47 protein-coding genes and 1 tRNA gene (2 of these 48 cut by a window edge) are annotated in these 57,671 nt (G+C 37.2%); 32 read left to right on the top strand and 16 right to left on the bottom strand.

The genetic code is table 11. The features are described 5' to 3' along the window. The 8 genes from ACOXY8_RS12535 to ACOXY8_RS12570 all read left to right on the top strand — a co-directional run. Positions 1 to 947 carry the end of a zinc-dependent metalloprotease gene (locus ACOXY8_RS12535; RefSeq protein WP_458331944.1) on the top strand. The gene continues 1,537 nt to the left of window position 1, outside the view, so only the last 947 of its 2,484 coding nucleotides appear in the window; its start codon lies beyond the left edge, outside the window; it ends in the stop codon at positions 945 to 947. Between the two features lie 252 nt (positions 948 to 1,199). After that, a complete protein-coding gene (locus tag ACOXY8_RS12540) occupies positions 1,200 to 1,607 on the top strand; it encodes a hypothetical protein (RefSeq protein ID WP_458331945.1) in 408 nt (135 codons plus the stop codon). A 101-nt stretch (positions 1,608 to 1,708) separates the two neighbouring features. Further along, entirely contained in the window at positions 1,709 to 4,231 is a 2,523-nt protein-coding gene (locus ACOXY8_RS12545; protein WP_458331946.1) for a YbcC family protein, read from the top strand. 1 nt (position 4,232) lies between these two features. Continuing rightward, a complete protein-coding gene (locus tag ACOXY8_RS12550) occupies positions 4,233 to 6,104 on the top strand; it encodes a proton-conducting transporter transmembrane domain-containing protein (protein ID WP_458331947.1) in 1,872 nt (623 codons plus the stop codon). A gap of 3 nt (positions 6,105 to 6,107) precedes the next feature. Then, the gene (locus ACOXY8_RS12555; RefSeq protein WP_458331948.1) at positions 6,108 to 7,733 is read left to right on the top strand and encodes a SulP family inorganic anion transporter; all 1,626 of its coding nucleotides are present in this window, start codon (positions 6,108 to 6,110) and stop codon (positions 7,731 to 7,733) included. 10 nt (positions 7,734 to 7,743) lie between these two features. Beyond that, a complete protein-coding gene (locus ACOXY8_RS12560; protein ID WP_458331949.1) occupies positions 7,744 to 8,280 on the top strand; it encodes a carbonic anhydrase in 537 nt (178 codons plus the stop codon). A gap of 13 nt (positions 8,281 to 8,293) precedes the next feature. Next, the gene (locus ACOXY8_RS12565) at positions 8,294 to 9,634 is read left to right on the top strand and encodes a hypothetical protein (RefSeq protein WP_458331950.1); all 1,341 of its coding nucleotides are present in this window, start codon (positions 8,294 to 8,296) and stop codon (positions 9,632 to 9,634) included. Positions 9,635 to 9,782: 148 nt separating this feature from the next. After that, positions 9,783 to 10,880: a serine hydrolase domain-containing protein gene (locus ACOXY8_RS12570; RefSeq protein WP_458331951.1), complete on the top strand. Its 1,098-nt coding sequence runs from the start codon at positions 9,783 to 9,785 to the stop codon at positions 10,878 to 10,880. Here ACOXY8_RS12570 and ACOXY8_RS12575 read toward each other — a convergent pair. Further along, positions 10,877 to 12,568 (bottom strand): Na/Pi cotransporter family protein, encoded by a 1,692-nt coding sequence (locus tag ACOXY8_RS12575; protein WP_458331952.1) that lies wholly within the window; start codon positions 12,566 to 12,568, stop codon positions 10,877 to 10,879. The genes ACOXY8_RS12570 and ACOXY8_RS12575 overlap by 4 nt on opposite strands. Before the next feature lie 112 nt (positions 12,569 to 12,680). On the opposite strand from ACOXY8_RS12575, the gene ACOXY8_RS12580 reads away from it, so the two are divergent. Beyond that, complete coding sequence (locus ACOXY8_RS12580; protein WP_458331953.1) at positions 12,681 to 13,907, top strand: parallel beta-helix domain-containing protein; 1,227 nt, start codon at positions 12,681 to 12,683, stop codon at positions 13,905 to 13,907. Positions 13,908 to 13,910: 3 nt separating this feature from the next. Continuing rightward, positions 13,911 to 15,992: a prolyl oligopeptidase family serine peptidase gene (locus ACOXY8_RS12585; RefSeq protein WP_458331954.1), complete on the top strand. Its 2,082-nt coding sequence runs from the start codon at positions 13,911 to 13,913 to the stop codon at positions 15,990 to 15,992. A 164-nt stretch (positions 15,993 to 16,156) separates the two neighbouring features. Here the strand turns inward: ACOXY8_RS12585 and ACOXY8_RS12590 are convergent, their stop codons facing one another. Further along, entirely contained in the window at positions 16,157 to 18,265 is a 2,109-nt protein-coding gene (locus tag ACOXY8_RS12590) for an acylase (protein WP_458331955.1), read from the bottom strand. A 190-nt stretch (positions 18,266 to 18,455) separates the two neighbouring features. Here ACOXY8_RS12590 and ACOXY8_RS12595 point away from each other — a divergent pair, with 190 nt between their 5' ends. After that, positions 18,456 to 19,661 (top strand): hybrid sensor histidine kinase/response regulator, encoded by a 1,206-nt coding sequence (locus ACOXY8_RS12595; protein WP_458331956.1) that lies wholly within the window; start codon positions 18,456 to 18,458, stop codon positions 19,659 to 19,661. On the opposite strand, the gene ACOXY8_RS12600 is transcribed toward ACOXY8_RS12595, so the two are convergent. Then, positions 19,645 to 20,037: a (deoxy)nucleoside triphosphate pyrophosphohydrolase gene (locus ACOXY8_RS12600; RefSeq protein ID WP_458331957.1), complete on the bottom strand. Its 393-nt coding sequence runs from the start codon at positions 20,035 to 20,037 to the stop codon at positions 19,645 to 19,647. The two genes, ACOXY8_RS12595 and ACOXY8_RS12600, sit on opposite strands and share 17 nt — an antisense overlap. Positions 20,038 to 20,079: 42 nt before the next feature. Here ACOXY8_RS12600 and ACOXY8_RS12605 point away from each other — a divergent pair, with 42 nt between their 5' ends. The 3 genes from ACOXY8_RS12605 to ACOXY8_RS12615 all read left to right on the top strand — a co-directional run bounded on the left by ACOXY8_RS12605 (position 20,080) and on the right by ACOXY8_RS12615 (position 24,233). Further along, complete coding sequence (locus ACOXY8_RS12605) at positions 20,080 to 21,150, top strand: MBL fold metallo-hydrolase (RefSeq protein ID WP_458331958.1); 1,071 nt, start codon at positions 20,080 to 20,082, stop codon at positions 21,148 to 21,150. Positions 21,151 to 21,258: 108 nt separating this feature from the next. After that, a tRNA-Ser gene (locus ACOXY8_RS12610) sits at positions 21,259 to 21,345 on the top strand. Positions 21,346 to 21,545: 200 nt separating this feature from the next. Beyond that, the gene (locus tag ACOXY8_RS12615; protein WP_458331959.1) at positions 21,546 to 24,233 is read left to right on the top strand and encodes a cation-translocating P-type ATPase; all 2,688 of its coding nucleotides are present in this window, start codon (positions 21,546 to 21,548) and stop codon (positions 24,231 to 24,233) included. Between the two features lie 10 nt (positions 24,234 to 24,243). Here ACOXY8_RS12615 and ACOXY8_RS12620 read toward each other — a convergent pair whose 3' ends face one another. Next, on the bottom strand, positions 24,244 to 25,170 hold the full coding sequence (locus tag ACOXY8_RS12620; protein WP_458331960.1) for a class I SAM-dependent methyltransferase: 927 nt from the start codon (positions 25,168 to 25,170) through the stop codon (positions 24,244 to 24,246). Positions 25,171 to 25,208: 38 nt separating this feature from the next. On the opposite strand from ACOXY8_RS12620, the gene ACOXY8_RS12625 reads away from it, so the two are divergent. Both ACOXY8_RS12625 and ACOXY8_RS12630 read left to right on the top strand, forming a co-directional pair. Next, entirely contained in the window at positions 25,209 to 26,018 is an 810-nt protein-coding gene (locus tag ACOXY8_RS12625) for a TrmH family RNA methyltransferase (RefSeq protein WP_458331961.1), read from the top strand. Positions 26,019 to 26,062: 44 nt separating this feature from the next. Beyond that, positions 26,063 to 26,833, top strand: a complete 771-nt coding sequence (locus ACOXY8_RS12630) for a YdcF family protein (protein ID WP_458331962.1) — start codon at positions 26,063 to 26,065, stop codon at positions 26,831 to 26,833. A 15-nt stretch (positions 26,834 to 26,848) separates the two neighbouring features. Here ACOXY8_RS12630 and ACOXY8_RS12635 read toward each other — a convergent pair whose 3' ends face one another. The 6 genes from ACOXY8_RS12635 to ACOXY8_RS12660 form a co-directional block, all read right to left on the bottom strand. Then, on the bottom strand, positions 26,849 to 27,061 hold the full coding sequence (locus ACOXY8_RS12635; RefSeq protein ID WP_458331963.1) for a hypothetical protein: 213 nt from the start codon (positions 27,059 to 27,061) through the stop codon (positions 26,849 to 26,851). A 168-nt stretch (positions 27,062 to 27,229) separates the two neighbouring features. Further along, positions 27,230 to 28,588, bottom strand: coding sequence for a fibronectin type III domain-containing protein (locus tag ACOXY8_RS12640; protein ID WP_458331964.1), 1,359 nt, complete (start codon positions 28,586 to 28,588; stop codon positions 27,230 to 27,232). An 86-nt stretch (positions 28,589 to 28,674) separates the two neighbouring features. Next, complete coding sequence (locus tag ACOXY8_RS12645) at positions 28,675 to 31,731, bottom strand: TonB-dependent receptor (RefSeq protein WP_458331965.1); 3,057 nt, start codon at positions 31,729 to 31,731, stop codon at positions 28,675 to 28,677. An 87-nt stretch (positions 31,732 to 31,818) separates the two neighbouring features. After that, positions 31,819 to 32,847, bottom strand: coding sequence for a FecR family protein (locus ACOXY8_RS12650; protein WP_458331966.1), 1,029 nt, complete (start codon positions 32,845 to 32,847; stop codon positions 31,819 to 31,821). Positions 32,848 to 32,934: 87 nt separating this feature from the next. Beyond that, positions 32,935 to 33,489, bottom strand: coding sequence for an RNA polymerase sigma factor (locus ACOXY8_RS12655; protein WP_458331967.1), 555 nt, complete (start codon positions 33,487 to 33,489; stop codon positions 32,935 to 32,937). A gap of 392 nt (positions 33,490 to 33,881) precedes the next feature. Continuing rightward, entirely contained in the window at positions 33,882 to 34,958 is a 1,077-nt protein-coding gene (locus ACOXY8_RS12660) for a Fic family protein (protein WP_458331968.1), read from the bottom strand. A 463-nt stretch (positions 34,959 to 35,421) separates the two neighbouring features. Between ACOXY8_RS12660 and ACOXY8_RS12665 the strand changes: the two genes are divergently transcribed. Then, positions 35,422 to 37,587 (top strand): TonB-dependent receptor, encoded by a 2,166-nt coding sequence (locus ACOXY8_RS12665; protein ID WP_458331969.1) that lies wholly within the window; start codon positions 35,422 to 35,424, stop codon positions 37,585 to 37,587. A gap of 66 nt (positions 37,588 to 37,653) precedes the next feature. Here the strand turns inward: ACOXY8_RS12665 and ACOXY8_RS12670 are convergent, their stop codons facing one another. Then, the gene (locus ACOXY8_RS12670) at positions 37,654 to 38,142 is read right to left on the bottom strand and encodes a DUF6702 family protein (protein WP_458331970.1); all 489 of its coding nucleotides are present in this window, start codon (positions 38,140 to 38,142) and stop codon (positions 37,654 to 37,656) included. Positions 38,143 to 38,257: 115 nt separating this feature from the next. Here ACOXY8_RS12670 and ACOXY8_RS12675 point away from each other — a divergent pair, with 115 nt between their 5' ends. From ACOXY8_RS12675 to recQ, 6 genes are all read left to right on the top strand, one after another. Then, complete coding sequence (locus ACOXY8_RS12675; protein WP_458331971.1) at positions 38,258 to 38,839, top strand: HupE/UreJ family protein; 582 nt, start codon at positions 38,258 to 38,260, stop codon at positions 38,837 to 38,839. Between the two features lie 12 nt (positions 38,840 to 38,851). Further along, positions 38,852 to 39,160, top strand: a complete 309-nt coding sequence (locus tag ACOXY8_RS12680) for a DUF3817 domain-containing protein (RefSeq protein ID WP_458331972.1) — start codon at positions 38,852 to 38,854, stop codon at positions 39,158 to 39,160. Positions 39,161 to 39,167: 7 nt separating this feature from the next. Then, positions 39,168 to 39,962 carry a PhzF family phenazine biosynthesis protein gene (locus ACOXY8_RS12685; protein ID WP_458331973.1) on the top strand — a complete coding sequence of 265 codons (795 nt, stop codon included), beginning with the start codon at positions 39,168 to 39,170 and terminating at the stop codon, positions 39,960 to 39,962. 235 nt (positions 39,963 to 40,197) lie between these two features. Next, entirely contained in the window at positions 40,198 to 41,085 is an 888-nt protein-coding gene (locus ACOXY8_RS12690; protein WP_458331974.1) for an arsenite methyltransferase, read from the top strand. Between the two features lie 15 nt (positions 41,086 to 41,100). Beyond that, positions 41,101 to 41,889: a rhamnogalacturonan acetylesterase gene (locus ACOXY8_RS12695; RefSeq protein ID WP_458331975.1), complete on the top strand. Its 789-nt coding sequence runs from the start codon at positions 41,101 to 41,103 to the stop codon at positions 41,887 to 41,889. Between the two features lie 87 nt (positions 41,890 to 41,976). Further along, positions 41,977 to 44,106 carry a DNA helicase RecQ gene (gene recQ, locus ACOXY8_RS12700; RefSeq protein WP_458331976.1) on the top strand — a complete coding sequence of 710 codons (2,130 nt, stop codon included), beginning with the start codon at positions 41,977 to 41,979 and terminating at the stop codon, positions 44,104 to 44,106. A gap of 40 nt (positions 44,107 to 44,146) precedes the next feature. On the opposite strand, the gene ACOXY8_RS12705 is transcribed toward recQ, so the two are convergent. Further along, complete coding sequence (locus tag ACOXY8_RS12705; RefSeq protein ID WP_458331977.1) at positions 44,147 to 44,278, bottom strand: hypothetical protein; 132 nt, start codon at positions 44,276 to 44,278, stop codon at positions 44,147 to 44,149. 124 nt (positions 44,279 to 44,402) lie between these two features. Here ACOXY8_RS12705 and ACOXY8_RS12710 point away from each other — a divergent pair, with 124 nt between their 5' ends. The 4 genes from ACOXY8_RS12710 (at position 44,403) to ACOXY8_RS12725 (ending at position 48,924) form a co-directional block, all read left to right on the top strand. Beyond that, complete coding sequence (locus tag ACOXY8_RS12710) at positions 44,403 to 45,809, top strand: MATE family efflux transporter (protein WP_458331978.1); 1,407 nt, start codon at positions 44,403 to 44,405, stop codon at positions 45,807 to 45,809. Between the two features lie 88 nt (positions 45,810 to 45,897). After that, positions 45,898 to 46,866, top strand: coding sequence for a vWA domain-containing protein (locus tag ACOXY8_RS12715; RefSeq protein WP_458331979.1), 969 nt, complete (start codon positions 45,898 to 45,900; stop codon positions 46,864 to 46,866). After that, the gene (locus tag ACOXY8_RS12720; protein WP_458331980.1) at positions 46,863 to 47,711 is read left to right on the top strand and encodes a hypothetical protein; all 849 of its coding nucleotides are present in this window, start codon (positions 46,863 to 46,865) and stop codon (positions 47,709 to 47,711) included. The genes ACOXY8_RS12715 and ACOXY8_RS12720 overlap by 4 nt, the downstream gene beginning before the upstream one ends. 34 nt (positions 47,712 to 47,745) lie before the next feature. After that, on the top strand, positions 47,746 to 48,924 hold the full coding sequence (locus ACOXY8_RS12725) for an acetyl-CoA C-acyltransferase (RefSeq protein ID WP_458331981.1): 1,179 nt from the start codon (positions 47,746 to 47,748) through the stop codon (positions 48,922 to 48,924). A 182-nt stretch (positions 48,925 to 49,106) separates the two neighbouring features. Here ACOXY8_RS12725 and ACOXY8_RS12730 read toward each other — a convergent pair whose 3' ends face one another. After that, positions 49,107 to 50,192: a DUF1573 domain-containing protein gene (locus ACOXY8_RS12730; RefSeq protein ID WP_458331982.1), complete on the bottom strand. Its 1,086-nt coding sequence runs from the start codon at positions 50,190 to 50,192 to the stop codon at positions 49,107 to 49,109. A gap of 90 nt (positions 50,193 to 50,282) precedes the next feature. Here ACOXY8_RS12730 and trpS point away from each other — a divergent pair, with 90 nt between their 5' ends. The 4 genes from trpS to ACOXY8_RS12750 all read left to right on the top strand — a co-directional run bounded on the left by trpS (position 50,283) and on the right by ACOXY8_RS12750 (position 54,131). Beyond that, a complete protein-coding gene (trpS, locus tag ACOXY8_RS12735; protein ID WP_458331983.1) occupies positions 50,283 to 51,254 on the top strand; it encodes a tryptophan--tRNA ligase in 972 nt (323 codons plus the stop codon). A 97-nt stretch (positions 51,255 to 51,351) separates the two neighbouring features. Further along, positions 51,352 to 51,849, top strand: a complete 498-nt coding sequence (tpx, locus tag ACOXY8_RS12740; RefSeq protein ID WP_458331984.1) for a thiol peroxidase — start codon at positions 51,352 to 51,354, stop codon at positions 51,847 to 51,849. A gap of 867 nt (positions 51,850 to 52,716) precedes the next feature. Next, positions 52,717 to 53,064: a hypothetical protein gene (locus ACOXY8_RS12745; RefSeq protein ID WP_458331985.1), complete on the top strand. Its 348-nt coding sequence runs from the start codon at positions 52,717 to 52,719 to the stop codon at positions 53,062 to 53,064. Beyond that, entirely contained in the window at positions 53,064 to 54,131 is a 1,068-nt protein-coding gene (locus tag ACOXY8_RS12750; RefSeq protein ID WP_458331986.1) for an ATP-binding protein, read from the top strand. The genes ACOXY8_RS12745 and ACOXY8_RS12750 overlap by 1 nt, the downstream gene beginning before the upstream one ends. 45 nt (positions 54,132 to 54,176) lie before the next feature. Here ACOXY8_RS12750 and ACOXY8_RS12755 read toward each other — a convergent pair whose 3' ends face one another. The 3 genes from ACOXY8_RS12755 to ACOXY8_RS12765 all read right to left on the bottom strand — a co-directional run bounded on the left by ACOXY8_RS12755 (position 54,177) and on the right by ACOXY8_RS12765 (position 56,644). After that, positions 54,177 to 54,689, bottom strand: a complete 513-nt coding sequence (locus ACOXY8_RS12755) for a transposase (RefSeq protein WP_458331987.1) — start codon at positions 54,687 to 54,689, stop codon at positions 54,177 to 54,179. A 359-nt stretch (positions 54,690 to 55,048) separates the two neighbouring features. Next, positions 55,049 to 56,350 carry an NRAMP family divalent metal transporter gene (locus tag ACOXY8_RS12760; protein WP_458331988.1) on the bottom strand — a complete coding sequence of 434 codons (1,302 nt, stop codon included), beginning with the start codon at positions 56,348 to 56,350 and terminating at the stop codon, positions 55,049 to 55,051. A 75-nt stretch (positions 56,351 to 56,425) separates the two neighbouring features. Beyond that, complete coding sequence (locus ACOXY8_RS12765) at positions 56,426 to 56,644, bottom strand: PspC family transcriptional regulator (protein WP_458331989.1); 219 nt, start codon at positions 56,642 to 56,644, stop codon at positions 56,426 to 56,428. A 153-nt stretch (positions 56,645 to 56,797) separates the two neighbouring features. On the opposite strand from ACOXY8_RS12765, the gene ACOXY8_RS12770 reads away from it, so the two are divergent. Further along, positions 56,798 to 57,671, top strand: partial view of a pyruvate dehydrogenase complex E1 component subunit beta gene (locus ACOXY8_RS12770; protein WP_458331990.1) — the 5' portion only. The gene runs 104 nt beyond the window's last position; the window shows 874 of its 978 coding nt (coding positions 1-874); it begins with the start codon at positions 56,798 to 56,800; its stop codon lies beyond the right edge, outside the window.

A 57,671-nucleotide genomic window follows, 5' to 3' on the forward strand; every position in this document is an offset into this window, starting at 1 on the left:
ACCAAGATGCTCGCCCTTTAGGGTCGGCGCATCCAACTACCCACCTGTGGGATAATGGCCAAAGTGCTGCCAAAGAGTTGGATAGATTAATGGAAGTGAGAAAAATTGCCTTAGACAACTTTGGCGAAAACAACATCAAATCAGGCATGCCAATGGCAACGATAGAAGATGTACTAGTACCCGTTTATCTACTTCACAGATACCAAGTAGAAGCTGCTGCAAAAGTGATTGGTGGTGTGGAATATAGCTATGCACTCAAAGGCGATGGACAAATAACTACCAAAATGGTTGATCCAGCGATGCAAAGAGAAGCATTGAACTCAATTATTAAAACCCTTGCACCAACTGCCTTGGCTTTACCAGAAAATTTAATTCAACAAATTCCTCCTCGTCCAATTGGTTTTGGAGGTGGAAGAGAAACTTTCCCTTCCAGAACTGGTGTAACATTCGACCCATTAGCTGTGGCAGAAACTGCAGCTTCTATGTCATTAGATATGCTTTTTCATCATGAACGTATGGCCAGAGTTATTGAATTAAATGCTAGAAATTCACAAATGCCATCATTCTTACAAGTAATCGATGAAGTGATGAAAGCTACTATCAACGCTAATATAGCGGGAGGTTTAACAGGTGAAATTCATAAGTCTATCAATCATTTGGTATTACATAAACTCATGAGCCTATCGATGAATACTCGTACAAGTGCGCAGGTGCGAGAACAAGCTGCATTTGCGGTGCATCAGTTAGAAGCACAACTTACAGCAAGTATGAATTCAAATTCAGCAGCTGATAAAAAAGCACACTATATGTCTTTAGCTCAAACAATAAAGAACTTCAAAGAATCACCTGATAAACTCATCGCCCCAAATGTTCCTTCCGCTCCTCCTGGCGCACCTATCGGGATGGACGCAATGGACTATTGCAACTTTGTTGATATTAATAACTAATTAATTGAGCTTATCAATTAGGCTTAATGGGCTGTCTTATTACTTAATGAGACAGCCTATTTATTTTCTGAAAAAATATCAGAATACGTAAAGCATAGTTTCAATGCTACAAATCTTATGCGATTGATTTACAAGCATTCAAAAATGAAATGGGTCTTTTAATAAATTTTATTGATATTTCCTTTGAAGACAAAATCAATAGTCTAAATTTGTCCCATAAAATTATTTTCAGTGCCTCTTAAGCAAAACTATTTGTTTAATCTTTTAAGTTGTTTAGTTGTAGGAATTCTCCTATTAAACTTTCCAGCTTATTCCACAGCTAGTGATTTTCCACAATCACAATCAATCGTATCAGGTTTCTCTTTAGAGATAAATGGTGACAATACCTCTAGCAATGGCACTGAGATTGATAATGATAAGTCAGACATTCCCAATTCACCTCAAAAGGATTCTCCATTTTCCGACAATGGAGAAAATGAGGAAGAAAACAGAGAAAAAGACAGTGACGAAGATGATATTAGTAGTCATGATTTTAATCAAAACCCACGAGTAGATTTATTTTGTTTATCTACAAACTTCATTTCCACACCCATATTTTATGGGTTAAAAAGCATTCCACTCTATTTACTTTTCCATTGTTGGAAAAGCTTCCTAAGCTGATTTTTTAAGTTTTCAATCACCTGAAAATCTATTTAGACAACAGGCTTTCTATTTCCTAAAACATTGGAAATAAATTAATTACACTTAAAAAAATCAAGTTTGTGGAACCTAACACCATAGAATTTGATGAGCAAAACTCTTTGCATAAACTTGGGCACTATTTGCCAGCTCAAGCTCCTTTAAAAGATTTTGTTCATCACAATACCTTACATGCATTTCAGCATGAGAAATTTCATAGCGCATTACAAAATGCTTCACAAATATTTGGATACAAGACCTACTTATCACTTGAAGAATATCGGAAATTGCACTCTGAAGGAAAGATAAGGGAAGACATTCTGAATAATGTAATTGAGGAAAAAATCCTTCAAGACCCTAATGTTGATACTAAACTCAAAATCGCTAATAGTAATGACTGGAAACAAAAGTTGTTATTTCATCCCTATGAACAAGACTTAACTTCTCGAATCGGTCATTTAAGAAGTTCTTGGAAAGATTTGTACAAAATCAATTTAGACAAAGTTGTCCACCCCTTTTTATTCAGATTACTTTCGGCCTATTTGGATCAAGGCATTTCAATTTGGGCCTTCCCGCAATCGACTAAAGGTTTTTTGGACTCTATAAGAGGTTTAGAGAAAAACGGTTTTACGAGTCTTTTTAAAACAAATCGACCTAGGAAGATCCTATTAGAAAACTCTCACACATTAAAAGATTTGTTGCAGCTAATAGTTGGTGAGGAGAGTCTTTTTGAGCACTATTTGTTCGATCAACAATTTGCTCACCCTGGATGGTCTGGAATGGTTTCAACAGTTGAAAATTCTCCTGAAACATTATTAAACCAGAAAGTCATCTCATTGCACGATATGATTTTCCTGGAGCTTCTGTTAGAATTAGATGCTCTTGATCAGAAGTTTGGGACGAATTGGAAACCTCTATCAGAACAGCTATCTGAACCCATTACTCCTATATTTAAGTCTGTTGAATATAGCGAAATTTATGAGGTCCTCAGTATTTGGCAAAACGCTTTTGAGTGGAGCTATTTTGATGATGTAATAGCTAGTATTAAGCTATCAAAACATCCAGAAAATGAAGAAAAGAAATCCTTTCAAGCTTTATTCTGCATTGACGATAGAGAATACTCATTAAGGAGATACATTGAAAGCATAGACAAGAAAAGTGAGACCTTTGGAACTCCCGGATTTTTTGGCGTGGAATTCTATTTTCAGCCTGAAAATGGAAAGTTTTATACTAAAGCTTGTCCAGCGCCTGTTACTCCTAAATTTTTGATTAGGGAGCAAGATCGAAGTAAGGATCACCACTTAGTGGACGCTCATTATAATAGGAATTCTCATCGGCCTTTAGCGGGATGGTTAATCTCCCAGACACTTGGATTTTGGTCAGCTTTCAAACTCTTTATAAATATTTTCAAACCTTCAATTAGTCCTGCTACTGCCTATTCTTTTCAACACATGGACAAACATTCCAAATTGTCTATTGAAAAAACCGGTGAATCTATAGATGGACTTCAAATTGGGTTTAGTATTCAGGAGATGGCCACTCGGGTATCGAATACACTCAGGAGCATTGGTTTGGCAGAAGATTTTGCTCCTTTAATTTACATTATTGGTCATGGAGCAAGTTCTGTCAACAATACTCATTATGCTGGGTATGATTGTGGGGCATGCTGTGGTAGACCTGGAGCAGTAAATGCCCGTGTATTTTCCTATATGGCAAATCACAAAGATGTAAGGGAGATTCTTTCTAAAGAAGGTTTAATCATACCTAAATCAACCTATTTCATTGGGGGAATGCATGATACAACGCGTGATGAGATTGAATTTTATGATGAAGAATTAATCCCTCAAGAGCATGTAGGTGTACATCAGCAAAATAATTATGTTTTTGAAAAAGCACTCTTAGAAAATGCTAGAGAAAGGGCGAGAAGGTTTAGTACAGTTGACATCCATCAATCGCTAAATGCTATTCATAAAGAAGTTAAAAAGAGATCGGTTTCCCTTTTTGAACCAAGGCCAGAGCTAAACCATGCGACTAATGCGCTTTGCATTATTGGTCGAGGGTCACTCACTAAAAAGTTGTTTTTGGATCGAAGACCGTTTATGAATTCTTATGATTATAGACAGGATCCTGAAGGAAAATTACTACTTAGTATTTTGAATGCAGCAGCTCCTGTTTGCGGAGGAATCAATCTTGAATACTATTTCTCAAGAGTTGATCAGCAGAAACTCGGCGCTGGCACCAAATTACCTCATAATGTGGTTGGCCTATTTGCAGTTTCTAACGGAATTGATGGTGATTTGAGGCCGGGACTTCCAAGTCAAATGATAGAAGTGCATGATCCCATTCGCATTCTTTTCATTATTGAACACAGCCCTAATGTTGTGTTAGAAACTATTCAAAGGAATCCAAGCACCTTTGAGTGGTTCCAAAATGAATGGATTTTACTGGCTATTAAAGATCCTTATTCGAACAAAATCCTTCGCTATAAGGATGGGAAAATTTCTGAATACCTCCCACTTAATACCAAGCCTCAAATTACAGATGAGATACTTTCCTTTATCAAAGAGAGTCAAGATAATTTACCTGTTTTAATGGAGCTAGTTTAAAATGGAAAAATTCATCTATCTTTTCTTATTGCTACCAGTATTAGGCTTTTTGGTTACAATGAGTATAAAATCGACTCATGAATCCTATCTGTCGAAAGTAGCATTCTTTACAGTTGGCTTAAGCTTAGTTTCTGCATTAGGTTTTATTGCATACTGGGTATGGAATTCATTTCCAGTCTTTAGTATAGGAGCAATATCCTTATACAAAGACCAATCTTATGACTTCTTTTTAGAATTTTACTTCGATAGAGTGACTGCTGTATATCTCTTAGTTGGTGCAATTCTCACCTTCCTCGTCACTATTTATAGTAGGTCCTATATGCATAGAGAATCTGGTTACAAAAGATTTTTTGGCACTATCCTCTTTTTCTATTTAGGCTACAACTTCACTACCCTTTCAGGAAATTTCGAAACGCTATTTATTGGATGGGAAGTTTTAGGAATTTCATCCTTTCTTTTAATTGCGTTTTACCGCACCCGTTATTTACCGGTAAAAAATGCACTAAAAGTGTTTACCATTTATCGAATAGGTGATGTTGGAATTCTTTTAGCAATGTGGATGAGCCATCATTTATGGCACGAGAATGTCACTTTTATTAAGCTAGCTAACTTTAACTTAGTACATGATCAATTGCTAAACCATAGCAATATTGGTGTATTTATTTCTCTTATGATTTTGATAGCAGCCGCTGCGAAATCTGCTCAGTTACCTTTCTCAGCATGGCTTCCTAGAGCAATGGAGGGACCTACACCATCAAGTGCAATCTTTTATGGTTCACTTTCAGTACATATTGGTGCGTTTTTATTAATGAGAACCTTTCCATTTTGGGAACATCAAGAGTCAATAAGGTGGTTGATTGCAATTTTAGGGCTATTCTCAGCAATTATCCTTTCTTTAATTGCGCGAGTACAATCCACCATAAAAAGCCAAATTGCATATGGCTCAGCAGCTCAAATAGGTATAATATTTATTGAAATTTCTATTGGTTGGGAAATCCTAGCGCTTGTCCATTTTGCAGGGAATGCGTTTTTAAGAACCTACCAATTATTGATTTCACCTTCAGTGGTTACTTATTTAATTCGAGAGCAATTTTATAACTACACACCTGAAAAACAATCGGATCCAAATGGATTATTTACAAAGGTTAAAAATGCTGTTTATCTCTGGTCACTGAAAGAGTGGAATTTAGATACAGTTATTTTTAAGCTTGTTTTTAGACCTTTAAAATGGATGCGGAAGTCATTGGTATTCATCAATCTGAAGAACCTCTTTTACTTCTTTATTCCGCTTTATATTATTGGGTTTGTAATTACATATTTGAATACACCAATACCCACTGGGGCAAAAAATTATCTAGCGGTAATTATTGCCTTTTTGGCTTTGATAATGGTTGCCAAATCATACAATGAAAGAACCAGCTCTAGACTCGCTTGGATATTGATTGTTTTGGCTCACTTCTTTGTCGACTTGGCTATCACGTTAAATGACCACTTCGATGGAAAAGAAGCCTTGGTATATTTGAGTGGAGTCATAGTTTCAGGCTTGATCGGCTACTATTGTTTAAATAAAATTAAAACTCTTGAAAACCAGAATATAGGTTTAAACAGCTTTCATGGATTAATTCAACGCCATAAATCATTGGCTATGATTTTCTTTCTCAGCTGTTTAGGCATTGCTGGATTTCCTATTACCACTACCTTTTTTGGAGAAGATTTAATCTTGACCCACATCCAAGAAGGACAAGTCGTCTTAGCCTTATTGGTAGCGCTTATTTTCATTTTAAATGGAATTTCAGCTATTAGAATTTACGCTCGAGTATTTCTTGGGCACCAAGAATTAAACCTTCAAAGTACTTCACCACTAACGAATTAAAACATGAAAATCATAAATAATAAACTGATCAAGCCTAAGGATGGAATTTTAGGATTAAAAGAAAATTGGAAAGAAGACATGCTATCCGGCTTCTTAGTATTTCTAATTGCACTACCACTTTGTTTGGGTATTGCTATGGCTAGTGGCTTTCCACCTATCGGTGGAATAATCACTGCCATTATAGGTGGCTTAGTTGTAAGTCCAATTATGGGTTCTCGGATATCCATCAAAGGCCCCGCAGCTGGTCTCATTGCGATTGCTATGGCAGCTGTTATGGAACTTGGACAAGGCGACGCATTGGCAGGGTATAAGTACACTCTGGCCATTGTTGTAATTGCAGGAATTGTTCAGATTTTGTTTGGGCTTTTAAAGCTTGGGAGGTTTGTAGATTTTTTCCCTACCGCTGCAGTACATGGAATGCTCGCAGCAATTGGTATTATAATCATAGCTAAGCAAATCCCAGTAATGCTGGGAGTAACTCCTGATAATGGAAACCCGATAGCCTTGTTATTGGAAATACCCAAAATGCTATCGAACCTTAATCCTGAAATCGCATTAATTGGAGGAATTAGTTTAATTATCCTATTTGGCTTACCATTAGTTAAGTATAAGTGGGCAAAAGTAATTCCTACTCCCATGCTAGTGCTTTTGATAGCAATGCCTTTGGGAACCTTTTTTGACTTAAACCACCAACATGAATATCTTTTTCTTGATCACCACTATTTTGTTGGGCCGAAGTTTTTAGTTACTCTTCCTAGTAACATTTTAGATGGAATTACTTTCCCAGACTTTGGTGAAATCGTGAGCATGACCTCTCTCAAATATGTGGTCATGTTTGCCTTGGTAGGAAGCTTGGAGTCACTTCTTACAGTAAAAGCTGTAGATGGATTAGACCCATATAGACGAAAATCTAATTCTAATAGGGATTTACTCGCCGTTGGAGCAGGAAATACTCTTTCTGGTTTAATTGGTGGCTTGCCTATGATTGCTGAAGTAGTTCGTAGCTCTGCCAATGTTGGTAGTGGTGCAAAGACTCGATGGAGCAATTTCTTCCATGGTCTATTTCTACTTGTATTTGTCGCATTTTTCCCAGATCTAATTCACCGAATTCCGCTAACAGCTCTTGCCGCTATGTTGATATTTACGGGATTTAGACTTGCCTCTCCGAAGCTCTTTAAGGAAACACTCAATGTTGGCAAAGAACAACTTATTGTATTCCTGACCACCATTGTAGTAACATTAGCTGAGGACTTATTAGTAGGTATAGCTGCTGGTATAATAATGGAAATAGCAGTACATCTATATCGTGGGGTTCCATTCAAATCTTTATTCAAATCTGATTTCCATAAAAGTGAAACTGAGAGTGAAATACGGTTTAGTGCTAAAAATGCCGCCATTTTCACAAACTACCTTGGCTTCAAAAGACAAATTGATGCATTACCCTTAGGTAAAAATGTAGTAGTAGACTTTCAGCTTGCTAAGCTAATAGATCACACTTTCATGGAACAAATAACTCACTTTAAGCATGATTATGAAGAAGCGGGAGGAACTGTAGCCTTAATTGGTATGGACCACCTAACTCCAGTGGCAAAGCATGCTCTTTCCGCTAGAAAAGTAATTAATTATTAAAATGTCCATCATGAAAAATCTGAATCAATTTATAAGAAATACTGAAGAAAAAACAATGTTTATATGCTGCAATGATTGCTATGCACTAAACGGCTTGATCAAAAGTGATAAATACATAGTAACTACTGCCTTTGCCAACATTGTAAGCGCAAGAACAGGTTTTGAAGCAAGCTTTTTTAAGCACTATTTGGAACAAGAAAATGTAAGGCAGATAATCGTTGCTGGTCATGCAAATTGCTGTATGCTATCTCATATTATGGACAGTAATATCGAAGCAAGTTATTGGCAAGACACTAAAGAAAAACTATTGCATTTAGAATCCGCATTTGGAAGTCTCTCCAATGGAAACAAGAACTCAATTACTAAAATAATGGAGTATCATATTGCTATTCAAATCAATAACTTATTGAAGTCGCCTTATTTCCAAATTCTTTTAGAAGAATTTCCAATCTCTGTAAAAGGAATAATCATAGATGATTTCAACGACTGCAAAGTATTAGAGGTAGATCAACAGCTTGCTGTGGAACTACCTGTCAATCTAAATTAACTCTACTGAAAATATGAAATCAATCAAAATTATTTTTATCCTATTCTTTTTTCTAATCACAAACAAGCTTCTGGCACAATCCATACTTGATAAAGATGAAGACAAGGAAAGAAAAGAGTTAGTTATGTATTTAAATCAAGATGGATCTCATTATTTAAAAGCCACATTTCTCAATCAAATATGGATAAGATATAATGAGAGCAATCCCGGTACTACTGTTTTTGAGACTTCAAAAAATAACACTTTAGATTTAGGATTAAGAAGAACAAGAATTCAATTATTTGGTCAAATCTCAGATAAAATTTTTGTTTACACCCAATTTGGGACTAATAACATAAATTACATTAGCCCTCGTAAGCAAGGGCTGTTTTTTTTAGATGCTGTCACTGAACTCAAAATAGTTGATCAAAAGTTATCCCTTGGATCTGGACTTACTGGTTGGAGTGGGTTGTCACGCTATGCGTCTCCTTCGGTGGGGAGTATTTTAACCTTAGATGCACCCTTATATCAACAATCTACAAATGACATCAATGATCAATTCTTGAGAAAATTTAGTCTTTATGCAAAAGGAAAATTGGGTAAGCTGGATTACCGAATAGCCATAAGTGACCCTATGGTCATTCAAAATTCAACAGCACAGAAATCAACCATCCAAGAGAATTCATTATTTTCTCCAAAACCTGCTAAACTTCAGTTTCAGGGTTATTTCATGGTTCAACTCAAAGATAAAGAGTCTAACTTAACCCCTTATAATGTTGGAACCTATTTAGGGAAAAAACATATTTTGAATTTTGGTGCTGGGTTTATTACACAAAAAGATGCTATGTGGCACTTAACTAATTTGGGTGATTCTTTGAATACTAACCTAGGTCTATTTGCATTGGATGTCTTTTACGATTTACCATTAAATAGTAAGAAAGGAACTGCATTCACTGCCTATGGCTCTATTAGCTACACTGACTACGGTAAAAATTATGTTCGAAATCTAGGAGTGATGAATCCTGCAAATGGAATTAATAGTAATGGTAGCTTCAATGGCTCGGGCAATTCCTTTCCTATTATCGGCACTGGTAATACAATTTATGCCCAATTCGGATACTTACTAAAGCAAAATCTTCTTAGAGATTTTGGCACAATCCAACCTTATGTAGCTACACAGTATTCTAATTTCGAATTATTAAACAATCCCATGTTGATGTATGAGGCAGGATTCAATTGGTTAATTGAAGGGCACAGATCTAAAATTTCATTGAATTATCAAAGTAGGCCTATTTTTGGTATTGATGCATCTCAAGATTTTACATTGGTTTCTCGCAAAAGTATGTTCACTCTTCAAACACAAATTTCTATTTAGTATTTAGTCTGAGGCTTTTATCGTACAATCAATAGTTTTAATTATATTATTGCGTAAACAGATTACATTTGTTTATTTAAAATAAAGAGGAGCATTTATACTCTTCTTTATTTTAATCAATTTACAGCAAAACTCGTTATTGCATATTATGATAAAAGCTTCTTTACACACTATCTTAATCACTATTTCTCTGGTTTTGACAAGCCTATTAACAGCTTGCGATGAAGGAACTATACAACCTGAAATAGAAAGTGAATTATATTTCCCTCCCGCTAATCAGAATACTTGGGAACAAATGCCACCAAGCGATTTAGGTTGGTGCACCAACTCACTTAATGATTTGCAAGCCTTTTTGTCTACTACAAATAGCAAAGCTTTTATCATTCTAAAAGATGGTAAAATTGTAGTGGAATGGTATTTTGATGGTTTTGGTGCTCAAAATAACTGGTATTGGGCATCAGCAGGTAAAACAATGACTGCATTTCTGGTAGGTATTGCCCAAGATCAAGCATTACTCAATATCAACGATCCTACCTCCGATTATTTAGGTCAAGGTTGGACAAGTTTGACTAGCGAGCAGGAAAATCAGATCACTATTCAAAACCAGCTCTCTATGACCACAGGCTTGGATTATGAGGTGGAGAATTTGAATTGCATAGATCCTGAGTGCCTCACTTTCAGAGCTGCTCCAGGCTCGCAGTGGTATTATCATAATGCTCCTTATACACTACTTACCAATGTAATAGAAAATGCTTCGAACCAGAATATAAACCTGTTTGCAAATAGCAATATCTTAAGTAAAATAGGCATGAATGGTTCTTATATCAATTTAGGATCAACTCGTATATTCACGAGCAATGCTAGAAGTATGGCCAGGTTTGGATTACTCGCCCTAAATCGTGGAAAATGGGCAAATGAAGACATTCTTATTGACAAAGGCTATTTCGACCAAATGACCAAAACATCCCAAAGCATGAATCCAGCCTATGGATATTTATGGTGGCTCAATGGCAAATCTAGATTGATGTTGCCCGGCTCGAGCAGTGCCGTTGCTCGCACGTTGGTGCCGACCGCCCCTTTGGATATGATCGCAGGATTGGGAGCTAATGATCAATGTCTATTTGTGGTGCCTTCTGAAAATATGGTCATCGTTCGTCTTGGTGATGATTCAGGTATTCCAAGAGATTTTTCTGGCAGTTATGAAAATGATCTTTGGCAAAAAATTGCTGCTTTGAGGTGTAATTAGCGAAATTCCGGAAACTCGTCTAAATCGCCCTCAATCTTGTGAAAATCTGAATAAAGGGATACTGCCCTAAGTAAAAATTTATTTGAATTATAAACCTCTCTATTCACTCGCAAAAGAGTAGAAACTTGCTCTTCATTGATTATACCAGCAGAAATATCTTGGTAAATATCATTAGTAAATGAATTGTATCTCAGCTTACTTTTATGCATTAAGGTTTGCAGCTCACTCAGCTCACTGGGATTAGCGGGAGGTGTAGAAATACGATAAACCTCATGATAAAACTCTTCTTGAAATAGCTGAATTTGAATTACTTTATCTTGAATAGCCGCTTTATCTAAGTTGTCTAATTCATTGATATTATGAAGTATATCTTTCATACTCTTTGCTGAATAGACAAGGTTACGCACAGCACTCATGAACTCGGATAATCTTTCAGCCTCCACTTCATTGATTTTCTGCTTTTGCAACTCAGAGTAGAAATGAAGTATTTCTACTTCAAGGGTTTTGATTTCCTGGTAAATAGAAATGAAACTCCTCTTCTCCATCCACCGCAATTTATGATTCGTGGCTGCATTATCCTCCCGCTTTAAAATACCCGTGCCACTCATTTGGAGCGCATGTGCATTTAGCTGAATCACCGTTTCCATCATGTGGCCAATTTCTTTTTCTAAAGCGGCGATAGAAGCCTCTGGGTCATTAGGCAAAAGTTTACTTATATATTCTGAAATAGTCACTTTTTTATCCTTCACCAACCTTTCCAAAAATCTAGCAAAGGCCTTTATAAAGGGTAAAAAAATCAATACACCAATTACATTAAATATAGTGTGAAATGCCGTAAGTGCATACAGCGGATTATCTACGTCCAATATATCTTGGATAAACCAAACCATTAAACTCAAAATTGGAAAGGCTACCGCAGCAGTAATAATATTGAAGAACAAATGAGCAAATGCCACCCGCTTTTTGGCTACAAATCCTTTCCCCAATGATCCTATGATTATTGTAATCGTGGTTCCGAGATTAGCTCCAATTACCAAACTACCTGCAGCCACAAAAGGAATAATTCCAGCATTGAGCATACTAAGCGCAATTACAATAGTAGCAGAACTGGATTGTACAATGGCAGTAAAAACCAAACCCACAAGTAGAAACACAAAATTTCCATAGCTTGTAAACTGACTCAGATCCATTTGCGAGGCCAACTCATCGATACTGGATTTCATAAAATCTAAACCAAAAAACAAAAAGCCAAAACCGGCAATTAGTTGGAAAATGTGAAGCAATTTCTCATTACTTGTAGTAAATGCCCTACCTAATGAACCCACAGCAATAAGCGGGAGGGAGAAGGCTTCAATCTTAAAGGAAAAACCAAAAATTGCAACCAACCAACCTGTAAAGGTGGTACCCAAATTAGCCCCCAGGACAACACCAATAGAATTTTGAAAGCTAATGATTCCAGCACCCACAAAAGCCAAAAGCATTAAAGTAACGACCGAACTGCTTTGTAATACTGCTGTAGAGAAGGCGCCTGTGAAAATTGCATAAACAGGTTTCTTAGTGGAATTGCGAAGGAATCGACGGAAAGCTTTACCTCCCAATACTTCCAAGCTTGCTTCCAATTCGTGCATGCCGAAGAGGAAAATACCTAAGCCAGCCAAAAACTGCCAATGATCAAATAATTCCCACATACATTAAAAGTAATGTTAAGATTAGTCGAAACCAATATGTAAGTGATGATAGAATAATTAATTGCAAGTATTAATGCATTTGCTTAAATTTTAACAATCAAATCAGCCAACCATGAAAAACACCTTTAAGTCTTCCTTAACTGCCCTCATTGCAATAATCTTATTTTCTGCCTGTTCAGAAAAACAAGAGGAAAAATCATTGATAATAATGCCTAGCATAGAAAGCTCAGCTGAAATACAGCGAGCACTTATAATGGCCGAACCTGGAGACACCATTCAGCTGGGAGAAGGCACTTTTGATTTCACTAATGTTTTGTCATTTGATAGTGAATTTGGAATCACTTTCCTTGGAGCGGGTATTGACAAAACTATCCTTTCATTCGCCAATCAAACTGATGGAGCAGAAGGACTAAATTTTAGAGGAAATAATATTACCATTCAAGATATGACGGTGCAAGATTCCAAAGGAGATGCTATTAAAGTTCATGACTCAGACACAGTGATATTGCGCAATATCAAAGTAACTTGGACGAGAGGCCCGCACGAAGAAAACGGTGCGTATGGTCTCTACCCGGTCATGAGCAAAAATATCTTAATGGAAGGCTGCCAAGCCTATAATGCCTCCGATGCAGGAATTTATGTAGGCCAATCGGTGGGTGTAATCATTAGAAACAATCACGCTGAAAACAATGTAGCGGGTATTGAAATCGAAAATTCAGATGATGTAGAAGTTTATGAAAATGTAGCTACCGGAAATACCGGTGGTTTGATGATATTTGATTTGCCGGATATACCAAAGAAAAATGGACGTAGAATAAGAGCTTATAGGAATAAGGTATTTGCAAACAATCATCCAAACTTTGGCATGGAAGGTAATACCGTGGCAATGATTCCTTCTGGCGTTGGATTTATGATTATGGCCTACCGCGAAGTGGAAGTATTCGACAATGAAATCGGCGATAACCAAACGATCAATGCTTGTGTGATTTCTTATCTAATTACAGGCTTACCAATCAACGATATGGATTACAATCCCTTCAGCTCGCAGATTTCATTTTACAACAACAAATTTGTGAATACGCAAGCTCCAAACCCAGATTTGAGTAAGGAAATGGGACAACTAATTGCTGGTGTGTTTGGCAATAATATTCCAGATATCGCTTTCGATGGATTTGTGGAACCGGGACAGGAAGGAAGTATTTGCATCAAAGACAATGGCGATGCAACAATTGCTAATATGGATGCGCCGAATGAATTCCAAAATATGAGAATGAACCCAATGGAAGTGATTTGCGACAACCCTCCTATTACCTTTCAAAACCCAGCTCAAATCCAATAAACCATGAAGCAGTTTTTCTTTATTAGTCTTATTTTTATTTCCTCATTTTCAATTTCTTACAGTCAGAGTTTTACTATTGAGGAAGCAATGAATTATAGTTTCCCAGAAAATTTGGTGGCTTCGCCAAGTATGGCTCGTGTAGCTTGGACAGAAAATCATCAAGGCAAACGCAGTATTTACGTAGCAGAAGGCCCAAGATTTAGCGGAAAGTCCCTAGTGAGTTTTTTGGAAGATGATGGCCAGGCTCTTGGAGAACTGACCTTCTCTCCAGATGGGAATTATATCGCTTATGTAAGAGGTGGAGGAGGCAACCGTCAAGGTGAAATTCCAAACCCAACTAGTGAAATAGAACCAGCCAAGAGAGAAATTTATCTATTGCCTTTTGTAGGTCGCGGTGCAGATTTAATAGCAGAAGGCAGTAATCCAAGTTTCTCACCTGACGGCAAATGGCTGAGCTTTCTGAAAGGTGGCCAAGTATGGGCAAAAGAATTGAATACCGAAAAAAATCCCTCCCGACTTTTCTCTATTCGAGGTAGCGCAAGTTCTCCACAATGGTCGCCCGATGGTAGCAAATTGGCTTTTATAAGTAGCCGAGGTACACATAGCTATATCGGCATTTTCGATTTGGCTATGCAAAAAGTTGAATACATCTCGCCAAGTGTCGATCAAGACCGAAATCCTATTTGGTCGCCAGATGGAAACAAAATCGCCTTTACTCGCACTCCTCAGCAATCTGGTTTATTGCCTTTTGTAGAAAGAAGAGAAGGCTTGCCTTGGAGTATTATGGTGCATAATATGGAAAATAATGAAACCAAAGAAATTTGGAAAGCAAATAAAGGAAATGGCAGTTTCTTCTGGAGTATATCTGCTGATAATCAATTATTTTGGAGTGCAGATGATCAGATCGTATTCCCTTGGGAAGGAGATGGTTGGCTGCATTTGTATGCAATTAAATCAGCGGGAGGAAATGCTAGGCTACTTACTCCCGGCAAATTCGAAGTACAATATGTAAGTATGACTCCAGACCGAAAAGCAATGGTCTATTCTTCCAATCAAGACGATATTGACAGACAGCATATTTGGAAAGTGGATATAGCTAACGGCACTCCACAAGCAATCACCAAAGGCAATGGCTTGGAGTGGTCGCCAGTTGTGAATTCCGATGGTGATATCGCCATGCTAGTATCCGGACCGAGGCAACCTGCTTTTGCAGCTTTTGTAAATGATGAAGGCATGCCTGAACCATTAAGACCCGGTATTTTTCCGAATGACTACCCTACTAAAGCAATGGTAGAACCTGAGCAAATTATATTTAAAGCCGAAGATGGCTTAGATATGCATGCACAGCTTTTCAAACCTGCCAATTACGACTCAAATAAAGAATATCCTGCATTGCTATTTTTCCACGGAGGTTCTAGACGTCAAATGTATTTAGGTTTCCACGACAGAGGTTATTATCACAATGCTTATGCAATGAACCAATATTTGGCGAGTCAAGGCTATTTGGTAATGGCAGTGAATTACCGAAGCGGAATTGGCTACGGCATGGAATTTCGCGAAGCCCAAAATTACGGTGCAAATGGCGCAAGCGAATACAGAGATGTGCTAGCGGCTGGCAAACTTTTACAACAAAGACAAGATGTAGATAATACGCGTATCGGGCTTTGGGGTGGATCTTATGGAGGATATCTTACGGCTATGGGCTTGGCTCGCAATTCGGATATTTTTGCCGCAGGCGTAGATTTCCATGGTGTACACAATTGGAATGTCGTTATCAGAAACTTTCGATCTGACTACAATCCTCAGCAAGAAGCCGAAGTAGCTAAAAAAGCCTTTGAATCCTCTCCTATGAGCTTTATCGATGGCTGGAAATCACCGGTATTGCTAATCCATGCAGATGATGATCGCAATGTGCCCTTTAGCGAAACAGTAGATTTGGCAGAAGCCCTACGCAAACGAGAGGTGTACTTCGAACAGTTAATTTATCCAGACGATGTACATGGTTTCCTATTGCATCGCAATTGGGTAAATGCCTACAAAGCCACGGCAGATTTCTTTGAGCGCTTTTTGAAAAATAAGGAATGATTTAGCTCCAATGGAGCGAAGCATTCTTTATCCCACGAATCGATTGCGGTTTAAATTGATGCGCAAAACAACCTCCCGCAAAACAATTCCAAATGCTATAAGGACATTCAAAGAACTGCCTGAAAACACACCTCTAATCTCCTCTCAAGAGGAGACTTATTATGCTATTCTTGTTTTTCAGGCCTATAAATTCGTTTCGCATTTTTCAAAACCTCCTCCTTATTCAAAGTCATTGGTTTTAATTGCTGATTTACGAAAAGCTCCATCTGATCGGTGTGATGCGGACTATTAGGCTGATTAGATGCTCCAAACGGACTTACAGTTTCTATAATCGGTCCATTCTCGCCAAAACGAACCATCATTATATAAGACTCACCTTGCTCGGCTTTGCGCACTCCAGCTTCCGGTGATTCACTTCTCATTGCAGAAATAACATCTGGAATTCCGAATACCGGAAGAGATTTTCCATTGCGCGTTAAATTCTGATAAGCCCCTAAGCTTACAAGCTCATCTCCAAAATGTTGGAGAAAATGTGCTTTAGCTGCTTTCAATGTATTAACTGCCTCAGATTGATCAATAGCACGCTTTGGATCGAGATTTTGTTCGGTAGTATTATCGCGAATATGATAATAGCTAAAAGCGAATATTGCCGCTCCATCACTATCTGCTTTGGCAGTTTTGTCCCAACTTTTGAGTGCTTCTATTTGCTTGGCGATTTCTGGAAATTCACTTGCCTCTAAAGCAAATAGCGCTTCCACATTAGTTTGGTAGGCAAGTGTTTCGGGCAGCGTCTTATCGAACTTTATTTCTTTGAATTGCTCATAACTTAACAAACCTGTATCAGGCATTATTTCTCTAAAACGAAGTGACCTATTATTATCCTCCCGCTTATAATCCATTTCGGCTGGGAATTGCGCTGGGCTTAGATTATCTGTTATTGAAGAAGCTCCAAATGGCGTATGATTGGTATTGTACAAATATCCTGATGGTGGATTTACCTGTTGTGGTAATTCATCAAAATCATGAAATTCAGTCCACAAATTCTCTGATGAATTTCCTTGCAATACGCCGGTCCAATTAAAGCCTTGTTTACGTTTTGGCAATAATGCATTACTCACAAAGAAAATGCTATCATAGCGATCGGCGTAAATGGTATTGAACCCCGTAAGCGTCATTCTGCTCATGGCAGCGTTAAATTCACTATAGTTTGTGGCCTTGTTCATAAAATACCATTGCTCGGCTCCTCTCACATCAAGCAATGCGCCAGTGCGAATACTATATGTTCCTGTTTCGGTTTGCATGGTTGGGCCATATACACTTTTCCATACTTTTCGAGGCACTGGGATAGTAATAAAATCCCACATTTTCACTTTCAACCAAACACGCTTCTCTTCCAATTCAATCCATTCATTATCAAATCGATATTGTAAATTATTCTCAGGATTTATTTCCAATTTATATACGTCCAATTTATCAGGATAATTGACGGTATGTGCCCAGCCAAGATGCTCATTTACACCATGGAAAATAGTTGTACCACCTGGGAAAAGCCCACCCAATATATTCCAGCCTTCTTCGCTATGCAAATGCGCTTCATACCAAGCCACAGGCCCTTCAAGCGGTTGATGAGAATTGATCGCCAAGAAATTCTCACCAGAAAATGTGCGGGAAGAATGAATGGCAATAGCATTAGACCCCACATTTTCTGCGGGAGGTAAATTATCTTCGATCGTACCCTCCACTATTTGCTGAATCGCTCCATCTGCGCCAGACATTTGAGCAAGCGAAAGAATGTAAGCACTCAAAATATCTTCTGGCATTACTGGAAAGGCGCGCTTATTCCAAACTCTATCTGGATAAGCAAGTGCGAAATCATTCATGCCATGCGCATAAGCTTCCACTAACGCTCTAAACTCTGCCGATAGCGCAGTGGAATAATTGGCCTTGGCAAGCTCACGAGTTTCAAGTAAATGCACGAAAAAATCAACAGGTGCAGCATCCTTTCCAAATGTTCTCCCCAGCATTGCTTTTCCAGCCAACATCGTTTTTTGGATAGTTTCGAAATCGTCCTCCGCATGCGCCCATGCTAAACCGTAAGCTACATCAGCATCCGTTTCACCAAAAATATGCGGCACACCATACGTATCTCTTGCAATCTGAATTTGAGAAATATCATAGTTGGATGGTTCATAACTCGTAGTGCAACCTACAACAACTAATAGGCTGATTATTAAAGAGCAATTCTTTATAAAGGATTTTAGATAATTGGGCATAAGGTAAATAGCATTGAGAATACAATTTGAAAAATAAAAACTAAAGAGATAAAGTTGTTAAGGATTTGTGAAGTATTTTAGCAATTGGTTTTAAAAAAGCCTTTCAAAGAATCAGAAAAAACTCATTTGTCTGCCTAGATAAATACTTTTTGCTAAAGATTTAATAAATCTAACAAATATAGATTGGGATATGAATCCGACTAAAATACTCATTACTGAAGACGAACCGGTACAAGCATTGATGCTCAAAAAAGCCTTGGAAGAGCTTGGTCATAAGGTAATAGGTGTGGTAAATAATGGTGAAGAATCAATTGCTTTAGCAAAAAAAGAAAAACCAAATCTGATAATGATGGATATTGGCTTACCGGGTGGTATGGATGGGATTACCGCAGCCGATATTATTAAAAGAGAGTGTGATATTCCTGTAATATTCGTAACCGCATCCGACGACCAGGCTACCATCAAAAAAGCCGTAGCATCTAATGCAAATGGTTACATATTGAAGCCTGTAAACCCACGTGAAATTAATATTGTGGTGGAGATGGCATTGACCAAAGATTTGCTCGAACGTAAGCTCAAAAACCTGAATAAGGAATTAGATGTAAAAGTAAAGCAGCGAACCAAAGAACTACAAGTGGCCAACAATGATTTAAAGAAGGCTCTTGAAAAAGAAAAAGAGCTGAATGAGTTCAAATCATTGATTGTCACCAATGTGTCTCATCAATTTAAGACTCCTCTTACAACTATCAATTCCTCCGCGGAGTTAATTGATAAAAACATCGAAATGAATGGTGATTTGAGTAGGATCTTGAAACACTCTCTGAGAATTCAAAACAGTGTGAAGCACTTGAATGACCTCTTAAATGAGATTTTGTATATAGATAAAGCGGACTCCGTAAAAATTTCCTACAGCCCTGAAATAATCAACCTAAATAAATATCTAGATACTTTTTTTGATGATATAACACATGGAATTTGTCGCAAGCATAGCCTTAAAAAATCAATTGATTTAGATCAAGACGAGCACTATATCGACAAAGAATTATTTCATCAAGTTCTTTCAAATTTATTGGCAAATGCAGCTAATTATAGCAAGGATGGCACAATCATAGAAGTAGAATTAAAAACCGAAAATGGGTGGTTGTATTGCACTGTGAAGGATTATGGCATAGGTATACCTCAAAAGGATCAGGCCAAGCTATTCGATAGATTCTTTAGAGGCTCCAATGTAGGCCCAAAAGAAGGCACTGGATTAGGCATGGCAATCATCAAGAAAAGCTTAGAAGTACAAGGTGGAGAGCTCTCCTTCGAAAGTGAGTTGGACAAAGGCACAACTTTCCAGTTCAGAATTCCAGTATCTATTCATACCAAATTCTCACCTATTGAGACCTTATAAGCACCAAGTAATCTATAACAATAGGTATATCCGCATCTGCCCAATCCAATAGTGGCAATTCAATTGCTTCTAACCATTGAAAATCTTTATGTTCAGTCAAGCGAATCTCGCCTGAAGTAATTTTCGCTCTGAAAGGGATTAATTCAATACCTTTGTCTTGGTATTTATGCTGATGACTGGGCATTTTTTCCAAAATTTCGATTGTAACAGAAAGCTCCTCCATGATCTCTCGAACAATAGAACCTTCAGCACTTTCACCCTCCCGCAATTTTCCACCTGGGAATTCCCATTTACCTGGCAAGTCCATTTTATCACTTCTTTGGCAAACTAATACCAAACCTTTCATTTCAATTATTGCACAACTTACCTTTATCATTATCCTTAAACATAATATCTACAAAATCACTTATTTATCTTGATGAAGAAATTACAATATTTTTTGAAATCTATGCTGTTTTTGGCTTTTACACTAACCACTGCGGTATTTTTTTTAGGATGGCTATATACGGCACCTGTTTATAAAGGGCCAGTTACAGATCATTTTGATGGAAATAAATTTATTCATCCATGGGAAGCGCCTGCCTCCAAGGGCTTTTTGGATGTGTTGAAATGGATGACAAGCCGCGATCAAGGTGAATGGCGGGAGGATCTATCAAGTATCACTGCTGATCCAATTGAGCCAAGAATATTTGGCGATGAATTGAAAATCACCTTTATCAATCACGCTACAGTTTTGGTACAGACGCAAGGAGTCAACATCCTATTTGATCCAATTTGGTCGGAGCGTACTAGTCCTATTTCATTTCTTGGCCCTAAGAGGCAAAAAGCTGTTGGTGTACCGTTCGAAGATCTTCCGCAAATAGATGTAGTAATTTATAGCCACAACCATTACGACCATTTAGATGTGCAAAGTATCCTTATGCTAAACAGGGCATTTTCACCAAAATTCATTGCTCCATTAGGAATAGACCTATTTATCAAAAAGCAAGGTGTTGCAAATGTGATAGCAATGGACTGGTGGGATAGCACTATTTTGGATGAAATTGAAATAATTGCAACGCCAGCGCAACACTTCTCTGGTCGAGGGTTTTTTGATAGAGATAAGACTTTGTGGTGTAGTTATGTAATAAAAACAGCGGGAGGAAATATTTTCTTTGGTGGTGATACGGGCTACGCTCCTATTTTTAAGGAAATTGGGGAACGCTTCGACGAAATGCGCTTAGCAATGGTACCTATTGGAGCCTATAAGCCACGCTGGTTTATGTCCCCTGTACATACCGATCCAGCAGAAGGCTATCAGATATACAAAGATGTAAATGCAAGCTATGGCATTCCTATCCACTTTGGCACATTCCCTCTGGCCGATGATGGGCAATTCGACCCAGAAAATGAATTGAAAGAGATATTGGCAAAAGAAAATAGCCAAGATGGCAAGTTTAAACTCCTCAGAAATGGCGAGAGTTGGGAAATTCCAAAAATAATGCCCTGACAGTAAATTGGTTATTGCTTATTGCTAGATTTTTGTCCAGAAAATTGAAAAATAAGAATCTACTATTCTATATTTGCAGTCCATTCGGCAAAGCACGAATCTTTCTAAGGAGAGGTGGGTGAGTGGCTGAAACCAACAGTTTGCTAAACTGTCGTACTCGTAAGGGTACCGGGGGTTCGAATCCCCCCCTCTCCGCACCAAAATAACCCACTGAATTTCAGTGGGTTATTTTTTTTAAATAACTAGTTAAAAGATAATCCAATAAAATCCCTCCATCATAACTCCGACTTCATTAATATTTTACTGAAAGGCTATTTGGCTCCCAAACCCTGACTTTAATCACCTCAAACCCAGAAATTCCTTTTTAATTTTAGTGATCGATTAAATCTGAATCAATGGAGCAACAATGGCATTCCTTATCTTTTGAAGAAGCACTAAGTAAACTAAAGGCTGATAAAGAAGGCCTAAACCAAAGTGAAGTTGAGAAGCGTCGATTGCAGTATGGGTATAATGAAATTCCTGAAGCTGGACAGCAGAGTATTTTAATGCTCTTGTTCAAGCAATTCAAAAGTCTTCTAGTCGGAGTATTGCTTGTTGCCGCCATTATCTCATTGCTCAGCGATCATGCAATTGATGCCTATGTAATCTTTGCAGTAATACTTATAAATGCTACTATTGGCTTTTCTCAACAAATAAGAGCAAACAAAGCAGTTGCTTCGCTAAAAAGTATTTTGGTAAGCAAAACCAAAGTATTGAGAGACAATGAAATGATAATCCTCCCCGCTCGTGAGCTTGTACTAGGAGATATAATCATTTTGGAGGAAGGCGATAGTATTCCTGCCGATGCAAGACTTATTGAATGTAAAAATGTAAGAACCATCGAAGGACCGCTCACAGGTGAATCTTTACCAGTTGGGAAAAGAGAAGAAATTATTGCTCAAGAAACTCCAATGGCGGATAGAGTCAATATGCTTTATAAAAGCACATTTATGGCGGGAGGTTTTGCAAAAGCAGTGGTTACTGGCACAGGATTGAATACGGCTATTGGAGAAATTGCTCAAAGTTTATCCGGCATTAAGCAAGGCAAAACCAACTTTCAAAAGCGCACAGATATTCTTGGAAAGCAAATGGCGGTAATTGCCATTTTAAGTGCCTTATCATTGTTTGTTGTGGTTTACTTTACACAAGGCTCCACCATAGAAGAAAGCTTAATTATAGCTATTGCAGCATTAGTTGCAGCAATTCCGGAAGGTTTGCCGGCTGTGTTATCTATCGTTTTGGCAATTGGAGCTAATCGTATGGCAAAGCGAAAAGCCATAATGCGAGAATTTACTGCTACCGAAACAATTGGAGCAATCACCACTATTATCACTGACAAAACAGGCACGCTCACTCAAAATACCCTGAATGTTCAGAAAATTGGTATCGCAGGTGAGGATGACATTGAAGTAAGCGGAGAAGGATGGAATCCAGAGGGTAAATTCTTTCAATTGGAAAAGGAATTTGATGGGCTCAATATGCCTGCATTCCTTCAGTTTATCAAAATTTGCGAATGGAGTAACAATGCTCAAATAAATAAAAAAGACAATAAATTCGAGCTTATCGGTGATCCTACAGAAGGAGCTCTGAAAGTATTAGCTAAAAAAGGAGGCTTTCAAAATCAGACTTGGAACTGCAAAAGAGTTGATGACTTGCCTTTCAGCTCCGACCTGAAAATGAGAGCTTCATTGATTAACTCAGAAGGAAAAAAGCAGATACTTATAATTGGTGCGCCTGAAATGGTATTGCAAAAATCCTCCCGCCAATTAACAAGCAAAGAAATCAAGGAACTAGATGCTAAGGGTAAAACCCAGATAAAAACAAAAATTGAAGCTTGGTCCGGAGAAGCAATGCGAGTAATTGCTTTAGCTTATTTAGATGTAGATTCTACTACCATCAAAATTGATCCAGATCAACTGAATAACTTGACTTTTGCGGGAATTGTAGGAATGATTGATCCACCAAGGCCAGATGTAGCCGATTCAATTAGCAAATGCAAAGAAGCTGGAATACGTGTGATAATGGCCACAGGAGATCATGTAAATACTGCCATCGCAATCGCCAAGGAAACAGGAATTCTTGAGCCAAATGCAGATGCCAAAACCGCTGCACTCACAGAAGTGGATTTGCTAGAAATGGATGAAAAGGAATTCGAAAAAGCAATCCTGAGTGTGAATGTTTTTGCTCGACTCACGCCCAATATGAAATTGCGAATTGCTGAAACTCTGCAAAAATCAGGAGAATTGATTGCCATGACAGGAGATGGAGTGAATGACGCTCCCGCATTAAAAAAGGCTGACATAGGTGTGGCAATGGGCATTATGGGAACAGATGTAGCGCGTGATTCGGCTCAAATGGTGCTGGCTGATGATAATTTCTCCAGTATTGTGCATGCAATTGAGGAAGGCCGGATTGTATTTACAAACACACGGCAAACAAGCTTTTTCCTAGTCACAACCAATTTTGCTGAAATTACCACATTACTAGCCACTTCGATGATGGGTTTTCCAATCCCACTCACAGCTACTCAGATACTATGGCTAAATCTGGTGACCGATGGCGTGGGTGATATTGCTTTGGCTACAGAAAAAGGTCATGGTGATGTATTGCAGCAAAAACCGATTAATCATAAAGAGAAAATTCTCAACCGAAGCATAGTGCCGTTTCTGATTATCAATGTGACTTTAATGGCCATTCTTACTATTAGCGTATTTGCATGGCATTATGAGGAAGGCTTGGAAATTGCCAGAACAGCAGCATTTATCACGATGTCTTTTTGTCAACTGTTTAACATTTTAAATATGCGTTCCTTGAAATTATCGGTTTTCAACATTGGTATATTTAGCAATCGCAATATCAATCTTGCCCTATTTGCTTCTGTTATTATTACCGTTTCTATAATCGAAATACCCTTTTTCCAATCCCTTTTCCAATTCAAAACCATTTCAGCTTTAGAGTTTATCACTTTGGTATTTCTTAGCTCATTTGTGCTTTGGTTTGGTGAGATTTATAAGTGGGTGATGGGAAAGAGAGAAAATGATTGAAAAGTGTAAATCAAAAATTCCCAAACCTCAAAAATATCCCAAGTGGCAATTTCAAACCTGATTTTGAAGGAATATAAAACTCTCCTAATTCAACATTTTTCATATCGAAATACGAGCGAATAATATTTTCGGCCATCAGTGCAGACCAACCCATCGAATAGAGATTGATGATCAAAAAGCCTTTTTGCTTGTCGAGAATTTGGGAACAGTACTCCAGTAATTCGGGCAATAGTTCTTGTAATAGCCACTTCTCTCCTTTCGGTCCACGTCCATAGGCGGGTGGATCTAATACAATTCCTTGATATATATTACCTCGAGAAGCTTCACGGCGAGTAAATTTCAATGCATCTTCCACTACCCAGCGGATATTATCCAAACCTGAGTTTTGTTGATTTTCATTGGCCCAACTGATAATGCTTTTCACCGAGTCCACATGCGTTACCTCTGCTCCAGCTGCTTTGGCTGCTAGTGAAATTCCTCCCGTATAAGCAAAGAGATTTAGTACTTTACAGTTTGACGGATTTTCCCATTGCTGAATTTGCTCATAAATGTATTGCCAATTACTAGCCTGCTCCGGAAATACACCAATATGACCAAATGCCGTAAGCGCCAGTTTGAAACGAAGCTTTGTATTGCCCAATTGATAATTGATCTGCCAATGGTCTGGCATGCCGGGTTTCAAATTCCATCCTCCCGCTTCATTGTCTGTGCTACGATGAGATTTCTTACTGTTATCTCTGCTAAAATGCGCCTGCGACAATCTCTCCCATTCTTCATTTTTCATCGCCTTTGGCCATATCGCTTGCGGCTCGGGACGAGTGATGATAAACTTGCCAAATCGCTCCAGTTTTTCGAAATCTCCACAGTCTATCAACTCATAATCTGCCCAACCTGGAGGAGGCACCAAACTTAAATTCTTATTTTCACTTGCTTGCATTGGGTCAAAAATAGAAATATGTTGATATTTTTACCCCTATGCCAGCAGAACAAATTATTCAAAGTCCAAAAAACCCTAAAATAAAGAACCTTGAATTGCTCATTGCAAAAAGTCGTGAGCGTAAAAAACAGGGTTTATTCGTGATTGAAGGGCGAAAAGAGTGCGAATTAGCGATAAAATCAAATTTGGCGCTTGACTCTTGGTATTATTATCCAGATGGTCTGGGCGAAGAGGAAAAAGCATTGATTCCACTATTACAGCAACTCAATTTGCCAAGTTATAGATTGGAAAAGGAAGCCTTTGAAAAAATAGCTTATCGAAGCGGAACAGTTGGATTAATATTGCTAGCAAAAAGCTACGAGCAAAAGCTATCAACATTGAAGCTGTCAAAAAATCCACTGATCTTGGTGGTAGAAGGCATAGAAAAACCAGGTAATTTAGGAGCATTATTACGCACCGCAGATGCTGCCCAACTTGATGCCGTAATCTGCTGTGATCAACAAACCGACTTATTCAATCCCAATGTAATTCGCTCCAGCCTTGGCTGTATATTCTCTGTGCCCACAGTACAATGTGGCAGCGAGGAAGCTATTGCTTGGTTAGGTGAAAAAGGAATTCAACTATTAGTCACAGATTTGGAAGGAGCTGTTTCCTATTTGGAGGTTGATTATAGAAAATCGACGGCAATTGTGATGGGTACAGAAGCTACAGGAATTACAGAACTTTGGAAAAAGGCAGCTGATGCCAAAATCAAAATACCAATGCTGGGCTTGATAGATTCTCTCAATGTAAGCACCTCAGCAGCTATTGTGGTATTTGAAGCAAAAAGACAGCGGGAGGTAAAGTAAATTCCATAAATTGGTCATCGAAGTCACGCTAAACACATAAGCAATTGTTTTTCATTTTATCCAAAACCATTTCCTTTCTTGCCATGCCACTTACGCTTATTTCGCTGGCTTGGATGACATTTTTACTGATCAAAAAGAAAACTTGGAAAAGGCGATTGATGTGGATTGCTTTGTTATTATCTTTTGTATTTACCAATAATTTCCTAGCTCAAAAGCTAATGTATTGGTGGGAAATACCCGCGACTCCGATTGCCTCTCTCGAAAGTTATCCTGTAGGTGTGGTACTCACCGGCATTGCACTTACCGATCGTGAACTCAATGACAGAGTATATTTTGCTCGTGGTGCAGATAGAATCGTAAATGCGCTGCAACTTTACAAAGCAGGCAAAATCCAAAAAGTACTTATCAGTGGTGGTACAGGCAGGATCGATCAAGAAATTGGCTTTCCAGAAGCGATTGCTTTGAAGGATTTTCTGCTCTTGGCTGGAGTTCCAGAAAATGATATAATTCTGGAAACTGATGCCAACAATACGTATGAAAATGCCAAATTCTCTGCTGAGATCTTAGCTCAGCAATTTCCAAATCAAAAAATCCTCTTAATTACATCGGCTTTTCATATGCGGAGATCCGCAGCTTGTTTCAGCAAGCAAGGTGTTAACTTTGACACTTTTACAGGCGACTTTTTCGCAAAGGATAAGCAAAAATACGGATTAGGAGATTTTCTTATTCCTAATCCGGATGCGCTTAATATTTGGACCAAGCTTTTTAAAGAATGGATTGGAATGATTGCCTATAAAGTGGCTGGATATATTTGAGTTATTTAGTTAATCTTAATGCTCTTCATCATACTTTTCTACTAGCTCAACTAAAGAATCATAGTATTTTTGAAGATTTTGAATTGTGATATGTGGATCTGAATCATTAGGAATTGTCATTGGCATTTCATCTAAGTACTTTTCTAACTCAGGGTACTCGCTTCTAATCTCATTGGTTAGTTCTACAATTTTTGAATTGAGTTCCTTTTCTTTTTGGTCGTAGTTCATGATTTCTATTATTTATAATTATAAAGATCGGTAATATATTTACTCTCCTCTTTTAAACGAAAGCATTGCAAGCATGTTGTTAATTGATATCGTTTTGGGTATTCTAAAAAATAAAAAAGGAGGCCAACCCCTCAGCCCCCTTTTTATTAAAATAATCCGACTGACTATTTATTTATTACCTCCTGAGTAAATTTTATTGTAAGCAGCTTTTTGCTCTTCAGTGTAGCGTTCACGATAACTCGCTGGCAAAGTGGTTTTTTCAGGCCAATTGATTGCCTTATCTACAATCAGCTTTTTACCTCCTGCTTTCTTTATCATTTGAAAAGAGTCATAAAGCTCTCCCGTTGCAGTGTATGCATCAAAATGCAATTCATCTCCATCGATAGTAATCAATTGATACAATTGTACATTTGAAGCGGCTCTATCCATCCATTTATCTGTTGTTAGGTCATACATTTTCGGCCCACTTACAGATACCACATACATCGTAGTGGCTTCTTCACTTTGTGCATTTACACCCATCGGGATATTGCTGCCACGTCCATAAGTATGATCATGACCTTGTAATACCAAATCAACATTATACTTATCGAAAATCGGCTTAAACACTTCTCTAAACTCAGGATTGTCTCTTCCTTCTTTCGATGAATATATTGGGTGGTGAAAAGTGATGATGATCCATTTCTTATCATTATTTGCTAATACATCTTCAAGCCATTCAGCTTGCACCATTCTTGAATTCTCATCCAGATTGATCATTTGTGAATTGAGCGAGATAAATTTAGCATCTTGATAATCCGTGTGAAAAACTGTTCCTTCATGACCTGCGGGGCCATTCGTTGGGAAATTGAATGTAGCATTCCAATGATGATCCACAGTAAGTGTTCCAGCCTCATCTCTAAAATATTCGTGATTGCCTGGTGTAGCAATACTTGGGATCATAGCGTGAATAAAACCTCCCGCATGATGCCACTCACCCCATTCCTTATCGCTGTTGGATCTATTAATTAAATCACCTGCATGCAACATAAAAGCTGCTCTTGGCAGATCGATAAAGGCTTGGCGAATAACTCTTGACCACATAGATTTCACGTCATTTTGTGCATCACCAAAATAGATAAATGAAAATGGCTCAACTTCTGAAGCTGCTGTTCTGAAATGAAACCACTCCGTCCATAATTCACCATGACCTACTCTATATGCATAGAGTTTCCCAGGCAACAAACCTGTGAAAGTGATATTATGGTAATGTGCTTGTACGGCTCCATCGTTATTTAAAATAGTTTTTGCAGTATGGCGCGTTGCATTTTTCGGAAACTCTGGCGATTCATCTGCCAGTACTATTTCTGCAAATGATTCGGTCACCTCAGTACTTGTGCGCCAAGTTACGGTTTGAGTCGTTTTTGGGTCTTCTGCCCAAGTAAGAACTACTCTATCAGGATACGTTTGGGGTAGAAATTCTTGTGCATGTACAAATTGTACACAGCCCAAAAATAAGATTAGTAATAATTGCTTTTTTAAATTCATTACAGTCTTTGTTTTAATAAAATCAATATAAAGAGATGTAAATGATTAAGCGTTGTTCCCTAATCATTTACATCTCATTTTTTTACTTAGTAAGCATTAAATCTAACTCCAATATTGCCCCAAGAAGAGTAATACATATCATCGAAAGGTTTGCCATCGCCAAATACTTCGGAGATAGGTGCATTAGTCAAGTTGCTAATACCCAAATAAATACTTAAGTTTTTTGATACACGCTGTGAAGCTGAGAAATCAAGCTGACTCCTACCCTTTTGCAAGATATCGTTTGCCTCTACATCAGCTAATTCTGTGGTGTATGTATCATAAAAATACATGGATAACCTACCAGAAAAGCCAAATTTCTCATAAGATAAGGAAACATTCCCTACATGAGGTCGCATGTCTGGTAAGCGAACAGTGCGGGTGGAAGTAATACCTGGTACTTCAAACTCAGACTGCACATAAGTATAGTTTGCATATATTCCCAAGCCGTTAAGTACACCTGGCAAGAAAGTCAATTGCTGCTGCCAAGCTACTTCAAAACCTTGAGCAGTAGCAGTCGCTCCATTTACAGTTTGATCAATTCTCCAGCCATCATAAATACCACCAACTCCAGTTGTTGATTGCTCATAAATATAATTCCTGATACTCTTGTGGAATACCCCGCCTGAAATCAAACCTACAGATTGAAAATAATGCTCGAATAGTAAATCATAATTAACTGACGTTGCTTGATCCAAGTTTGGATTTCCACGGTTTACTCTTCTATTTCTATTAAGAACTTCTTCCCATGGCACCAAATCATAATAACTAGGTCTTGCCAATGAACGAGTAACAGCCATTCTTACATTAGTATTTCCAGTTGGCGAATATTTCAAATTCAATGAAGGAAAAAATCCATCGAAGGTTTTACTTGTATTCACTGGAATCGTATTTAGGTAATTTCCATCCTGATCAAAGTTCACTTGATTTCCTTGATAATCGAAACCTGTTTGCTCATATCGAACACCAGTAATTGCTTCAAACTTGTTAAGCTTCAATTTAGTCATGATATATGCAGCACCTAAATATTCTGTGCCTTCGAAAGAATCTGGATCAGTATTTTGTCTGGTATAATTTTCATTATCCTTAAAAAGGCCAGGATTACGGTTTAAGTAATCTTCTAGCAATTCAGCTTCAGGGAAATTACCTAGTTGATAATTGTTGTTGAAATGATCTAGTTTCTCATAGTCAGACAGATAATCTGAAAGAACAAAGTTGCCAGAGATCAAATCATGAAGGAAGTAGTTACGACTTCTATCATTGTATTTATAACGGAATCTACCTCCCGCTTTTACTTCACCAATCGCATTTCCTATTTTATATCCTCTCTTGGCGTTTACTGTAAATTGACCATCATGATCCAGAGACATATCATGTCTATTAATATATCTGTTTGTAGTATATTCACTTGGATCGAATGGGTCTTCTTGATCAAAATTGAATTGTGGTGCTCTCATGTTAGAAAAGTCCATTTGAGCTGATAAGTTATTGCGAACGAAACTAGCTGCATAATAGATGGGCTGATCGTAATTCCCTCTTGAATAGGTCAAATCAAAATCTAGATCGACTGCCGAAAGCGAAGTTTTACCACCTGCAGATATTACTGTTACATCACGATTATAATCTCTCCAGTTTCCTGCTTGAGTAATTCTAATGTTTTCGGCTTGTGTTGGGCTGCTATACGTTCCAATGTTATAGACTCTTTCTAATCTATTTTGAATTTCATAATAAATATTGCCTGTAGCACGAACATAGAATGATGAAGTAGCATTTGGAAAATAATTCAACTCTGCATTAAGACCCACATTATCTCTTTTTATCATATAACCATCTGTATCTAGGCTAGAAAGCAATTGATAATCTACACCGTCAAATGTGTAATCACGATAATTTTTCTCTACTTGATCTTCACCTCTCCAGCTTCTCAAATAGCTGGCTCCAACCAAAAATCCAATTTTGTCTTTACGTTTACCATAACTAAAACCTGCTTCATAATTTTGCTTATCTACCAAAGCATTGTAACCAACTGAAGCTCTAGCATCCAAAATCGTTTCATTTTTTGCAGGAGATTTTGTTACAATATTTACTGTTCCTCCCGTACCATCAGCATCTAAATCTGGAGTCAATGTTTTGATTACTTCAATAGATTCAATCGTACTTGACAATACCCCATTCAAATCGGTATTACGACCACCGGCGTTTGTGGAAGGCATACGTGTTCCATTTACTGTAACAGAACTCAAATCTTGACTCAAACCTCTAATGATCACATCACGGGGCAATCCGTAACTATAACTCACAGCCACACCAGGGACTCTTTGTAGAGATTCACCAATTGTCAAGTCAGGAAAACGCTCCATCTGCTCTTGCGACATTACATATTTGATGTTGTCAGCAGATTTCATTTTAGTAAGTGCTTTAGTTTCACCTTTTCTTATGCCCGTCACTGTAACACCATCAAGCTCCGAAAATGTTGAAGCCATTCTGAACTCAACATTTACAGTACCATTGCCTATTACTTGTACAGTTTGCTCTTGGCTTTGGTAACCAACAAAAGTTGCTACCAAAGTAATTTGACCTTCGTCGATACCTGAAATTCTAAAACGACCGTTGATGTCGGATACTACTGCTTTGTTGGTTCCTTTAATACCAATGGTAGCGAATGCAAGTGCTTCATTTGATTGTTCATCGACTATAGTACCATTGATAAATCCTTTGGCCTCAGATGCAGGCTTTATCACTTTTACCTTTTCTACCTTTCGAAGCATAATTTGGTTTCCGCGGATAGAATAACTCAATTCCAAAGGAGTTAATATCTCTTCAAGAACTTCCTTTAACGTCTTCTTTTCAGCTTTATAAGAAATTAATTTAGCATCATTTACATAATTTGTTGAGTAAACAAACATGATTGAAGCTTGTGCTTCCAAATTATTAAGAGCGGTTTTGAAAGCTACATTCTCTAGCTGAAGATTACATTCAGTTAAAAGTACTTCTTGTTTTGGGTTATTAGCAAAGCCCTTATTAAAGATGCCAACTAACATTAGTAATACCAGCAAATAGTGCTTTAACACCATTGCTTTTGGTTTTAGTAAAACATTTTTCATAGTTTTAAGAGATTTTGATTGATTGGTTTTTTTTAGAATTATTTGATCATCAAGATTTGCCAAGGATGTTGCCGCATCCTTGGTTTTTTATTTTTGTACACATTTGTTTCCACTAAAAGTTATTGTTCTCCCTTTCACCTCATAGGTCAGATTTAGAATTGTTGAAATGGCATCAAGAATTCCTGTAAGGGAATTATCCTTGAGCTTACCCGAAAGCTGACAAAGGCCAATTGCTGGGTCGGAAAATTGAATTTCAATTTCAAACCTAGACTCTAGCATTTGTGCAACCTCATTCAGCGTTTCATTTTCCAAGACCATGAAATTGTTGATCCATCCAAAGTATTTTTCAGGATTGTTAATAATTGATTTTGATAAAACTCCCTCATCTTTATCAAAAGTCCCCTTTTCATTTGGTAGCAATTCCAGTTTCACGGTAGGCGATTCGTAGTTTTCGATCGAAACTTTACCAGTTCGTACAGTGACCTCTACAGCTTCCAGATCAGCATAAGACTTAATATTGAAACTTGTGCCTAATACCCTTGTAATCAATCCATTAGACTCAATCACAAAAGGCCTCAACGAATCGGGTGTAACTTCAAAAAATGCCTCTCCGGAAAGTATTATTGTTCTCTCAGTTTCGGAAAATTGTTCAGGAAATTCAATGGTACTTAGTTCATTGAGCCAAACCTTTGAACCATCACCCAGCGTAATCAAAGATCGCTGCCACCTATGCGTAGATTTCGAAATAGTATTAGATGTAATCTCACCGACACCAAACCAAACCACAGAAACTGCCATTAACAGAATGAATGAAACAATACCTAATTGAATTCTTTTAGCAGAAAAAAGTCGCTTTTTGGGTTGGCGATTTTCAAATCTCTCTTTGCTCGAAATATTTACCTTTATTCTTGACCTAAGCTTTTGCTCTAACCTGTCTGAGTCAGTATTTGGCAAGGTGATATTAGCCTTACTCCATATATTCTTCAGGTCATTATAATGAGCCTGCTTTTGTGGATGCTGATTTAAGAATTCAATGAAAATAGATCTTTCGTTCTCATCCATCTCATCAGAAAAATCTCTAATACAACTCCTAATGAAACTATTATTATCGAGCATTATCAAGGTCTTTATTTCAAGACCGATTTCTGCAGGTTTACACGGGCTGTCTTACATCAACAAATCGTTAACTAATCGTGAACTCTATTAATAAGATGATTTTTGACGCATGATCTTTTGAAGAAAAAGCAATGCGCTTGAAATATGATCTTCTACAGTTCTCGGAGATATTTCGAGTAGTTCTGAAATCTCTTTGTGTTTTAAGCCATCAATTCTAGAAAGCTTAAATACTAATCTTCGTCTTTCTGGTAATAGATCAAGAATATCCTCTAATTCCTTGTACTCCTCAGCTTGTATAAAATCATCTAAAGCAGAAGTTTCTGTTCCGCTAATATGAAAGGCATTCTCAATATCTACGTAATTGTGGCGGGAGGATTTTGCCAATTCATTGAGAGATCCATTTTTTACTGCTCGATACAAATAAGCTTTTGGATTGTCAATGGCTGAAAGCTTCGGGTTTTGCCAAATTCTAAAAAAAACATCCGAAACAACTTCCTCAGCCAATGGCAAATCTTTTCTTAGTAAAAAATAAGATAGTTCAATAAGTCGCTTCGAATATCGTCTAAATAACTGAAAATAAGCACTTTCGTCTTTATTGCTGATAAGCTGAAATAGTTCACTATCTGATAATTGCCTTTCCATTGTTTAAAGCTATGGAGAGAATTCTAGCTTTAATTCGACATCAGATTATCAAAATATTAACCTGTAGATAAAATGTTTAATTCGTACATTTAGTAGTTTAGAAATGTCAAAAACAGATCAAAAACTTACGAAAAGGTTCAATTTCATTCAAAATATGAGTAATTTAATCCGAAATAGAATTGAGCAGGAAAATGCAGGAAAAGAAAAAGGAATGTCCTAATTGTGCGATGCAAATAGATTCGAAAGCAAGACTTTGTCCCATTTGTGAATATGAATTTCCAAAGCAATCAGTTTGGATACAGGTAGTTGCTGTAATATTGATAATTGCTTTTTTACTCGTTTATATTTTATGAAAAAAGGCAATCTGAATACAAAACTCAGATTGCCTAAAATTATCCTCCCGCCAATTCCAAATGCCTTTGCAGTGAGCTGGTAACTGCATCTATCACCAAATTATAGAAAGGCTCTGGATTGTTATTTACCTGCACATTTTCCAAGGCTTTATAGTATGTCATTCTAGAATCAAAATCGCCTTTCAAATTAGCAATGGTAAATCCATTTTTAAGCAAAAGCATATTCATTACCAAGCGAGATGTTCTACCATTTCCATCTACAAAGGGATGGATTGAAACCAAACGCTCGTGCATTTCAGCGGCTAACAACACGGGATGCAGAATGTGCTTTTGCTGCTGAAAATGAAAGAAATAATCTTCCATAAGCTTTTCGAGCATGTAGGGTTGCGGCGGAACATGTTCACTACCAGAAATCCTCACAGGCACATTACGAAATTTACCAGCATTTTCTCTGTCAATCCCCTTCAGTACGAGAAAGTGAATTTCCATTAAGCTTCTTTTGCTAAAGGGCTCCTTTTTGAAAGACAACTCATCGATAAACTGAATAGCATCATTATGATTGACTGCCTCCAAATGCTCGCGCATAGATTTACCGGCAATTGTCAAACCTTCGTTTATAACCAAATGAGTTTCTTGCAATGTCATGGTATTGCCTTCAATCCGATTGCTCTCATATGTATATTCCACATTGAAATACTCCTTCATTTTGCTGATTTGCGTTGCATTCAAAGGTTTTGCATCCTTCCAGCGAAGCTTCAATTCATCCAAAATTTGAAGTTTATCTTCAATTGTAGATGAAATTTTGGGCAATATGAGTGCATTCTCACTTAATAGATATTCAGCTCTTGACTCGGCCAAGGCTAGTATTTCACTAGCATCTGGTTCGTATTTTACCAAATTTACTATTCGCTCTTCAAGCCACTTTTTGCGCAGTGCCTCAAAATCAATTTCTAGTCCTAGACTTAATGATTTGATATTGGCTTCGGTAGGCATTCTATTTCCCTTCTCAAACTTTGAAATCAGAGCAGCATCTATCCGACTGATCGCAGACAGCTCTCTTATCACTAAGCCTTTTGCTAGACGAAGTTCTTCCAAGAAGTTTCCAAGGGTTTTCATTATTTAATTGACTTTTTATTTGTTGACAAATTTAGTCAAAATTTCAGGTAAAAAAAATCATTAAGAAATCATTTTCATTTTCTACATTTGAACATTGAAAATTTTCGCCATCATATGGTCTGTTTTCCTATTCTCGCTTGCTGCATATCCTTGTTGTGAGGAGCATGCCTGTAACGAAACGGAAACCGGTATAGAAATTCCGGTAAAAGAGCAACTCCCAATCAATAGCCCTTGCTCTCCAATGCATAACTGCCATACGAGTATTGGATTTATATTTAACAATTCTCTCTCAGGAATTGAATCTAATTTTACCGAACTTTCATCGACCATTACCCCGAAAATTCCAACACTTAAAACCTCCACTTTTTTAAAGACGATTTGGCAACCGCCACAGTACTAAGAATTGCTCTATAATCTCAACTGAGATTCATTCAATTTTTGTATTACCAAAATCTTCTTTTAAATGAAATTCATACGAATATTCACAATTTGCTTATTGCTATTTTCAAATAGCTATGCGCAAAATAATTTAGAAATAACTGTTAATGATGCTGACAGTGGTGAAGCACTTATTGGTGCTTCTGTATTTATCAAAAGCTTAAATATGGGAGGAAGCACCAATCCTAATGGCTACCTCAAACTTGAAAATCTTCCAGACGGTGATCTTTCCATCAGCATAAATTACGTCGGCTACGAAAGCCAAACCGTAAATGTGAACCTTCCAAGCCAAAAAGCCATCGTAGTACTGATGGAGCATGACCATGAAGAAATGGAAGAGGTCGTGATATCTTCAACAAGAAGTTCAAGAACCATCCAAAATATTCCAAGCCGTGTGGAATTTATTGGTGGAGAGGAACTTCAAGAAAAGGTAAATATGAAGCCTGGGGATATTAGAATGGTACTTAATGAAAGTACTGGTATCAATACCCAAATTACATCTGCAATCTCTGGCAATGCAAGTATCCGAATACAAGGATTAGATGGCCGCTACACCCAAATATTGAAGGATGGGCTGCCCTTATTCTCAGGAGCTGCAGCTGGTTTAGGATTGTTACAAATACCGCCATTGGACTTGAAACAAGTTGAAGTAATCAAAGGATCCTCCTCAACACTATATGGCGGAGGTGCAATTGCCGGAATGGTAAACCTTATTTCAAGAACGCCGGAAGATGAGGCTACATTGGAGTTACTCCTCAACGGGACTAGTGGAGGCGGATTAGATGCCAGTGTTTTTTATGGCAAAATGGGAGAAAAAATAGGCCTCACAACGTATGCTTCTTATAATCAAAATAAGGCTTATGATCCATCAGATGTCGGGTTATCTGCAATACCTGAATTCCAAAGATTCACTTTGAATCCACGGTTATTTTATAAGCCTTCCCAAAGTACCAAGTTGAACTTTGGTATCAACAGCAGCATAGAGGAAAGAATTGGTGGTGAAATGGCTTATCTGGATGACAGAAAAAATAATACTGGCTATTTCGAGTCAAATAATTCTACCCGACTTAGCTCACAATTTGGACTCACTCACAGCTTTAGTAATAATCAACAGTTAGAAATAAAAAATAGTCTGAATCATTTCGATCGCGAATTATCCACTCCAGGATATGTATTTGATGGGACACAATTTTCAACTTTCTCTGAAGTAAATTACTCAATAGAGCAAAGTGAATCAGAATGGATTGCTGGCGTTAATTTATGGACTGAAAAATTCACTCAGGAGCCATTCTCTAATCAGCAAATAAAAGATTATGCCTTCAATACATTTGGCATATTTGGGCAAAATGTTTGGGAAACTTCTGATTTACTAACCATCGAAACGGGTCTTAGGGCTGATTATGTGACGGATTACGGCTGGCTATTATTACCAAGATTCTCTGCACTATTCAAAGTGCATCCGAAGGTCAATTCCAGAATTGGTGGCGGCTTGGGTTATAAAGCTCCAACGATTTTCACAGAGGACACCGAAAGACGCCAATATCGTGACATCCTCCCGCTCAATTCCAACATCAATAAACTAGAGCGTAGCTATGGAGCAAATTGGGATATAAATTATACCACACTAATCGGCACCAAATTGACATTAAATCTGAATCAGCTTTTCTATTACACTTATTTAAGTGACCCTTTGATGTTAAAAGCAATTGACAATTCTACATTTCAATTACAAAATATCGATGGCTTCATTAGTACCAAAGGGCTAGAAACGAATATGAAATTTGGCTATGATGATTTGAAATTATTTCTTGGTTACACATTTACAGATACAAAACTGACGGAAAATGATATTACAAGTGAAAATCCTCTAACGCCAAAGCATCGCATCAATTCGGTACTGATGTATGAAAAACACGATGATATACGAATTGGTTTGGAAGGATACTACTATAGTACACAGCAACTTGGAGATGGAACAAGCGGGAGGGATTATTGGCTAATGGGCTTTATGGTTGAAAAAATGTGGGAAGGATTTTCTGTATTCATCAACTTCGAAAACATCCTAGATGCACGTCAAACTCGCTTCGACACAATTTACACAGGCTCAATTAGCAATCCTCAGTTTAGAGACATATATGCCCCACTCGAAGGCTTTGTAGTGAATGGTGGATTCAAAATCAAACTGCATTAAAATAAAAAGGCAGCTCAAATTGATATTAGGGCTGCCTTTTCCTAAACAATTATTCTACTGATTTTATCAATTATTAATTTTAAACTCTGCTTCTGTATTAAATGCCTTCAAAGGGAAGGTTTTTTTTCTTTTTCCAATTGAAACCGTCACAATATTCGTCTGATCCTCAAAAAGCTCCATTAGATAAGTAGCTTCTACTTTTATAATATTTGGAGTTTTGGTCACGCCTTTCAATTGATATTCATAAATCAATGCGTCAAAATTTTTCCCTTTTTTGATAAATACATAATCATTTTTTAATGCACCATCAATTTGAATTTTCAAATTATGCCAAATGTATTCATCAACATACTTCTGAATATTAGGATTATTACCATCTTTCACAATGTCAATCCCGTGTGCAATCATCAGTATCTCTTGGATATCTGTTTCGAATATTTGTACTTTCACACTTAAGAAATTCTTACCCTCGTCGTATTGCATCAGTGTATTAGACAGATAAAGAGGATGAGTGCCACTTAAGAGTAGGGAAAAGTATAGGATAAAATTCAACATATAAATTCAAAATTGAGGATATACAAATTAATCAAACAACCGCTAAAATAATTAACTGAAAAACTATTAATGATTACGGTCTTTAAAGGATAAATTTACTCAAAAAAAAACTTCTATGGATCAATTTACACTGTTTTTAAAACTAGGATTTGAACATATAGCCGACGTAAAGGGTTATGACCATATCCTTTTTATAGTAGCACTTTGCGCTATTTATACTATAAAGGATTGGAAAGGTATCCTTTGGATGGTCACTGCTTTTACTTTAGGTCATAGCGTCACTCTAGTTTTAGCCACCTTCGAGTTGATTTACATGAAACAGGAGATTGTAGAAATGTTAATTCCAATTACCATTTTTCTTACCTGCGTATTCAATATTGTAATCCATAGACCTGACTCCAATTTTAGAAACACGGCCAAAATCAAATATGGCACTGCAGCTGTTTTTGGATTGATTCACGGATTAGGTTTTTCGAGCTACCTGCGAAGCATATTGGCCATGCAAGATTCAGTAATTCTTGAACTTTTTGCTTTCAATGTCGGCCTCGAATTAGGTCAAATATTAATAGTATTTATAACACTTGGTTTGGCTTTCATCACAGTTGATTTATTCAAAGCAAAAAAGAGAGAATGGAATTTGGTGCTTTCTGGCGCAGCTGCTGGAGTATCATTCTTAATGATTTTTGGCTTAATTTAAATCAAATACTAAATGACACAAGAGAAAGCAATCCGATATCTAAGAATTACTGCAATACTAGAAGGCATCTCATACCTAGCTTTGTTTTTAATCACAATGCCCCTTAAATACCTTGCTGAGGTTACTTTACCAAATTACATAGTTGGCATTGCGCACGGCTACCTCTTCTTGACTTATTGTGTACTTACTGTTATCTGCTGGAGAAAATTCATGTGGAAGTTCCCAGATTTCTTGAAATTATTTATTGCCTCCTTATTGCCCTTCGGCACATTTTATATGGATAGTAAATTTTTAAAGCATGAAGAAGCAGCCTTAAAATAAGCGAATTATGGAAGCTGATATACAATTAATTAGTGTCTTTGGTAAAGAGCAACATAACTTATTAGGTAATGTCTCGGCAGTTGTTTGGCTTGAACATGAAATCACAGCTAGTAAAATGCAGCAAATTGCCTCAGACTTAAACCAGCCTGCGACCACATTTTTGTGCGAACATAATGATGAAATAAAAGTGAAATGGTTTGCTCCAGATGCCGAAATTGGACTCTGTGGTCATGGCTCATTAGCTGCAATTGCTTTTTTATCAAATAGAAATAACACCACTACTGCAATCACTTTGAATTATGCGGGAGGTGAAATTAGCGGAGCAGCAATAGATGAAAATCATTGCCAAATTCAGATCAACGCCATCCCAACTCTTGAAGAAAAATCAATTCCAGCAATACTTACCAAAGGTCTAGGTGTACCAATTATCGGTTATTTCAAAACCTCTAATAAAGATATAGTCCTTTTAGAAAGCGAAGAAGATGTGAAAAATATGAAACCAAATTTTGCATTACTCAGACAATCAGAAGTATTTGGATATGCTGTAACTGCTGCTGCTAAAAAGGTTGATTTTGTGAGTCGAACTTTGGTGCCGCATGTTCAACAATTGGAAGATCACGCTACAGGTTCTTCACATGCTGCCTTAGTTCCTTTTTGGGCGAATAAATTAAACAAGCAAAAGCTCGTCGCAATACAGCATAGTCCTAGAGGTGGTTATTTTGATTGCGAAATCCAGAATGATGATATTGTGACTCTAGAAGGTGAATTCAGAACGATTTTCAAAGGAAAATTAACTCTCTAATTCTATTACAAGTCTTGTAAAATATTCCTTGGTAAACTTCCCTCCCGCTTTTTACAACGTTTCTTCGTAATCAAAACCTCATCTACAAAAAAATATTTTCCATTTAGTTGAACTATTGGGTTTAATTCATCGTAATATTGCAATATAATAAATGAGTAAGTAATTTTGAGCTTTTAGAGCAATTACTTGCTATTCTTTAATCAAAACACTTATTTCAATTAAAGCCAATAAAATCATGTCAAACGAAGAAAAATTAAAACAAATTGTTCGCGAAAAATATAGCGAAATAGCTTTACAAAATAAAGACTTGAATGCCGCCTCATGCTGTGGGGCGGGAGGATTCTCCAACGAAGTTTACAACATTATGACAGACGACTACACCGACCTCAAAGGCTATCAAGCCGATGCGGATTTAGGTTTAGGCTGTGGATTACCTACTCAGTTTGCGCTAATACAAGAAGGCGACACTGTTATAGACTTAGGTTCAGGAGCTGGAAATGACGCATTTATTGCAAGACATGAAACAGGTGAAAAAGGCAAAGTAATTGGCATCGACTTCACAGAAGCGATGATAAACAAAGCAAGAATCAATGCTGACAAATTGGGCTACAACAATGTAGAGTTCCGTTTTGGGGATATCGAAAATATGCCAGTGGCTGACAATACAGCTGATGTAATTGTGAGTAATTGTGTACTCAACTTAGTGCCTAACAAGAAAGCTGTAATCGCTGATATATTTAGAACCTTGAAACCTGGTGGTCACTTTAGTATTTCAGACATCGTACTTGTTGGGGATTTGCCAGATGCGCTTAGACATGATGCAGAAATGTACGCTGGCTGTGTTTCAGGTGCTATTCAAAAAGATGAATACTTAAACTTTATTGAGAAGCAAGGCTTCAAAAACATCACGATCCAAAAAGAAAAGCCGATTGTCATTCCAAATGATATTTTGAGCAAATATTTGAGCGAAAGTGAAATAAAAGAATTTAATTCGGGTGCTACTGGTATCTTTAGCATTACAGTATTTGCTGCTAAACCAGGAGCAAAACAAAAAATAAACTTAAGTCAACTTTCAGCTTCTCAAACTGCACAGACTTGTGCACCAGGTTCGGGTTGCTGCTAGCAAACCAAACTACAAATGATTAAATCAAAACTAGCTCTATCAGTACTTTTCATTGTATTGATAGGGCTTTTTGCTTTTTTGAGCCGTGAGAAAAGCTCCACCATTTTCCTGATAGGTGACTCTACCATGGCGGATTATGAAAATTATGGCGAAGACTATATGAAAACCCGCTATCCTATGACTGGATGGGGGCAAGTATTTCAGGAATTTGTAAGTCCGCAAAACATAGTAGGCGTTCGGCTCCTATCTCATCTTGATTCGGTGAAAGTAGATAATAGAGCAAGAGGCGGGAGGAGCACGAGAACCTTTTTTGAAGAAGGCCGCTGGTCGGCAGTGTATCAAGAATTGAAAGAAGGAGATTTCGTATTGATGCAATTTGGCCATAATGATGCATCTGAAAAAAACCCTGAAAGATATGTGAATACAGAAGGCTACAAGGAATATTTGCGGCTATTTGTGAATCAAAGTCGTGAGAAAAGTGCCACTCCAATCATAATAACGCCAGTGAGTAGAAATTACCCATGGAAAGATGATAAACTTGGAAATGTACATGGCGAATACTACACAGCGGCAATAGAAGTAGCCAATGAATTGAATGTATATTTAGTTGATTTGACTCAACTTTCCATGCAACATTTTACGGCTAAAGGCCGAGAATATGTAACGAATAATTACTTTATGAATTTTGAAGCTGGATTGTATGAAGCCTATCCCGAAGGCAGTAATGACAATACACATTTCCAACCAGAGGGAGCCAAAGTAGTTGCCGAATTGGTTTATAACTCATTGAAAACCTTGCGTTAATCCTAATTTATCTTCTTACTTTTTTTTGTATTTTTTCAGCTATTTTCTTAAAATAGCAAATGATAAAAATGTCAGTTTCTATTTAAAATGACTACCAAAGCTCTACACATACTAAACAAAACATTTGGATTTCAATCATTTAGAGATCGACAGGAAGAAATCATCAATTCTGTAATTGGTGGAAGAGATTGCCTAACGATAATGCCTACTGGCGGAGGCAAATCAATTTGTTATCAAATACCTGCCATGGTTTTTGATGGCCTTACAATTGTGATTTCACCACTTATTGCTTTGATGAAAGATCAAGTAGACTCACTAAGACTAAATGGAATAAATGCGGCTTTTATCAATTCAACCCAATCTGCAACGGAGCAAAGTCGAATATTAAATGAAGCCGAATCCGGTAAAATTAAATTACTCTATTGTGCACCAGAAAGACTTATTGGAGGAACAAATCCCTTAATCAATTGGCTGAAAAGATGTAATGTTAGCCTATTTGCAATTGACGAAGCACATTGTATTTCGCAATGGGGTCACGATTTCAGGCCTGAATATTTGGCTTTGCATCAAATAACCACGGAATTTCCAAATGTGCCCGTAATGGCACTTACCGCTACAGCCGACAAGCTTACCCGCAGAGATATCTTATCTAAACTAGGTTTAAGAAATCCTGGCATTTTTATTTCCAGTTTCAATCGCAAAAATATTAGCTATACAATAGAGCAAAAATCACAAAGCTTTGGACGGCTGATGGATTTCTTGCTTGAGCATAAAAATGATTCGGGCATTATCTATTGCCTATCCAGAAAATCAGTTGAAGATACTGCTGAAAGGCTCCAAAATGAAGGAATAGACGCCCTACCCTATCATGCAGGATTAGATCAGCACACTAGACAACAAAATCAAGAGCTTTTCCAGAATGATAAAGTGCAAATAATGGTTGCCACCATTGCTTTTGGAATGGGAATAGATAAATCGAATGTGCGATTTGTAATACACATGGATTTGCCAAAAAATATTGAAAGCTATTATCAAGAAACTGGCAGAGCTGGTAGAGATGGTCTACCAAGTGAAGCATTGCTGTTTTTCTCTTATGGCGACGTGCAGAAACTCCAATACTTTATTCAAATAGACGACAACCAAGAGCAGACAAAAATACTGGATAAAAAGCTCAAACAAATGGCGGAATTTTGTCAGATAGATACTTGCAGAAGGCAGTATTTGATGAATTATTTCGATGAGGCTTTTCCAGATCATTGTGGAAATTGCGATGTATGTCTTACCAAATTTGAGGTGGAAGATGCAACAGAAAATGCCCAAAAAGCCTTATCTGCGGTAGCTAGATTGGAACAAAACTTTGGAATGGGCTATGTAATAGACTTCTTAAAAGGATCAAAATCCAAAAAAATTCACGCTCATCACCGCCAGCTAAAAACATTTGGTATTGGAGGTGATATGACTAAAGAAGGTTGGCAAACATTCTTTAGACAATTATTGAAAGATGAAGTACTAATTCAAAATGGCTATGAAATGCCCGTTCTTGGATTAACAGAAAAAAGCTGGGAAATATTGAAGGGACAAAAGCCCTATCAGATTAGAAAAGTTAAGTCAAAAGTTAGTCAGAAGGCAGGAGCTGAAAATCTAGAAAAAGCCCTATTTGAAAAAATGCGTTCCTTGCGTAGCATACTAGCAGAAGGTGAAAAAGTGCCTCCTTATGTGATATTATCTGATGCTAGTTTATTAGAAATGGCCACCTACCTCCCGCAAGACTCTACTGAATTGTTACGAATAAGTGGGTTTGGGAATATCAAGGTGGAAAAATATGGACAGGACTTTCTCAAAGTGATTCATAATTATTGCACAGAAAATAAACTCCAATCTCGAATCCATTACAAAAAGAGAGTTACTGCTAAAAAGGTAAATAAAATAACAGATACAAAAACTGAAAGCTACGAGCTATATAAGCAAGGAAATAGTGTTGAGGAAATTGCTGAAATTCGATCCATGGCGACTTCTACCATCGAAGGGCATTTAGCAGGATTTGTAGGTAATGGAACTATCCCAATTGAGAAATTTGTAGATAAAAAGACCCAAGCAATGATAAACAAGGCTATTCAGCAATTTGGAATGGGCAGCTTGAAAATTCTCAAAGAAAACCTCCCGCCATCTATAAGTTATGGTCAGATAAAAATGATGATGGCTCAAAAGATTAAGTAAGAAAGCATTATAAAACTTCCTATTCAAACCAACCTAATAATTACTCCACAGGTTGTTTATCTACTTCTTCTTGTTCAGGCTCCACATTTCCGCCATCTTCTTTGCCACATCCTGTAAATACAATACTGAGTGCAAATACTAAAATGATTACCGTTATTTTATTGAATTTCATTTGGTAAATTAAATAAGTACAAAACAAAAATAATTAATTCACTGATCAAAACATGAACTTTTTAATCTAAAGTTCCTTTACATTTAGTGTTTTATTGATTCCCTTAGATTCCACAAAATTATTTATGGCTCAAATAAGAGATAAGCAAAAACTGCTTATTATAAACGAAAATATGTGGCGAGTGATGTGGAAACTTTCGGTTCCTGCCATTCTTGCTATGGTATTATTCGGGCTCAATGCCTTTCTGGATGCCGTATTTGTAGGCCAACTAATCAATGCTACTGCCTTGGCTGCAGTTTCAATATCTTACCCGCTTTCTCAAATAACTTTTGGCTTAGGCTCACTTATTGGCATAGGTGCTGGAACGGTTTTGAGTATTGCTATTGGCGCAGGCGACACCAGTTCGCAGCAAAAAATATTAGGTAACATTACCACCCTGTGCTTTATCATATCGGCTGCATTTGCCATTCCATCATGGTTTTTCGCCGAAGAAATGGTTTCTCTTATGGGAGCTGAAGGTGAATTGCTTAGGCTTGGAACGGAGTATTTCAAAGCCACCCTACCTGGTGCTTTCTTTTGGATTTTGGGTTTAGCAATCAACATGCTTATACGTGGTGAAGGTAAACTCAAAGAAGCAGCCTATATGATGGCCATCGGTTTAATTATCAATATCATTTTAAACCCAATTTTTATTTCAACATTTGAAATGGGTGTGGCAGGCGCTGCTTGGGCCACTAATATTGGGATGATTACTTATGCGATTGTAGGATATTGGTATTTCCTTCGCGGTAAAGCCTCATTTGATACAGATGTACGCTACTTGGGAATTGATAAAAAACTCTCCAAATCTATACTTTCTCTTGGCTTTCCATCATTGATCATGTCGCTGATGGGCTTGATTCAAGCATTGGTGGTTTACAACGCCATCAACAATTACGGAACTCAATCGGATGTCGCATTTTTCGCGGCTTCCCACAGAACAGTTTTATTTCTGATTACTCCTCTTTTTGGATTGATGCGAGCTTTACAGCCAGTGATTGGGATGAACTATGGCGCTGGCAAAATGGACAGAGTGGAAAGTAGCTACAAAACATTCTCTCTGGCTGGTTTCCTTATCATATTTCCATTCTGGCTTTTGATGAATATTTTTCCTGAAAATTCGCTAAGCCTGATGTTACCAGGATATACTTATGGGCCAGAGGAGATTTGGAATTTCAGAGTATATACATTTGTGCTTCCTTTACTCCCACTTGTTTTTATGGGCCTTACTTTCTTTCCATCTATTGAGCGAGGAAAAATTGCGAGTATTTTAGCTTTACTGCGACAATTAATTTTTTATATACCTGTGATGCTCATTATTCCAATTTATTTTGGAATAAGAGGAGTGTTCTTTGGTGCAACTGTGATAGACGTAATTATGACCATTTTGATAGTCTACTATGTAAATAAAGAACTCAAGAAAATCCGACAAAAAGAGGCTGTAAAAAAGCCAGACATTGCAGAAGAAGTAATACTATCTAAACAAGTTTAATACCGCCACAAACAAAGCGGTTTGCGACTAAGCTATCAGGAACTATATTTGCTTATAGGGTGATGGTTCACCATGAAAAATACAATGAATGGAGTGGTTTAATAGTTTTTCCACATTTGAAGTAAGTGTAATTGGGCTTTTTTGCTTGGCCTATGTTTTATATTTCCGTCGCTGGTATCAGGCAGGCAAACTGCTCAAGCAAAAAGGCGGAAACTGGTCCTACAAATTTATAATCAGAAGTATTTATTTCGCTTTAATAATTGTGTCCTTACTCGGACCCACATTTGGCGTGACGCAAAAGGAAGTAGAATCAAGCGGCAAGGATATTTATGTATTGGTAGATTTATCAAAGTCGATGGATGCGCATGATATTGCTCCAACAAGAATTGAAAAAGTGAAGTTTGAGTTAAAAAAACTCGCGAATACTTTCGTCACTGACAGATTAGGTTTAATCATTTTTGGTTCCGAATCATTTGTCCAGTGTCCCCTTACTTTTGATAATTCAGCGCTTAATCTTTTTATAGAAACACTCAATACAAATTTGGTTTCTTCAAGTGGAACAGACTTTGGCCCTCCATTGAAAATGGCTTTAGATAAGCTAATTCAAGAAGGTGATCAGTCAGGAAAGCAATCTTCAAAAATTATTGTTCTTATAAGTGATGGTGAAGATTTCGGAGATGAAACCAGCGATGCAATAAGAGAATTGCGTAGAGAAGGCGTAAAAGTTTTCACCATTGGTGTAGGAACAGAGGAAGGTAGCACAATCAGAGATGGTGTGGATGTTCGTAAAGACCAAAATGGCCAACCTGTCGTTACACGTTTGAACTCTAGAGCGCTTAAGGAAGTTGCAGTAGAGACAGGCGGAAAATACTTTGAAATAAACGAGAGTATAAATGAAACTCCAAGGCTAATAAGCGCAATTGATAGTGTAGAAGGAGAGTTCAGACAAAGCCGACAAGTAGATGTGACTGCCAATAAGTATTATTACTTCCTTGCGGCCGGCCTATTTTTAATGTTTGTAGATGCTTTGGTAAGTGTAAGATTATTTAAACTATGATAAAATTTATCTTAATAATATTTCTAGTAATAAATCCCATTACTGACTTCAATGATATCGCTAAGATGAACACATTGAAGAAAGAAGCGCGGGAGGCATTTAACAATGGAGAGTTTGAAACTGCAATAAATAAGTACACAGTACTTATGCAGGAATATCAGCAAACTGACCCAAACATGTTGCTGAATTTATCACATTCATATTATAATGCAGGCAATATGGAAGAGGCCGAGAAAGCTTACAAACCGCTTATTGCTTCATCTGATATGAATGTTCGCTCCATTGCCAACCAGCAATTGGGCAATATGGCCTCTGCCAAAGAGGATTATAAAACAGCGCTAAACTATTACAAAGCTGCACTGAAAGCTGCTCCAGATAATGAGGAAGCTCGCTACAACTACGAGCTGACCAAAAAACTGCTTGATGAACAAAAAGAACAGCAGGAAAATGAAGATGGTGAAGAGGAGAAGCAAAATGAGCAAGAACAAGAAGAACAAGGTGAAGAAGAGAAAAAGGAGCAAGAGGAAGGTTCTGAAAGCGAAGAAGAAAATCAAGAAAAAGGCGAAGAGGAAAACGAAGAACAGTCTGAAGCTGAAAAGCAAGAAGGTGAAGCCGAGAACGAAACCGAACAAGAAAATCAAGATCCTCAACAGCAAGAGCAAAACGAGAAAGATCAGAGAATGGAAGATATGCAATCTCTGAAAGAAAAGCTCGAAGAACTCAACATGAATGAACAGACGGCCATGATGATATTGGAAGCTTTGAAAAATCAGGAAATTCAATACATCCAACAAAAGCGTCGTCAAACGAACCAACCTAAGAAATCAGGAAAGCCTGATTGGTAAAATCTAAAAACTATTATCAACCATATATTTAAAAATGAGAGAAGTATATATCGTATCCGTATCTAGAACACCTATTGGTAGTTTTGGTGGTGCATTAGCCGGACTTACAGCTCCGCAACTTGGTGCCGAAGCAATCAAAGGTGCATTATCAAAAATCAATTTAGACCCAGCCGAAGTTAATGAAGTGTATATGGGAAATGTGCTTACAGCCAATGTAGGTCAAGCTCCATCAACGCAAGCATCTATCTTTGCGGGTATTCCAAATAATACTCCTACAACTACCGTAAATAAAGTTTGTGCTTCTGGCATGAAAACCATTATGCTAGGAGCCCAGTCCATTATGTTAGGAACCAACGACGTGGTAGTGGCAGGAGGAATGGAATCCATGAGCAATGCTCCATTCTATCTTGAAAATAACCGCTGGGGAGCAAAACTTGGCCATGGCAAGGTAGTAGATGGCATTATTAGAGATGGACTTTGGGATGTGTACAAAGACTATCACATGGGTAATGCTGCTGAACTTTGTGCTACAGACAAAAAAATAAGCCGCGAAGATCAAGATGCCTATGCTATAGAATCTTATAAAAGATCTGCTGCAGCTAGCGAAGCTGGCAAATTCAAAGGAGAAATCGCTCCTGTAAGTATTCCTCAACGCAAAGGTGACCCAATTGTGGTAGATACAGACGAAGAATATTCGAATGTAAAATTTGATAAAATCCCCTCTCTAAGACCCGTATTTGATAAAGATGGAACAGTAACTGCAGCCAATGCATCTTCGATCAATGATGGTGCTGCAGCAGTAATACTTATGAGTAAAGAAAAAGCAGAAGCTTTAGGCATTAAGCCAATTGCTAAAATCAGAGGTTTTGCAGATGCGCAGCAAGCGCCAGAGTGGTTTACAACTGCTCCTTCAGAGGCAATTCCAAAGGCATTGGCAAATGCTGGCGTTAAAGCTGAAGAGGTAGATTTTTACGAAATAAATGAAGCATTCTCTGTGGTGTGTATTGCAAATAATCAAATCCTAAATCTTGACCCTAAAAAGGTAAATATTTACGGTGGTGCAGTTTCGCTTGGTCACCCAATCGGTTGCTCAGGTGCTAGAATTGTAGTAACGCTAAGTAGCATTCTAAGTCAAGAAAATGGCAAAATTGGAGTTGCTGGAATTTGCAATGGCGGAGGCGGTGCTTCTGCGATTGTAATTGAGAAAATGTAATTCCCAATTAGCAATAAAATTGAAATCCCTTTTTTGAGAAATCATAGAGGGATTTTTTTTATTTACTATAGCCTCACTTTCATTAAGGGAAGCCATGTGCTAAAATAAACTTCTAATCCGCTCTAAATCATTCCCAACTTCAACTGTAATTCACTTGAAGAGGTAGAGGGATAATCTGAAAGTCAGTCTCTAATATTAATTTTTACCATTAATTGTCTGGCTGGGTAACGTGGATCATTGGTGAAAAATGTGAGATTTTTGTATTCCGTTCCTGTCCTTGTTGTAGTATCAAAATGGATAGTAACCTCTCCTTCTTCACCTGGAGCATAGCTATCTTTGGCCAAAGTGAATGTCACACAATCGCAGTTGCTGATGATCTTGCGGATTACTAAATCACTTGCTCCTGAGTTTCTAAATTTGAAAGACTTTGTTGCCACCTCTCCTTTATCTGCATTGCCAAAATCTAATAGTGTTTCGGTTATACCCATAGAAGGTGCTCTGTTCAATTCCTCCCGCGTCATCGGTGGGAAATAATCTTCTACAGTCGATGTTATAATTAGCGGCTTCCTAGGCATTATTTCATCACTTGTCAAAATATTCACCGAATCAATAAAATATCCTACGTCATTTCTATTTGTCCCAAAATACAGAACTTCCATTTCGGTATGGCTACTCCCTATAATAGTATCTGCCAAAAATGAAAATTTCAAAAACTCAGCTTCAGTTTCTACTGCCAACAAATGAACAGTTTCTTCAGAAGCATTATAAATATCTACAATGTAGGATATGGTATCATTAGTTGTGAAATTTCCCATATTCACATACTTTGTTCTAAACCGTAGATTTCCCGCTACATGAGGAAATTCTCTCATCGGGTTGATAATCGGCATCACAACTGTACCCTCAATAATCAAATTGATAGGTGCTTCTAGCCCCTTCAAAAACACTTGAGTAATTCTACTAAATGCACCTGGCCTATTCGTTGGGTCATACATTATTTGCACATAACCCAACTCACCTGGTTCAAGTGGATCTCCAGTATAGGCAGTTGTCGTGCATCCACAATCCATCTCTAGCTTGTCGATTTGCACTACTGAATCAGTCACATTTGTAAATGAAAACGAGACTTCCACCAATCCTGCTTGTTCCTTTACCCTTCCCAAATCTTTTCTTTCTTGGTCAAACTTAATCGGTAAAACGTTTTGAGCTTGAAGTAATTGCGAACAAAAGACAAAGACAAGAAATGATAATAGGTTTTTCAATTTCATATTTTTCGGATTAGATCCTTTTCAATTCAACAAAGTTACAGTCTCGCCACCGTTAATTTTATTAATTTGCATCCAAATTAAGAATTTAACATGGCGAGGATTTTAACAGGAATACAAAGTTCGGGAAGACCCCATTTAGGAAATCTGCTAGGAGCAATCATTCCAGCAATCGAAATGTCCAAACAAGGTGGAAATGATTCTCTTTTTTTCATAGCAGATCTTCATTCACTCACTACCATAAAGGATGCCGAAGTTCGCCGGCAAAATGTAAATGCTATTGCAGCGGCTTGGCTTGCCTTCGGCTTCGATACAGATAAGAATATATTTTATCGCCAATCCCGCATCAACGAGGTGTGCGAGCTCACTTGGTATTTGAGTTGCTTCACTCCTTTTCCCATGCTCAACAATGCCCATGCGTTCAAAGATAAATCGGACAGACTAAGCGATGTGAATGCGGGCCTTTTTGTATATCCCGTGTTGATGGCGGCAGATATTATTCTATATAGCGCGGATTTTGTGCCTGTAGGTAAGGATCAGCAGCAACATTTGGAAATGACTCGTGACATTGCCAGCAGCTTCAATTTCAAATACGGCGATACTTTTGTATTACCTGAGGCCAAAATCAATGAAGATTTAAAAACCATTCTGGGTACTGATGGCGAGAAAATGAGTAAATCATATCAAAACACGATCGATATTTTTGATAATGAAAAGGATTTAAAAAAATCTGTTATGTCTATTTTAACAGATAGTACTCCTTTGGAAGAGCCTAAAAACCCTGATACCTGTAATGTATTTAAGCTTTACAGTTTGGTAGCTGATACCAAGCAAACAAGCGAATTGCGAGCTAAATATGAAGCGGGAGGATTTGGTTATGGTCATGCTAAAAAGGAACTGTTGGCCTTATTTTTAGATAAATACGCAGAGCCAAGAAAAATCTTCAATTACTACATGGAGAACCCGCATGAACTAGAACAAAAACTAGTAGAAGGTGAAAAAAAAGCTAGAGCAATAGCTCAAGCAAAAATAGCTGATGTAAGAGCTAAATTAGGTTTTGCTTAATCATTATCATTTGATAGCAAACGAATAGTAGAATTAATAACATTTATAACTCAGAGCAGTTTACTCTATTAAACCAGAAAACTTAAAATAAGATACAATGGCAAAAATTACATTAGGAGGAACACCTTGCAATACCAATGGTGAATTACCTCAAAAAGGAGCTTCGGCACCAAATTTCAATCTAACGAAGGATGATTTATCAGAAGTGTCGTCAGATCAGTTTGCTGGCAAAAAAGTAATCCTCAATATATTCCCAAGTGTGGACACAGCAGTATGTGCCACTTCTGTTCGCAAATTCAACGAAAAAGCAAATAACCTTCCTGACACCGTTGTTCTTTGCGTTTCAAAAGACCTACCATTTGCACTTAAGAGATTTTGTGCGGCTGAAGGACTTGAAAATGTGCATGCATTATCTGATTTCAAAAACCGTGGTTTCGATACTGATTACGGTGTGAAAATAGTAGATGGCGGATTTAGTGGTCTTATGGCTAGAGCAGTAGTTGTGCTTGACAAAGAAGGAAAAGTGACACACAGCGAACTTGTTCCAGAAATTGGACACGAACCTGATTATGAAGCTGCAATTGCCGCAATATAAATCAGGCACTTCTTTCTGCACAATACCCATAAAATTAGACTGCTTCAAATGAGCTACTTCTTACCTGCACTCAAATACTATTTTTAATAGTATCCAAAATAGTTGAGATAAAAGCTGTTAATCAAATGAAACATGTAGTATTTCCTAAAATTTAGTACACAACAAATCTAAAAATCATTTTATATTATTAAAAGAGGCTGTCTCATAAGTGAGGCAGCCTCTTTTGGTTTTTCATCTCTACAAAAAACTTCTAATGTAATTTTTCAACTATTGTATTTATAGGCAAAAATAACTAGGTTTAACAACAAACTATGGAAAAACTTTATTTTAATGAAAACAGCACAACGTAAACATGTAAAATATCTCAAAATCAAGCATTAAACTAATACAACAAGTAACCTAGGTGATTCATTTAACAGACAAGATTTACAAAAAATTAGGATAAGCGAAACTAATTATAAAGCTGAATCAGAAATATTTTCACCTAACTACTTAATTTGCTTTGAAAAGATTTCATTCCTCTATTCATTGAAATACTTGTTTCAATGAATATATAACAACCAACACTAAGCAGATAAGTAGTAAAGTGAAATCAGCTTAGTAATTTGCAGCAAACTAGTTTAATTGTTAAACTCAACTTATTAAACAAGATTATATCTTCAATAAGTTAACAACTAAATAAGATCCAGTTGATGGTTAACCCAAATAATTTATTCTACATAGCGACTCAAGGAATTCGGATCATTAGACAATCATAATTTATTGTCTTAGAAACAATTACACACAAAGTAGAACAAATATCTATTCGTAAGCCACCAAGGATAGTGAAAAGTTTATAATCATTTACCACCATGAAAACAGGAACCCATGAAAAATGCATCAAATCGTAAATTCTCAGTTCAATTGAGCTTTGAAGAAATACGGTTACCACCCTTTGAAGATATTTTGATACTAGGAAAAAAATGCCCCCAAGGTAGAATTGGAATCTATAAATCTTTTGAACTGCTAGTTCCCAATGAATTTGAAACGTTTGAAATTGAAGACGAAATAGTTGAAGCAATATTTGTAAATAAAAGGGTGCTTAAAAAATTAGATAAAGATAAAGTACTCAAAGTATTGAAAGAAAAAGTATTTCCGTACGTTTCAGAATCTGAGATACTAAAAGTGAATTTTAAATTACGAATCATTTATGATTCGGTTGAAGGAGAGTTCTGATGGATTTGAAAAAATACATATCTTATACTTATCCTATTGTCACGCCATACGAAGGAATAAATTCAGTTGAAAACGCATTACTTGAACATCAATATTTAGTAGTAATTGACAACAATAAGGAGTACCAAGGAATATTAACGATTCCAGATTTAATTAAAAGGCCTCATAAAATCGTGATTGATTGTGTTACAAAAAAAGAAAATTTAAGAGTTAGTGATACCATTATGGTTGCCTTGGATAAATTTCGTTCTAGCAGGTCAAGTGTCTTACCTGTTATGAGCGAAACTAAGTTTATTGGTGTTATAGAAAAAAACAAAATTCTTTCTGGACTACAAACAAAAACGAAAAATCTACAAGAAAAGTCTCTGATTTCAGAAAAAGCAAAACAAAATTTCCTGGATAATTTATCTCATGAAATAAGGACGCCATTGAATGGTATACTTGGTCTATTAGATATTATAACACAATTAGAAATTACTGATCACTCTGCTGAGCATGATCTATTATCTAGATCCTTAAGAAAATCTGCGGATCAATTCTTAATAATTATGAGCGATTTGGTGGACTTGGCTCTTATAAATGCAGGTGATGAAATGAGCCCACAAATAGAAGAGTTAGATGTTTTTGAGCTTTTTTCTGAACTAAAAGATCATTTTAATGACTTAATATCTGTTAAATATAATGATAAAATAATTAAATATAAAAATGATTTTGAACACTTTACAATTAGAACAGATAGAAGAAAATTACAGCGTATTTTATACCATTTAGTAAATAATGCTTTAAAATTCTCAGAGGACAAAGAAGTAATTTTTGGATTCAATGTAAACAAAGACAAAAATTACATTAGTTTTTTTGTAAAAAACAAGAAGTCAAATATTGGTCAAAAAGATGTAGAAAAAATGTTTGAAGTATTTGAAAAACAAGAACATATTGGTAAAGAGCTAAACTTTGGCTTAGGAATTGGGCTCCCATTAGTTAAAAACTTAACAAAGTTATTGGGTGGTCAAGTTGAAGTCAAATTGAAAAATTATGTTATTTCATTTATCATCAATATACCTTTTTAGACAAGTCGCCGATTAATAAGCTAATATTTATTCAGAGTTACTTATTTAGGTCGCAAGACCTATGATTGGTTTTTTGGTAATTGGCACTGCTTCTACACATCGCAGGATGAGTTTTATAAGGGTCGTTTCTCTGTGGTTTCTTCTATTAAAGCGAAAGAAATATTTGTTTATATATTTCTGCAAATATTTACGATCACTGTATGAGCGAATTCCACGTAACCAGTTCTTGAAATTTCTGATTTGTAAACGAAGCATAAGAAAGTTCTCTCTTTTATTAGAAGGTATTTGTCTTAAGTTTCTATACTCTTCTCTAAAGGCCTTATAAGCAGACCATCCATCTGTGAACATCGAAGCATTTTGATTAATATGCTCTTCAAATATTGGCTTTATCGAATTGCTGCTGAAATCTTCAATTACTTTTGCATAGGCTCTGCCCGCTTTGCCTTTTCTGTATTCCACAGGCAGCACTATTTTCACCTTATCATTACTATGCGCAATTCCTTGTTGGTTCTTTTTGAGGTGTACCAATCTCAAATTCATCCACATGGACTTCACCATTCAACGGATGATAAGGTTGCCTTTTATGAAAGAAGCATGTTTACAACGTCGATAATGGTAGCCTTCAGCCCATTTCAATTCAGCTAAATAAGCATGCAAGAAGCTTTGTCTCCAAACTGTTGAAAGTCTTTCGGTCTAATTTAAGAAGTTTCATAGGGTTAATTTTACACACTAAAACATCAATTTATCCATTGATATACAATGTTTAGTGACCTAAATAAGTAAACCTAATTAAAAAATTATTAAAATAACAATAAGCTAATTTTGGCAAGATTAATGAGGTGGAGGTAAAGTGAATTCTCTATTCACAAGCAGCAAAATTTGAAATTTTTCTTAATACAATTATCATACATACTTCACTAAGCATCTTTACCTACTCCCACCCTACCCTTCAAACTAACCCACAATATCAGCAAAGCAACAAGTGAGATACTTATAAGGTAGATAGCTCCGTTTGCTTCGAATGCTCCAGTAAGGGTGGAAGCAACTTTGGCCAAGCTATGGATTCCCAGCAGCAAAGCCAGCCATACCACTAAAATTAATATGGCATTTTGCAAACCTGAATTTCCAAATCCTGATTTCATCAATTTATGATCGTTGATAATCACAATAAGAAAAATGGCAGAAATCGGTAATAACAGGCCGTTAAGTGCTTGAGCCAACAGAATCACTGGAATGGGTCTGAGTCCTGAAATTCCAAATAGTAAACCTACAAGCATTATCCCAGCCCATACGATACGAAAGCCAGTGGAACGCATATCCTGTTTCCTCCCGCTTACACTTTGCCATGTAATTGCAGCAGCCATAGGCGCCGTAATGCTCGAAGTGAACCCTGCGCAAAACAATCCAATCCCCAGTAATGCTGAGCCATTTCCAGCCATCAGCAAATCCATTTTACCTGCCAATGCTTCAAAACTAAATTCTGCATTTAGCATACTACCTGTTACTAAAATTGCAATAGAAATAATACCTCCTAAAATAATGGCTATCGAAATCCCAAACCGCATTTCTGATAAACTCTGGTTTTTGCTAATTCCCGAAGCAAGAAAAAGATTGTAAGGGACGATAGTGGTGCCAACCAAGCCGAGAATCAAAGTCTCGCTGCCTACTGGAAAACTAGGAATGAAAGCACCCTTGGAAAGTTGAACAAAAGAGTAATCAGTTTGGAAAGCTAAAAAAGCAAAAGTAACTCCCATAAGTGCCACCATTACACTCATTACATTGAGTATGCTGCGCAAATTGCCCAACCACAAACCTATACTTGCAAACAATACCACAACGACTGTAGCAACCCAAGCAGGAATTGGCGTTACCACTTCTATTCCTGCCACGGCTCCCATTATATTACCAGCTTGATATGCGGTGCAACCAAAAACAATGGCAAAAATAATGAGTCCTTTTACTAGTTTGGCCGTCTTATCTTCATTGAATTTAGAGGCGATTGCTTGACCCAAATTGAGTCCTGAGCCCAAAGTAATTCTAGCTGCACCTTCCTGCAATACTAAGCACGCAATGGTTCCAAATACCAATGCCCAAATAAGCTCTAAGCCGAATGAAGCGCCAGAAGAAGCCGCAGTAGTTACCGTACCTGGACCTATAAATGCAGCGGAAACTACAGACCAAAAAAGAATACTTCCAATACGAGATTTGAATTGGTTCATAACTTGAGGCTATTGAGTAAGGATTCAGAATTCAAAATCCAATTTAGCCAACAAGATAAAAGCAAATTGCGATAATTAACAATACCAAACTGAGCTACGGCCTCTACGCAAATGCTGGCGAATATTGATAATAAATGCAAGCCCCATATAGATAATCAGCGGCGATCCGAATGTCAGAAATGAAGCATAAATAAAGAAAAGTCGAATGCTTGAAGTGGACATTTTGAGCTTTTCGCCTAATTTGGTGCAAACTCCAAAGGCTTGATTTTCAAAAAATGCAATTAATTTTTCCATATCAAAATAAATTTAGAACGCATTTTCAATCAAAAAGCACGCTTTTTACTAATTCAACTACAAATTAGCAAAAAGATTCGGATATAATTCAATCCTATTTTTTTGATTTGCCTTTGGTGGCTATTTTTGCCAAGCAATATATAAATCAGATTAATGAGAGAGATACAATTTCGCGAAGCCCTAAGAGAAGCCATGTCGGAAGAGATGCGTAGGGATGATAAGATTTTCTTAATGGGTGAAGAAGTAGCTGAATATAACGGAGCATATAAAGTAAGCCAAGGAATGCTCGATGAGTTTGGTCCGGAAAGAGTAATAGATACACCTATTGCAGAACTTGGTTTTGCAGGGATTGGTGTCGGTGCAGCTATCAACGGTTTGAGACCAATTATTGAATTTATGACATTCAACTTTTCATTAGTTGCCATAGATCAAATTATTAATTCGGCTGCTAAAATCCTCTCTATGTCTGCTGGGCAATATTCTGCTCCAATGGTATTTAGAGGTCCAACCGGAAATGCTGGGATGCTTGGAGCTCAGCACTCTCAGAACTTTGAAAACTGGTATGCAAATACACCAGGACTTAAAGTAGTGGTGCCGTCAAATCCTTATGATGCAAAAGGCTTATTAAAATCTGCCATTAGAGATAATGACCCAGTAATCTTTATGGAGTCAGAGGTGATGTATGGCGATAAAGGCGAAGTGCCCGAAGAGGAATATTTAATCCCGATTGGCAAAGCCAATGTGGTACGTGAAGGAAGCGATGTAACGCTTATTTCATTTGGTAAAATGATGAAAGTAGCTCTAGAAGCTGCCGACGAAATGGCCAAAGAAGATATTAGCTGCGAAGTGATTGACTTGAGAAGTGTTCGCCCAATCGACTACCCAACCCTTATTGAGTCGGTAAAAAAGACCAATAGAGCTGTGATTGTAGAAGAGGCTTGGCCTTTATCTTCTATTGCTACAGATTTAGCTTTCAACATTCAGCGTGATGCATTCGACTATTTGGATGCACCAATTCGCAGAGTTA

Source organism: Peijinzhouia sedimentorum, from assembly GCF_049340005.1.
In the GTDB taxonomy this organism is placed as follows: Bacteria; Bacteroidota; Bacteroidia; order Cytophagales; family Cyclobacteriaceae; genus CAXBDP01.

What these genes read in the sequence shown, in the direction of transcription:
- ACOXY8_RS12625 (WP_458331961.1), top strand. Translation starts at nt 25,209, where the DNA reads ATGCCAGCAGAACAAATTATTCAAAGTCCAAAAAACCCTAAAATAAAG.
- ACOXY8_RS12635 (WP_458331963.1), bottom strand. Translation starts at nt 27,061, where the DNA reads ATGAACTACGACCAAAAAGAAAAGGAACTCAATTCAAAAATTGTAGAA.
- ACOXY8_RS12670 (WP_458331970.1), bottom strand. Translation starts at nt 38,142, where the DNA reads ATGTTGAATTTTATCCTATACTTTTCCCTACTCTTAAGTGGCACTCAT.
- ACOXY8_RS12585 (WP_458331954.1), top strand. Translation starts at nt 13,911, where the DNA reads ATGAAGCAGTTTTTCTTTATTAGTCTTATTTTTATTTCCTCATTTTCA.
- ACOXY8_RS12550 (WP_458331947.1), top strand. Translation starts at nt 4,233, where the DNA reads ATGGAAAAATTCATCTATCTTTTCTTATTGCTACCAGTATTAGGCTTT.
- ACOXY8_RS12560 (WP_458331949.1), top strand. Translation starts at nt 7,744, where the DNA reads ATGAAAAATCTGAATCAATTTATAAGAAATACTGAAGAAAAAACAATG.
- ACOXY8_RS12690 (WP_458331974.1), top strand. Translation starts at nt 40,198, where the DNA reads ATGTCAAACGAAGAAAAATTAAAACAAATTGTTCGCGAAAAATATAGC.
- ACOXY8_RS12745 (WP_458331985.1), top strand. Translation starts at nt 52,717, where the DNA reads ATGAAAAATGCATCAAATCGTAAATTCTCAGTTCAATTGAGCTTTGAA.
- trpS (WP_458331983.1), top strand. Translation starts at nt 50,283, where the DNA reads ATGGCGAGGATTTTAACAGGAATACAAAGTTCGGGAAGACCCCATTTA.
- ACOXY8_RS12565 (WP_458331950.1), top strand. Translation starts at nt 8,294, where the DNA reads ATGAAATCAATCAAAATTATTTTTATCCTATTCTTTTTTCTAATCACA.
- ACOXY8_RS12765 (WP_458331989.1), bottom strand. Translation starts at nt 56,644, where the DNA reads ATGGAAAAATTAATTGCATTTTTTGAAAATCAAGCCTTTGGAGTTTGC.
- ACOXY8_RS12710 (WP_458331978.1), top strand. Translation starts at nt 44,403, where the DNA reads ATGGCTCAAATAAGAGATAAGCAAAAACTGCTTATTATAAACGAAAAT.
- ACOXY8_RS12660 (WP_458331968.1), bottom strand. Translation starts at nt 34,958, where the DNA reads ATGAAAACCCTTGGAAACTTCTTGGAAGAACTTCGTCTAGCAAAAGGC.
- ACOXY8_RS12730 (WP_458331982.1), bottom strand. Translation starts at nt 50,192, where the DNA reads ATGAAATTGAAAAACCTATTATCATTTCTTGTCTTTGTCTTTTGTTCG.
- ACOXY8_RS12650 (WP_458331966.1), bottom strand. Translation starts at nt 32,847, where the DNA reads ATGCTCGATAATAATAGTTTCATTAGGAGTTGTATTAGAGATTTTTCT.
- ACOXY8_RS12655 (WP_458331967.1), bottom strand. Translation starts at nt 33,489, where the DNA reads ATGGAAAGGCAATTATCAGATAGTGAACTATTTCAGCTTATCAGCAAT.
- ACOXY8_RS12725 (WP_458331981.1), top strand. Translation starts at nt 47,746, where the DNA reads ATGAGAGAAGTATATATCGTATCCGTATCTAGAACACCTATTGGTAGT.
- ACOXY8_RS12665 (WP_458331969.1), top strand. Translation starts at nt 35,422, where the DNA reads ATGAAATTCATACGAATATTCACAATTTGCTTATTGCTATTTTCAAAT.
- ACOXY8_RS12620 (WP_458331960.1), bottom strand. Translation starts at nt 25,170, where the DNA reads ATGCAAGCAAGTGAAAATAAGAATTTAAGTTTGGTGCCTCCTCCAGGT.
- ACOXY8_RS12715 (WP_458331979.1), top strand. Translation starts at nt 45,898, where the DNA reads ATGGAGTGGTTTAATAGTTTTTCCACATTTGAAGTAAGTGTAATTGGG.
- ACOXY8_RS12595 (WP_458331956.1), top strand. Translation starts at nt 18,456, where the DNA reads ATGAATCCGACTAAAATACTCATTACTGAAGACGAACCGGTACAAGCA.
- ACOXY8_RS12705 (WP_458331977.1), bottom strand. Translation starts at nt 44,278, where the DNA reads ATGAAATTCAATAAAATAACGGTAATCATTTTAGTATTTGCACTCAGT.
- ACOXY8_RS12580 (WP_458331953.1), top strand. Translation starts at nt 12,681, where the DNA reads ATGAAAAACACCTTTAAGTCTTCCTTAACTGCCCTCATTGCAATAATC.
- ACOXY8_RS12755 (WP_458331987.1), bottom strand. Translation starts at nt 54,689, where the DNA reads ATGGTGAAGTCCATGTGGATGAATTTGAGATTGGTACACCTCAAAAAG.
- ACOXY8_RS12675 (WP_458331971.1), top strand. Translation starts at nt 38,258, where the DNA reads ATGGATCAATTTACACTGTTTTTAAAACTAGGATTTGAACATATAGCC.
- ACOXY8_RS12680 (WP_458331972.1), top strand. Translation starts at nt 38,852, where the DNA reads ATGACACAAGAGAAAGCAATCCGATATCTAAGAATTACTGCAATACTA.
- ACOXY8_RS12570 (WP_458331951.1), top strand. Translation starts at nt 9,783, where the DNA reads ATGATAAAAGCTTCTTTACACACTATCTTAATCACTATTTCTCTGGTT.
- ACOXY8_RS12640 (WP_458331964.1), bottom strand. Translation starts at nt 28,588, where the DNA reads ATGAATTTAAAAAAGCAATTATTACTAATCTTATTTTTGGGCTGTGTA.
- ACOXY8_RS12720 (WP_458331980.1), top strand. Translation starts at nt 46,863, where the DNA reads ATGATAAAATTTATCTTAATAATATTTCTAGTAATAAATCCCATTACT.
- ACOXY8_RS12600 (WP_458331957.1), bottom strand. Translation starts at nt 20,037, where the DNA reads ATGATAAAGGTAAGTTGTGCAATAATTGAAATGAAAGGTTTGGTATTA.
- ACOXY8_RS12605 (WP_458331958.1), top strand. Translation starts at nt 20,080, where the DNA reads ATGAAGAAATTACAATATTTTTTGAAATCTATGCTGTTTTTGGCTTTT.
- ACOXY8_RS12685 (WP_458331973.1), top strand. Translation starts at nt 39,168, where the DNA reads ATGGAAGCTGATATACAATTAATTAGTGTCTTTGGTAAAGAGCAACAT.
- recQ (WP_458331976.1), top strand. Translation starts at nt 41,977, where the DNA reads ATGACTACCAAAGCTCTACACATACTAAACAAAACATTTGGATTTCAA.
- ACOXY8_RS12615 (WP_458331959.1), top strand. Translation starts at nt 21,546, where the DNA reads ATGGAGCAACAATGGCATTCCTTATCTTTTGAAGAAGCACTAAGTAAA.
- tpx (WP_458331984.1), top strand. Translation starts at nt 51,352, where the DNA reads ATGGCAAAAATTACATTAGGAGGAACACCTTGCAATACCAATGGTGAA.
- ACOXY8_RS12760 (WP_458331988.1), bottom strand. Translation starts at nt 56,350, where the DNA reads ATGAACCAATTCAAATCTCGTATTGGAAGTATTCTTTTTTGGTCTGTA.
- ACOXY8_RS12590 (WP_458331955.1), bottom strand. Translation starts at nt 18,265, where the DNA reads ATGCCCAATTATCTAAAATCCTTTATAAAGAATTGCTCTTTAATAATC.
- ACOXY8_RS12555 (WP_458331948.1), top strand. Translation starts at nt 6,108, where the DNA reads ATGAAAATCATAAATAATAAACTGATCAAGCCTAAGGATGGAATTTTA.
- ACOXY8_RS12645 (WP_458331965.1), bottom strand. Translation starts at nt 31,731, where the DNA reads ATGAAAAATGTTTTACTAAAACCAAAAGCAATGGTGTTAAAGCACTAT.
- ACOXY8_RS12575 (WP_458331952.1), bottom strand. Translation starts at nt 12,568, where the DNA reads ATGTGGGAATTATTTGATCATTGGCAGTTTTTGGCTGGCTTAGGTATT.
- ACOXY8_RS12695 (WP_458331975.1), top strand. Translation starts at nt 41,101, where the DNA reads ATGATTAAATCAAAACTAGCTCTATCAGTACTTTTCATTGTATTGATA.
- ACOXY8_RS12750 (WP_458331986.1), top strand. Translation starts at nt 53,064, where the DNA reads ATGGATTTGAAAAAATACATATCTTATACTTATCCTATTGTCACGCCA.